Below are 49,024 nucleotides of genomic sequence, written 5' to 3' on the forward strand. Positions count from 1 at the left end.
TGCCATTTTTTCAGAAGGGTATGAGAGCTATGTCCTTGATTGAGTCTATGTTTTAACGGGGTTGTCACCCCGTCAGGTTACTTCCTCCACAGAAATACCGCGCCGCTCAGCAGACTGTAAGAGATATTGCTCCAATTCAGGTGATAGATTCAGCGTCAAATTCATAAACCGCTCCTATTTGTTGGTAATTGCTGCGTTAAAACCTTCAATCTTCAATCTAAAATTGCCTAACTTCCCGGACGCAAATAATCCAAAAGCCTATCGCCCGAATCGGCCCGAATCAAAGCAACCACAACATCCGGCAAACTTCCCAAACTTGGATAAACAAAATAACGCGGTTCCCAGCGCGGCCCAAACTTATCTTTAAAACTGTGCAATCCCTTAAAATTATAAAACTTGCTCAAGTGATCCGAAAGATAAATCAAAACCTTTTCTAACCGCCCGGATTTACCCTCTTCTCCGACTCCCGCCAAAGCCGACAAACCCAAATCAAATTCTGCATAGCCCAATTCTTGACAGTGCTGCAACATCGAAGCAAATAAACACTCCATCGTGCCATTTTCTACCTCAGTGCGCCGCCGCATTAAATCAACTCCGATCGCATCATTACCCACAGATATCATATTCGCAAAAGCACTAATTTTACCGTCGGGAGTGTGAATTGCTACGGCGCGCGTTTTCTGCAAATATGCCTCGTTAAACCAACCCACAGAAAACTGTTTTTCCGCACCCTGAACCATTTGCAGCCACTCGTCGCTAACAGATTTCATTTGTCGCATCAATTCCAAACTTAAAGGAGGTTCGTAAAATTCAATACGATGGCCTGCTTTTGTCAGTCGGTTAATCGCAGTTCTTAAGTTTTGATTTGCCTTGCCTTTGAGAGTAAAACTTTTGAGATTTACAATCGCTTCTTCGCCAATTTGTAATACTCGAAAACCGAGAGTAGAATACATTTCTAAATCGTCGGGCAAAGTTTGATAAAATGCTGGATACCAATCGTTGCGATCGCAAAATTCTTGAAACCCCAGAATTGCCTCTTTGCGGTCTTCTGCAGGCCCGATGGGGTCTCCGAGGGCGATCGCGCCTCTACCTTTGGGCACGTAGGCGATCGTACTTTTTCCCGAAGCACTAAAATAATAAGATTTATCCTCAAGCAACGCCAGTCTCGCTAGGGTTGTCCGCCCGTATTCTGCTACAACTTCCTGAGCTTTATTGCGTTCCGAAATACTTGCCGAATTTCGCAGCAGCACCGGCCGCAGCAGCATCAAAAGTGCGTAACCAAGCGTTACCGCACCGACAGCATAAATCGAATCTGCGAAAAAGTTAGCAAACCGAGTTTTCGGAACCAAACCCGCATTGTCCGCCGTAAAAAACATAGCGAAAGTCTGGTACAAAGCATCGTCCAAATTGAAATTAACTGCTCGTTCGTTAACTTCAAAACGCCCGTCCAATATATAAAAACCAGCCGTACCGTAAGCGAGTGTAAATAATAAAGCGCCTACCAAAACGCGGATTCCTTGAGCAATTGAAGGGCGATCGGATTGAGCGGTAAATGTCTTCCGCATCACCAATAATTGCAACAGCAGCACCCCAGAAAGCAAACTTTCTTCAATATCTAATCCCTTAACTAAATGAACTACGATAGAAACGTTTAACAGTCCCACAGTCAACAACCAAGCAATCCGCTTGCGCCGCAACAAATTAGCAGCTAAAGTTAGCAACATAAACCCGATAACGGCTGCAAAAAAATGGCTTCCTGCACGGACGGTAAAAGGAAAAAACGGTTCCAGCCAATTTCGGCGATCGGGTAAACTGGGAGTTACGGCAGATAGCAGGTTAATAATTCCTACCAATCCAGTTAAAAAGGATGCGGTCCATAGTCCAATCCTATTTGTTCGGGATAACACTGTTCACCTTTAATAATTTTAACAACATTTGCCCTAGGGATATATTATGAAAGCAATGGCCGATCGCGATTGTGTTTTGTGTTCGGGGTAGGCTGGTTTTGGTAAGAAAGCCGGTTTTTTTGTTTGATGAGTTTTATTTAGGTTCGTAGTTGGGTGGGGGGGGGTTTATGTAAATTGTCGGTGGGAATTAAAGATTGTTGGTGAAGTCGCCCCTACCTGGGCAATATTTTTCTTAGCTGCGACTACGACTTGGGGAATATTTTCCTTACCACCCACAGCATAACTAATATCAGCCCGCCCAATCCTAAACCGCCAAGCAAACTCCAGATAATCGTCGCGGTGAAGGGATGAAGCGGGAGGGAAGAATCGGGTTGCCATTTAATGGGTGTATCCTTGATTAGGGATAGGCTGCTGAAAAGATTTGGCCGCCGCCGATCGCAGTTCCGACAAAAAAGATGATATTCTCAAGTTGGCGATCGCGCTTTTTATCATTTTATCTCGATCGCGATCTTTCTGCTCTTCTTCCTTTTGCTTGTATAATTGTATTTGTTCGCGATCGCGCTGATGTTCCCTTTCTCCCTGTTCCCCGCTCAACTGCGCCTGTTCGATTTCCACCATCCCGCGAATTGGAGAATGGCCGTTAACAATCGCGGATTTGCGATCGAATTTCATTCATTGGGTAGCGAGAAACCGGGTTTCTATGAGATTTTCGGTTGGGCGCAATAAATCTCGAAACAAACCCGGTTTCGGGGATTTAAGTGCATCTAATTCTATCGTTTCGTAGCGAGGAACCGGGTTTCTATGAGATTTTCGGTTGGGCGCAATAAATTTCGAAACAAACCCAATTTCTGGGATTTAGGAAGAAATTCGGTTTCTATATAAATCCGGCTTTGTATTGATTAAAACTTAGAATATCTCCCGATTAACTATCGGGAGAATATCAATACTACTCCAGAATCCAAGGACTCAAGCAAGAAGTCCAATTACTCAATTCATCCGATTTGAACCAGAGATTAATTTCTTGGTTCGCAGTTTCCACAGCATCAGAACCGTGAATGATGTTGCGGCCGACATTCACACCAAAATCGCCGCGAATTGTCCCAGGTTCAGAATACAGAGGATTTGTAGCGCCAATGATTTTTCTCGCCGACGCCACCACGCCCTCGCCTTCCCACACCATCGCCACCATTGGCCCAGAAATGATGAAGTCTACCAGTCCCGCAAAAAACGGTCTTTCTTTGTGTACGGCGTAATGCTGTTCGGCTAGTTCCCGACTCGCCGTGATTAGCTTCATCCCAACTAGCGTGAAGCCTTTGGCTTCAAAACGACTGATAATTTGACCGACGAGTCCGCGCTGTACGCCGTCGGGTTTAATCGCTAAAAAAGTCCGTTCCAAGATTAACTCCTATTATTTTCTTAACCGATCCAAAAGATAGAGTAGCTCACAATGTACCCAATGGCAATTCTGGGAAGAGCAAATTGTTATTTTAGACAGAAGTGTCATTGCGAGGAACGAAGCAATCGCCGAGACTAAGATTGCTTCGTTTTAATGAATTATATCGTTTCCGCTTGCATCGTCAGGTGATTTAACCGGCGCTAGAACACAGAGTACACAGAGTCCGAGAATATATATCTGAATCATTCCGATGAAGAGAGGATTTGATATTATGGCGACTTCCGGCTGCTTTGGGGTGAAGAAATTCAAAAAATGCGCTCGCTTTGTTCGGTGCTAGAACGGTATGCTTGGAAAGCTTCTCTCCTTCAGAAGTTGGTTTTAGTCGAAGTCCTGGAAGCAACTGCTACGTTTTTTTTCGAGGCGGCGCTAGCTGTGGTAATGGAGTTGCAAGAAGCTACTAACAAAGAATATGTTTATTTTGAAGGAGGTTCTGTGGGTTGGGAAAGTCATCAGATTGTGAACACACCTGAAATGTTGCAAGTTTTGACAGAGATGGAAGTTACTGATTCCGAACGTCAAGCGGCTTTAAAATTAGCAAAAGATGTATTTGAATTATTTACTGAAGCGATGAAAGAGTTGTTCGGACCCAGCAAAACAAATTCTGGCAATACTGTGCTGCAAGTATCTTCGATTCCTGCGTTCGATCGCGCTTTTGAGTATCAATAAATCTGAGATTGTTAGTGCCAATAAATCTGCGATGGGGCGGGCGGGTTTTGCCTGTGTTTTGTCGCTTTTTTCTGGGATGTTCAGCTCAACCCGCCCCGACAATTAATGACTTACTTAAACTATTACTAAATTGTCTCGGTGTACTGCTGTTTCTACGCCTGCGTAGCCTAAAATTTCTGCAATTTTATCGGACTTACATCCCTGAATTTGTTTCAGTTCTAAACTGCTATAATTCACAAGTCCTCTGGCAATTTGTTTGCCTTCTCCGTCGCACAACTGCACGGAATCATCTGCTTGAAACTCTCCTTCTACTTGAAAAATTCCGGCAGCTAACAGCGATTTTCCGCCGTGGGAAATTGCTTTGACAGCACCCGCATCTAAATACAGTTTTCCTGCTGGAATTAGCACGTTGGCTATCCAGTGTTTGCGAGCGTTTACTGGGCGAGGTTGCGGCTCGAATTGAGTGCCGATCGACTCTCCGTTAAGTATTTTTTCGATATTACCAGGAAAACAGCCGTCTGTGATGACTGTCCGCACTCCCGATGCTGTGGCGATTCTGGCTGCTTCAATTTTTGTTAGCATTCCGCCGGTTCCCCAACCGCTGCGGGAATCTCCTATTTTGATCTGCAATTCTGTGAGCTGTGCCATACTTTGGACTAGGGCGATCGGCTGCGCGTCGGGATTGCTGCGCGGATCTGCAGAATACAGCCGATCGACATCTGTGAGCACGAACAACCAATCTGCTTCTACCAAACTCGCTACTAGCGCCGAAAGCGTGTCGTTATCACCAAATTTGAGCTCGTCTATCGCTACTGTATCGTTCTCGTTGACGATCGGAATCACGCCCAACTTCAGCAGTTGCCCAAAGGTATTGCAAGCGTTAACATAACCGTTGCGCTGCACTAAATCGCCCCTAGTGAGCAATACTTGGGCGATCGGCTGTTGTAGAGTAGTAAACAAGTCATCGTACACGCGCATCAGCCGCCCTTGGCCCACGGCGGCCACAGCCTGTTTCATAGCGATATTTCGCGGGCGTTCCGTCAAACCCAAGCGCGCGCAACCCACGCCCACCGCACCGGAAGAAACCAAAACTACTCGATGGCCGCTCTGCCGCAAACCTGCTAATATTTCGACTAATGCAGCAATAGTTGAGAGAGCTAAGTTTCCGGTAGTCGATCGAGTCAGAGTCGAAGTTCCTATTTTAACAACAATAGTTTGAGTCATTTGTTATTTGTTATTAGTTATTTGTTGTTTGTTATGACAATCAGAGCTTTTTTATTTAATTGCGATCGAGTTCCAAACGGCCTATTCATAAACAATATTTCAGATTAATTACTAATATACCTCTCCAATAACTATTGTGGAACAGGCAGGATGCCTGTTCCAAACAGGCTTTTTATGATATGTCTAATCACTGATGATACCAAATCCGGGTAATATATGATTCGGCGGTTGAAACCGCGTCTACACAAACGATGTCGGCCTGCGCCGACTGGTTCATAAAGGGTATCCAAAACCCGAATTTGGTATGACTGCTAACTACTAACCAATTACCAATGACTACTGACTACTGACTAATGACTAATGACTACTGACTACTGACTACTGACTAATGACAACTGACTAATCTTTAATTTTCAGAGTTGCCCCCAAAGCTTGAGAAACCCACACTTCAAAAGAGCGCACCGGATACTTGCGAAGCGCGTAGCCAGCATCAATCATTGGCTCGACTAAAATAGTAAACATACCCAAACGATTGCCGGCCAAAACATCCGTAAAAAGTCGATCGCCCACCATCGCCACCTGTTCCACCGGCAAATTCATCGCCGTCACAGCTTTTCGCAACTTGCGGCGCGACGGTTTAGCAGCACCAGTAATATAAGGTAGATTCAACGACTCAGCAATTCGACCGATCCGAGTCTGACTTAAATTATTGCTCGCCAACCACAGCGATACTATCGGTTTAATTTCTTCCACCCACACGCTGAGTTCGGGAGAAGCATTCATTGCTGTCATGGGAACGAGAGTGTCGTCCACATCCAAAACTAATCCTTTAATCTGATATTCCTGAAGAATATCTGCAGTTAAATTTACGATCGAATTGCCTAAAACTAAGTCAGGCTGTAATAGTTTACCCCAAGTCATAATGATTTTAGAGTTGAGATTTTAGATTTTAGATTCAGAAATAAGAAATTGGAAGTTAAGGATTAAAAAAGTAAAAAATCTCCAGCGAGCGTTATTGCTTTTGCTTTGTTACTTTTTACTTTTGTATTAGTTTTTGCCAATCTATTGACCCGATCGCACTTTTTGGTCAACTTGAGCCACAGCAGCATTGTGTTCGGCCAGGGTGCGGCTGAAAATGTGAGTGCCGTCGTACCGAGCCATAAAATACAGATATTCCGTATTTTCAGGAGCCAGAGTAGCTTCCAAACTGGCAATTCCCGGAGACGCGATCGGAGTTGGCGGCAGCCCTACATTGATATAAGTATTGTAAGGAGAAGGCGTTTCCACCTGCTTAAAAGTCAAAGGCTTCTCCTTAGTTTGCCTGATGCCGAGGGCATATTCAACTGTAGGATCGGAGCCCAAGGGCATATTGTTTTTCAGACGGTTGTTGAACACGCCTGAAATGCGATTGCGCTCGCTCGCCACCACGGCTTCTTTTTCCACAATACTCGCCAGCGTCACCCACTCTTTCAAAGAAAACTTAGTATTGTTCTGATTTTTTTGATAGACCGGCAAAGCTAACCGCTCGAAACGATCGAGCATTTGCTTAATGACAGCTTCCGGGCTAATTGCATCGCCGTCTAGCTGATAAGTATCCGGGTACAAAAACCCTTCCAAATGAGGCAAGCCGCTGGGTAGCCAAGGGTACTGAGCGTAGGGAACTTGACTCGCTGCCGCCATAAAATCCTTAGCCGGGAAAAAACCTTGGGCTTCAAAATAAGCACTCATTTGTTGCATCGACCACCCTTCGGGAATCGTGAAACTCTGCTGTGCGACTTCGCCATTCCAAATTTTCTCAGCAACCGCACTCAGAGGCTGAGTCGCCGACAGTTGGTAAGTTCCGGCTTTAAAACCTCCGTCGCGGTTTTGCATTGTCAGCCAGCGGGCCCACATATCCCATGCTCCTGCCGATCGAATTAAGCCCGCGGCTTCCAAATCCTGCCCGATTTGTTGACTGGAAGTACCGGGGGGAATTTGGATGGAAACAGCAGCACCATCTCCCGAAGAAGTTGAGGTTTCAGCGATTTTAGGAGCGGCCGAAGCCCAGCTCCACCAAGCCCAGCCCTGCCAAGCGCAAACACCCCAAATTGCCGGCAGCAACACCAGATAAAACAACCATTTTGAAAGTTGCGGAGCAGCTTTTCGGCTCTCAGACTCGCTGCTTTTTGTCAGTTGTTCTTTGCTCATAGTGCGTTGTCCTCGATAAGCGCCAATTAATTAACGACTAATGACTAACTCTCTGCGATTGTTGACCGAAAGTCAGGGATGCAGCCTGTTCGATCCACCCAAAAACTGATATAAGCCCCCGAGTTCAGTCGTGGAGAGACTGAAATTTTAGACAAGAGTTCAACATCCCAGATTCACCTAGCTGCAAGTAAATCTAAAATCTAAAATCGACGCTCCGCAACCATATTGGCGCGGCTCAATTCAACACCCTGAGCGGACAGGGCAGAAGGCACAATCTCGAAAAAGTTCGATCGGGCAAGCAGTTAACTTCTAACCATAAGATAATCAAAAATTCTGCTTTTTGCCGTCAGGTCTTCTGCCTGCAATCAATATCTAATCAGGCTCGTCAAAAAACTGGTCTTCTAGCATCGGCAACATCGGTTCGAGCCTTTGGAACTCTTCTTCCGAGAGCAATTCCGGCTCGCCGTCATCATTGATGCGAGCCAAGATAAAGAACGGATCGAGAGGAGTATAAATGGCATATTCCTGTTCTTCGTGATAGAAGCTGGTCAGCCACATCAGTTCCTCGAAATCCGACTCTTCATCGGGATCGGTATCCGGTGCCATCTCCTCGTCGGGAAATTCTGGCAATTCGCCAACTACAGTCAGCGTCACCGCCGTGCGCCGGAGTGTCAAGTTCTGCTCTTGCAGCACAACTTGAGCAATATCAAAAATTTTGTCAATTTCGGTCTCGTCTTCTACAGGAATTGCTGCTTCGTCGCTTTCGTCTCCGTGCCAAGTAAAAATTTCTACTGGAGAGTCGATCGGAATCAGCAAAGCATATTCTTGACCTTCTAGGTTCATCGAATGCTCTATGTTGCAAGTCAGCGAGCGCCCGAATTCATCCGTCAGGGTGACGGACTCTTCGTTGGAACTGCCATTCTCTTTGCGGTTTGGGGATGAGGACATCGCGTGTATCTTAATTTTCCGTCAATTATTCAGTAATTTGTGCTTGACAATGGGGAGTTTTCGTGGCGATATTCTGGCGGCGCGGGCGATCGCCAGCCCACAAGTTTAAACTGCGAGACTCGCGGCATTTTCCACGCGGAGAGTGCAGCGTTTAAATTTCTGTCTAGTCCAGAGCGACACTGAGGACAAATCACAATTTTGTGCTGCTTCAGTACCGAAGGGTACAGCGAAATTTTCTCAAGTATGTCAACGGTTACAGGTGTGCCTAGCAAACTTGCACAACTAGGATATCACGGCTTTGTTAAAAGCTATCACGATTGGGAACAGGGGCGATATTTTGTCTTCTCATATCCAACCACCGCTGCAAAATCAGCGCTGCTGCTTTGCGATCGATCGAACCCTTATTTTGCGAAGGCGAAATTCCTTGTGCTTGAATCAATTCCTCTGCCTCAACCGAAGTCAGGCGCTCATCTGCGTATTCTAGGGGGAGTTCTAAGGCCTCGGCGATGCGGCCAGCATATTTCTGCACTTGTCGCGCTTGATTGCCCAATTCTCCGTTCATGGAGTAGGGCAAGCCTGCAACCAAAATTTTTACTCCGCGCGATCGGACGAGTTCTCGCAGACAAGCTACGTCGCGATCGAAGGACGATCGCACCAGAGTAGTAATCCCCGTAGCGATTAAACCTGTGCCGTCACATCCGGCGATGCCGACTCGTTTGCTGCCGATATCTAATCCGAGGGCTGAAATCCATAATTTTTCGTTGGACATTATTATCGATTTTAGTTTTTAGATTTACTGTTTTTGGGCGGATACAATTTTATTTAACGAACCGCGAAGACGCAAAGAACGCGAAGGAATAACAGAAGAAAGCAAGAAGATAATAGGCAATATTAAGTTGGTATCAATCAAAAGCAGAAGGAAATTCCTGTAAACATGACAGAAAAAAAAGTAATTTGTTGAATGATTAATTCTATTCTTTTCTGCTTTCTACCTGCTACCTTCTGCTTTTGATTGTTAAGAATTGAGTTCTCCTAGCGAGCCGCCGTCTGGAGGCAATTCCGGCAAATTCAGAGGCAAAATGCTGTTGGCATCTGTTGCTGCTGATTCGGAATTTTGGCCGTTCAAGGGGTTAATTCGATCGGCTTGACCGTTTCCTGAGTCCGACAAAAACGGTTTAATCTCTGAGGACGCGGGCCCTGCTGCGGCTTCCCCAGCCATCGGGCCTAGCCAGGACATCCGACCCGGTACGGGTTTGCGAGTTGGTTGGAAGCTCTGCAACATTTCTGATAGTTGGAGTCCTTCGAGGGAGACTAACTTTGATTCGCGCAGTTTGTGCCATACCGATCGAGACATCAGCAAGCTGTGTTCCACGCGCACGGCTCCAAATTGCTCTAAATAAGCTTCGCGTTCCGGTTGATAGTCGGCGGAAGCTAGTTGCAGGCTTTGAACGGGGAAGTCTTGAACGAGTCGCGCCATCTGGGATAGCAGTTCCGGGTACAGCCAAGTGTAGGCCGGGTGTACGGTCAACTGGGCGACGTGTGGCGCTTCGCCGTTGCGGGATAGCTGCACCTGAAAATAGCCGATCGCGGCTTTGCGCTGCGGTTCAAACACGTAACCGCTGACTACTTCTGTTTTCGCCAGCCACTGTCTGGCACCTTCGACTAAAGCGCCGAAAAAACTGGTTTTGAAGTCTTGAATGTGCCGATCGAATACTTGGCGCACCAAGGGCGGCATCGATGCGGTATCGAGTTGATACAGCAATTGAGCGTCCGCGTTGCTGACCGGCAGCAGGTTGGGCAAATCTGGGGTTGAGTTTGCCATGAATTGCAGGCGTTCTGGAGCGATCGTCCAGTAAGTCATCTGCGCCAACGGCTGAAACCCGTTCTGCCGGTACAAAGCCAGGGAGTTTTTGTCGCCGACGTTCACCTCCAACAGCCACGTCCGCGCCTCCCAGACTGCCTCAAAGCAGTACCGCAGCAGCATGGAACCAATGCCTTTGCTGCGGGCTTCTGGGTCTACTCCGATGCGATCTATCCGCCAAGTGCTGCGGGTGCGGTTGAAAGGAGAAATCTGAATTATGCCCTTAACTTTCCCCTGTTCTTCAGCAACGTGGGCCCGAAACAAAGACTGACAAGGGTTGGGAAACAAGCTAAGCAGCTTTAGCATTCCGTACCAGCGACGAATCTGCTGCAATTTTTTACCTAGTACCAAGTCGCAGCTTGCACCCTTGCGTTTTTCTGGTTGTTCGGCTGTTTCCGCGCACAGTTGTTCCATCGCCTCGATGTCGCGGTACTGAAACGGGCGAATCACAACCTGGTTTTGGTTTTGAGAGGTAAATGAAGTCATAGCACGAAAGTGGGGAATGGAAGTTTTTAAATAAAATTTCAGAAAGGGGAAAAGTTAGGGAAGTTTTGAGTTTTGAAGGCGTTAATTTTGCGTTCAAAACTTAGAACCTGTTCGGGGACGCGAGCGCCTACAAAGAAACCGGGTTTTTTACTCTTGCTGTGGGTTACTGCGAAGGAAACGCTTTTAAAAACCCGGTTTCTGGCAGCCCGTGCGTCCGCGAACTAAAAACTTTTGATGCTTCTCCCTTTCTCGATCGAGGGAAAATTAAAAATTTCAAATCATCTTTTTTTAATTTTTAATTTGAATTTTTAATTTTCAGTTTTAAAATCAAGATTTCTGTGGCAGAGGTCGAATCAATACGACCGGTGTTCGCTCGTCAGCATTCCCGGCGGGGTTGCTTCGCAAGGCTTGCTCTAAAAATGTTACCGATAAATCGGAGGTCGCTGCTAATATCTTAACTGCTTTCAAGTCATTGGCGTCTACGATCGCCGCCGCAAGTCCAGTTTCTCGCTGAATTTCTTCTACAACTTGCTGGGGATTGTCCGGGCCAAGCACAATAAATTGGTCGAAGGGAGGCAGAGTCCCGGTAACGTCGTCGATTAGCCTTGCTTGTTCCCCTGCTAACTGGTAAAAGACTCCCGGTTTACCCAATATTTTAGCTACAGAGCCGATCGCAAATGCTGCAACTACGCGCCAAGGCCCAACTACATCCACCAAAGTTTGCATTCCGCAAGCCGTGGCCAAACTCGACATCGGCAAGAAAAACAAGCAAACTCGCTTGGCTACCCATCCGGGTTTAACTTCGCTGGGGTGGTGGTAGCGTCCCTGCATCAAAGCTAGGGGAGTTTCTGCAAGGGCGACAATATCACCTTTCTGGGCGCGCGGCAGCACGTAGCGCTTGACAATTTCGACGGGATCGTCTAGTTCTGCCAGTATGTGGGTGCGAATTGGCAAGACTTCGGCAACTCCGACATTGCGGGCGACGGGTACGGTGTCGGAGTTGGGAAATTGCAGCGGTACTACTACGTTGCGGATTTTGGGGATGCGCCCGCCTGGGCCGTAGGTGACGAAATGTATTTGCACCCAAGCTGACTGCAATTTGGTTAAATCTTGCCCTTGAATGTCTACAGAGACTTTAATTTTGGTGTTTTGTTGGGCTTTTACAATATAGCCGAACCAGTAATCGTCCGATCGGGCTTTTGCGTCTTTGTGACAAGGAATCACTTTTGTCTGGAAAGTCACGCCATCCAAACTTGCGTCTGACAGCAGTTTCACCTGTGCGCGCACTTCCGGCAACATCACCTCGAACCGCTGTGTCAGGTTGCGGAATTCCATTTCCCCGACTAAAAGATAGCGATTGGGTTCGTTTATGGCTAAGTGCCATTCTCCGGCTGTAAGTTCTAGTTTATTTGCACTCCCAGTCCGGCGATAGTTCAACTCTAGGCCCAATCCGCCCAATGCTAGCAGCGAACCTGCTGCTGCGATTCCTGTTGCTAAACTCTCAATCACTCAAATCACCGCCAATAATATTTTGTGTTTACTGTAGTCGATATCGGGTACTTCGCGATCCGATCCGGTAGTAATTGGAAGTTGTGGGGGTTGTTGGGGGCGGGGTTGGGAGTGGGATGGGGAGCATCTCACTTTTGCAGCCAAGCTAGAAATTGGAGGTAGGAGACAGGAGACAGGAGACAGGAGACAGGAGGAAAGAGGAAGAAAGAAGGAGTCAAAAGAAGTATTTTTACAAATATGAGATGCTCCCGTGGGATGGGCGCGATCGAAATAGATTTTTCGGATGACTTGCACGGGATGGCGGGAAATTCGGGTAGACTTTATGACTGCCCGAACAAATATTATCGCGGTTTTTATTCCAACCTTGCTCTTACTTCATCAGCCGACAACTGAGGTAATTGTTCTACAAACAGTGTCAATTGTTCCACCGGCATTGCTAATAAATTGGTAAGGGCAGCAGGCAGAATATCCTCCAATTCATTTTGGCGCATTCTCAAGACATTTTCTGCTAATAATTTAACCGCTTGTTGTCTTCCTGCTTCATCCACTGTCAGCATGGATATTGCCAGCAACAGCACTGTAAATTCCGCAGCGGGCAACTTTGATATTGGAGATAAAAAAGCTGTCATTTTTGAGTTAACTTCTCCAAATCGCACTTGCAGGAAATTCTCTAAGATTAAGCGCTGTTGTGTTTGCCTGCCTTGTTCTAATCCTTGTTGTTGTGCGGCTTCTAACTGTTCTCTAAAAAGTGATGGGATCGCCATAATTAACTCCCGCTCTTCTGGCTGTAACTCTTGTTCGGTATCGGTTACTAAGTTTGACTGTAACTGATACAGCAATTCTAGCGCGATAATCCGTAACGGATCGTCGGTTGCTAAATAGCTCAGTTCGGCGATCGCCCTTTGCTGCACTTTTCCTTTGCCTAAAATCCTCAACCACAACGTTTCGGGAGTTTCGGGCAATTGGTGAATCACCACCATTGCCGATTTCAAATGCCTCGGCAAAAAATAAATGCCATCGAGCCAATCATCCGGCTTGGGTACCGCACCAAAACCCTCCAGCAGTGCTTTCGACGCTGTAGGTGTCAAAATCCACAATAAGGGCAGCTTAGCATCGTCGTAGCGAGTATTTTCTCTTCGGGCTTGCCGCTCCAATTCACCCCGCAAATCCCATAACTTACTCATACAGCTAATGACTTCGCCGACAGTTACTGGATTGCAAAACGGTTCAAAAATTGCCGCCGTATCAGCCATTTTTCACAACAATCCTAAAGTTGCTGAGTATTCGGGAATTACAGTGCTGGGAATGAAATAAACATCGATTTCTCGGACTTCGGCAGTAACATCATGCCCGATATTCACCGTTCCGATGGGAGACAGCAGTTCTGTCAACAAGTCTTTGGCAAAGCGATCGTGAATAAATCGCGTCATAAAAATTTGCTTTCATATTTTATGATTTAATTTTATAATGTTGCTGTCAGATATTTAATATCAATTCCGGCTGCACCGGAATGATATAGAGGACACGGCAGTGCCGTGTCCCTACCACGATCAATTGTAGGGACACGGCACTGCCGTGTCCTCCGTTTATATCATTCCGATGCTAACGGAATTGATATAAGATGTTTTATCTGACAATAAGTAGACAAGCATAAAAAACTCAAACACCCAGATATCGCATTTTACGTTCCTTGAAAATGCAGGCCGGAATCAATATCCAATTTGCAAAGTCACAGAAGCTTCAATCTGCTGTTCCCCTCCCACCACAGGCGTTGCAGCATTAGCATCAGCCCTAGCAGCAGCAAATTGGCGGTACACGGGAGCTGGCGCGATCGCACCGTTGACTTGAATTCCCTGAATCTCGCCGCGCTTGAGGTTGAGCGCGCTCAAGACTGCATCCGCTTGCGATTGAGCGTCTTGAGTGGCTTTTTTGAGTGCTTGTTTTTGAGCTTGTTCGATCGCGCTTTCGGCGGCCACAAAACTCACACCTTGAATGCGCGTTGCTCCGGCTGTCACCGCATCGTCGAGCAAAGTGCCTGCAGATTCAGTATTAATCTGAAAACTGACGGTATTCGTAGCAGTATACCCTGTCAGCCGCTGCTGGTTGTTTTCGTAGCTGTAATTCGGGCTGAGGGTAATGCCGGCAGTTTCGAGTTTTTCGACTTGGCGCGATCGCAGCAACTCTACCACAGCGGACGATCGCCTCGCCGCTTCCTGCTGCACCGCGGTCGCCGTTTTCCCCTGCACCTCAACCCCCAGCCGCACTTGGGTTTTAGTTGTCGGAATCGCTTCCACACCCCGCCCGGTAACAGTCAACGTTCTGAGCCGCTGTTCTTGAGCAACCGCCGGATCTAACCTCACAAAACTCACGAAAGTTAACGTTAAACACAACGCTGTTAACAGACTGCGGAAATTATTTCTAGTACCGCGCCGCAAATTTGAATTCATAACTTTGATTATCCTCACATACAACAGATGCTATACTTTACCTTCGCACGGGAATTACTAAATATCCAGCCTGTTACATTTTTGGCAACTAAAAAAAAACATTAGTCATTAGTCATTAGTCATTAGTCATTAGTCATTGGTCATTAGTCATTAGTTATTACTATATGCAATCCTTAAAACGAGTGGGCCGCCGACTCAAAAAAGAAACTTACGCTGTTTATTTAGCCAGTACAGACCCGAGAGTACCTTGGTACGCCAGAATTTTAGCAGGCCTTACGGTTGCCTACGCTTTTAGCCCGATCGACCTAATTCCTGACTTCATTCCAGTTTTCGGTTACTTTGACGATTTAATAATTGTACCTTTGGGAATTTGGCTGGCATTAAAAATGATTCCCCCACAGGTTTTAGCCGAGTGTCGGGAAAAAGCCGCCGCCAAAATAGAGGGAGGAAAACCGATAAATCGGGCTGCTGCTGCTGTAATTATTGCCATTTGGATTGGCTTGGGAATATTAGCCGCAATTTTGCTCAAACAAATATTGAAACGTTAGAATACCCGGCGGTTGAAACCGCGGCTATACAGACAAAACCCGGATGGTGCGCGGGTTGAATAATAGGCGGTGAAAATTATGTTTTACCTTATTCTCTCTTCGTCTGCGGAGGCGGACATCGTTTGTGTAGACGCGGTTTCAACCGCCGTCTGATATTCATGATATTATATTCTAGGGCGATCGCTCATTACCTTAAACAAACTCGGAGTAAATGAATCCATCTAATCAAACGTAAAATACGAATCCCTCAAATGCCTGCTGTGTATCTCTTCTTCCGACTTCCATCGGACTGATGACGTTGGACGGAAAGCTCGGAGGCGACAGCAAAACATGACTAATGACTAATGACTAATGACTAATGACTAATGACTAATGACTAATGACTTCAACATCTGCTTATCACATACCAAGTATTATTTATCCCTTAAAAAAATCCAACAACTAACCATCCAACGATGACTCAAACTACTACCGATCACCTCAGCCACCTCAACCCATCCCAGCGCCAAGCAGTCGTCCATTACAACGGGCCGCTGTTAGTAGTAGCGGGGGCTGGTTCGGGGAAAACCCGGGCACTAACTTACCGCGTAGCTAACTTAGTTCGTACCCATCGAGTGGATCCCGAAAATATTCTGGCGGTGACATTTACGAATAAAGCCGCTAGAGAGATGAAAGAAAGAATTGAAAAATTGCTGGCTACTCAGCAAGCTGAAGCGGAATATGGGAAATCTTTGGCAGATTTAGCGCCGGATGTGCAAACCAAATTGCGATCGCAAATTTACCATAGAATTACCAAACAGATTTGGATGGGAACCTTTCACTCTCTGTGCGGCCGGATTCTCCGCTACGATATTGAGAAATATCAAGACGAAAAAGGCCGCCAATGGAAGAAGAATTTTTCGATTTTTGACGAGTCAGATGCTCAAACTCTTGTCAAACAAATTGTTACCAAAGTCCTCAATTTAGACGATAAGAAATTTGACCCGCGCAAAGTCCGCTACGTCATCAGCAACGCTAAAAATCAAGGTTGGTCTCCTCAAGAATTCCTCGCCGCAGAACCGGATTACCGAGGGCGGGTAATTGCGGATGTTTACAGTCGCTACCAAGATGCTTTAGCGGCTAACAACGGTTTAGATTTTGACGATTTAATTCTAGTTCCGGTTAAACTTTTACGCCAAAATGAGCAAGTTTTAAGTTATTGGCATCACAAATTCCGACATATTTTAGTTGACGAATATCAGGATACCAACCGCACTCAATACGATTTAATTCGGATGTTGGTGACAAATAACAGCAACCCGAAAGAGTTTGATAAATGGCAAAATCGCTCGATTTTTGTGGTGGGCGATGTGGATCAATCTATTTACAGTTTTCGGATGGCTGATTATACCATATTGCTGGAATTTCAAGAGGATTTTGGCGATGGTTTGTCGGATGCAAAAACTCAGACGATGGTCAAATTAGAGGAAAATTATCGATCGCGCGAAAACATCCTGCAAGTCGCCAACCACTTGATCGAACACAATACCGAACGCATCGAGAAAGTTCTGCGCCCGACTCGCGAACCCGGAGCTCCGATTGTGGTATGGCGCGCCGACAATGAATTAGAAGAAGCGCAATTTGTAGCTGGTCAAATTCAGTCCCTGAAGCGCCAAAATTCCGAATACGAACACGGGAGTAACTTTGCGATTCTCTACCGCACCAACGCTCAATCTCGCTCCTTTGAAGAAGCGTTAATGTACTTGGATATTCCCTATAATATTGTCGGCGGCCTGAAGTTTTACGATCGCAAAGAAATCAAAGATATCCTAGCATACCTGCGGACGATCGCCAATCCCGACGATAGCGTCAGCCTCAAACGTATCATCAACACTCCCCGCCGCGGCATTGGCGACACGACATTTGGTAAAATCGAAGACGCTGCAACTCAATTGGGCATTCCGCTGTGGGAAATTCTCAGCGATGAATCTTCTGTAAATACTCTCGCAGGGCGATCGGCAAAAGCTATAATTAAATTTGCCGCCATGATTGGTAATTGGCAACAAAAACTTGAAACTACGCCCGCGTCGCAAATTGTCCAAGGAATTATCGAAGATTCTGGTTACATTGACGATTTAAAAAATCAAGGAACCGAAGAAGCCGAAAATCGCATCGAAAACGTTCGAGAATTGTACAACGCAGTGCTGCAATTTGAAGAACAAAACGAAGAACCGACGCTAACATCATTTTTAGCAAAAGCATCCTTAGCCTCCGATTTAGATGATTTGAAAGAAGACGATTCCCGCGTGTCGCTGATGACGCTGCACTCAGCCAAAGGGTTAGAATTTCCCGTAGTATTTTTAGTCGGAATGGAACAGGGTTTATTTCCCAATTTCCGCAGTTTAGATGACCCGAAAGCAGTTGAAGAAGAACGCCGTTTGTGCTATGTCGGCATCACTCGCGCCCAGGAATTGCTATTTCTCACCCACACTCGCGAACGCCGCCTCTGGGGAGGATACCGCGAACACTGCACGCCTTCGCTATTCTTGGGCGAATTACCGACACATTTGCTAGCTGGAAGTGCGAAGAAAACTAAGACTATGAAAACTGCTGCATCCCAGGGAAAAACTAATAATTCAGCCGCCCATTCTGGGAGTTCTCCATCAGAATGGAAAACGGGGGAACGGGTTTTTCATCATGCTTTTGGAGTTGGAGAAATTACCCACGTTTTGGGAGTGGGCGATAAAACTAATCTGGCAATTAAATTTAAAGGTTTGGGCCGCAAAATCATCGATCCGAGGACGGCAAAGTTGCAGCGAGTGTAATAGAAAAAACTCCCAGAAAACCCGGCGGTTGAAACCGCGTCTGTACAGGCAAAACCCGGATGGTGCGCGGGTTGAAGAATGGGCGGTAAAAATGGCGGTAAAAATTACATTGTTTTCTTCATTCCGCAGAGGCGGACATTGTTTGAATTTCTGGCGGTTTCAACCGCCGGATTTTCTTCTATTATTCGATTACCTGAGATTCCACACGCCTGTATTTACCCGCCAAACGTTCTCGACGCTGGCGGCGGTTGTCAGCTTCAAATATAGCGATTAATTCATCCAGGTTTAGAGTTAAAGCGTCCAACTGTTGGCAGACTTCACGCATCTTTTCAACGTGTCGCTTTCTGGTTTCAGCGTCGGGGATTCTAGGTTGTTGATTCATGGCAAATTCCAATCTATTTTGATTTCTCGGATAGTTGCTTCTGAGGCATCGACAGCCGCCTCTGTTTGTTCTATCGTTCTATACAGAAAGTTTAACGTATCCGCAGTCGCAGCGGGTTGAGATTCTGCTACCTGCTGCAAAAGCCTGTACAAACGATTGTAAGGGTTTCTCAACCTTTCCTTAACATTATCTAGGGATTCTAGTTCGGGGAGTGTCGCTTCTGTCTCGCCAAACTGCTGCATTAAAATATATTCTGTGGCGGTTGTTTCGTTGAGGATTTCCACTAGCCGCCGCTGCAATGTGAAAATTGTGTTCAGGATGTCATCAGGTAGCTGTGCCATTGTCCTTAATTTTTAGGGATAACAACTTAACACAATATATCAGAATGTTTGCTTCCTTCTATTTTAGTTTGAATCGATAGCGATCGCAATCCCAATTACCACATTTAAGCCTAATTAAAAGCATCCAAGTTACAATCTCCCGCATCGATCCGTGAGGTCGCTTTCTTCAATCATCCAATCTCAAATCCATCGCACTTCGCATCGCCAATAACGCCGTTCCATAAGCAGCCGCAGTCTGAACAGGAGTTTCCACCGGCACTTTCAAATACCGCTTTCTGATCGCACTCCAAACCGCATTTTTTGCGCCGCCGCCAGCAGTATAAACCTTTGTCAAAGGAGTTGCACCCAAGTCCTGCAATAATTGATATCCCCGCGCTTCAATCCGCGCGATACTTTCTAGCAAACCGTGCAGAAATTCCACAGAATCAGCGGGACGCGGTTCGAGTCTGGGCGGCAAATTCGGGTCGTTAATTGGAAAGCGATCGCCCTTTTTCAACAACGGGTAATAATCCAGCAAACTCTCTTGTTCAGGATTAATTTGTGTGCTATAATTAGCTAATTCAATATCTGTAAAAAAGTGTCGCAGCACCGCACCTCCGGTATTAGAAGCGCCTCCAACCAACCACAAATCGCCTAATTTATGGCTGTAAATCCCGTATCGAGAATCATCTACGCGGGTATGACTTAACAGTTTGACGGCTAAAGTGGAACCGAGAGAAGTTACTGCTTCCCCCGGTAAATTGATACCGCTTGCTAAAAATGCTGCAATGCTATCGGTTGTGCCGGCACAAACTGTACAATCGCGGGGAAATCCGAAGCGACTCCTCACTTCATCTCTAACTTCCCCCACAGGCGTGCCCGGTGCGACAATGTGCGGCAATTCAGGCGTTGCAGCGCCGGCAATTCCCTCTATCAGCCAATCGGGATAGCACAAAGTATCAACATCGAAACCGAGTTTTAAAGCATTGTGATAGTCGCTAATTCCTAATTTTCCGTGCAGCAAAAATGCCAGCCAATCAGCTTGATGCAGGAAAACCGTAGGGGCGGTGGATGGTGCGTGCCCGCCCTCTTGCCACCAGAGGAGTTTTGCCAGACTGGATGTAGCGCTTAATACTGTGTGGTTATCCGGGGCGATCGCCCGCAACGTCTCTGTCACGGCTGCACCGCGCGCATCGTTGTATAAAATGGGTTCGCATACGGGTATACCGTCAGTATCGCACAGCATGACTGTGGAGGATGTGCCGTCAAGGGCGATCGCCCTTACCCGATTGCGGATTGTTGGGGAGATTTGCTCAATTACAGCCGAGAGTGCATTTTGCCACACCGAGGGTAATTCCGACTGTTGTGCGTCGGCAAAAGTGTATTCTGTCTCGCAATGGATTGTACCCTGGGAGTCGATAATTGTCGATCGCGCGCCCGTAGTACCGAAATCTATTCCCAAATAAAGATTCATTTGTCTAGATAATTTACCAAAAACTGCTGTTGACAGATCATCTCTTCTGCTGTTTTGAGAGAAATTAACTTCAAAAAACCTCGTAATTGTTCGCCTATCGAATAACTTTGTTTTCCCATCACAATTCCTGAATGATTCCTTCCTTCTTCCATATAAATTTTATGCAAATAACAGAAGTCTCCCACGTTAAAAGTATAGATAACTCGTCCTTGTGCTGTTGCCCAGATTAATTGCTCTTCATCGGTGCAACTGAGATTATTCGATTCCGCAGTAGATACATCAATTCCTGCATTTCGGAGCGCTTTGATCAAGGAGCGTTCGAGAATATCCTCATCTAAATATAAACGAATTTGGCTCAAAATTAACTCTCCCCTTTGCATTCACTAGCTAAGCGATCGTACTCAGATTCTTCCGCCGCAATATCAGCATTTATCTGCTCTTGATTTGCGTAGTAGTAAGCGAGTGCTCCATGAACTTGGGCTAAATTTAAGTGAGAAATTTCAGCAATAATTTCTTCTGGATTCATCCCCATCTTGTACCAAACGGCGATTCGCTGAACGGTGATTCTAGTTCCTGCGATGCGGGGGCGATTTCCACAGGTTTCTGGTGTGGAAATTATCAGAGTGCCAATATCAGTTAAAGTTGGCATATATTTGAATTTGAGGTTAAAAATGTCAACTTAATTATAGCATAGGTTTATTATCATTTCAGGGTTTACGCATGGGGGTTAGAAACCCGGTTTCTACGAGTATTGCGTTGAGTGACGAGAAATATAGAAAGAAACCGGGTTTCACCAGATTATCGTGCTTCTACATATTCACAAAGCGTAGTTGGTTGGGGAATGGGTAAACCTTCTTCTCGCAATCCTTCTAAGTGAAATTCGATCGCTTCTTTAATTTGCTGCTGTACTTCCGCAAGGGTAGCGCCTGTGGCTGCACGTCCGGGTAAATCTGGTGGATATGCTGAATAGTTATTGGGTGTTTTTTCAATGACAATGGCATAACGCATTAGTTGATCTCGAATTTAGAGTAGATTAGGATTTACGCACTTACCAAAGAAACCGGGTTTTTATCGAATCTGCTGACTACAACCAAATATTTAGTAAAAAACCCGGTTTATGAACCCTAAACAGTTTGTGTTAGCCAATTGCTATGATCCGAATTTCGCAAGTCTGTTGTTTGAAGAGTGATATCAAAACGTAACAGGTAATGAAATGACGAAAAGCCGATAACTTCGTATAAAAAGATTCTCAAAAAAAGACTTAACAAAGGGCTGAAATCGCTATAAATTACAGCTTACAGCTCTTGATGCGAGAGCAGAACCATAACGCCACTTCACACCCAAACCCCGGAACCCACCCCACCACCCACACAGTTGCCTAGGGAGGTGGCCCTCTGGTGCTTGCAGATTAAAGGTTAAATCATCGTACTCCAACCAATCTTTCCTCCCCTTTTTCCTCTTGCGCCAACCGACGCGATCGCCTAACTTGCATTCAGTGTCATAATCAACTTTACCGCCTATTTCTAACCAGATTTTTTTCTGGACGCTAAAGCCAAAGTGACCCTGACTGTATTTTACCCACAATTTGTCGATCGTCCGCAAATCATCGCAAGGAAAATTATCAATTGAACCCGTATCAAAATAATTTTCCTTCTCCCGTCGAGCAGCTTTCAGCATTACCTTTATTGTTTCCTCATCCGCCTCTTCCCACTTTCCTGCTGCTAATAAATCCCGGAGACGAGTATAGTCAACACCCTGCGCTGATTTAAGCGAGTCTGGTGGCGGAGAAGGTGTTTGAGCTGATAATGGAGGTGATTGAGTACCAAGATCCTGCAAAACTTCAGTAGCAGATTGATAACGTCGCTTACTAGCAGGTAGTATCATTTTATCTAAAATCTGACCCAGTTCCGAGCTGACAGATGTTTTTAAGTGTTCTCGCCACACCCACTCAAACTCGCTTGTATCGAATAAATCAATCGGTTCAACCTGAGTTAATAGATACAGACAAGTGACACCCAGACTATAAATATCACTCGCATGAATCGGTTTACCGTTGGCTTGTTCCGGTGCCGTATATCCAGCCGTCCCGATCCTCGTTCCCGTTAGCCCTAGAGCCGTTTGTGTCGCATATTTAGCCGCTCCAAAGTCAACTAAAACCAGTTGCCCATCTTGCTGAAGAATAATATTTTCTGGCTTGATATCTCGGTGAATAACTTGGCGGGAATGAATGAACTCGAATACTGGCAGTAAATTATTAAGCAAATTGCGAATCTGCGTTTCGCTAAAATATCCCTGAGATTTTAGTGTTTGGGCTAAATTTTCACCGTCGATGAATTCTTGGACTAAATACTGCCGTCCATCTTGACTAAAATATGCTAATAATTCGGGAATTTGAGAGTGTTTACCCAACTGTTCAAGGCGGACTGCTTCAAGCTCAAATAACTCAGCAGCTTTCTGGATACTAGAAGCGCCTTGAAATTGGGGGTAAAATTGTTTAATAACGCAGGGAGGTTTTGAGGGTTTATACTCGTCAACAGCTAGAAAAGTGCGCCCAAAGCCTCCTTGTCCAATGATTTTTTGCGATCGGTAGCGATCGCCCAATAGCAGTTTATTCCCACATTCGTGACAGAAGTTTGTAGAGCCAGACGGGTTTTGGAATAGGCAATCAGGGTTTAGACACTGGCTCATAAAATATGCTTATAAATTATAGATTAAAGCTTTCGATGGGATGCCAGCCCAGATGGTTTTAAATGTGGAACAGCAGATACCGGTAAGGACACGGCATTGCCTTTGCTCGTGTCAACTTAACCCCAAAACCTTTGTATCTCTCGCTTTTATCCGAGGCCAGATCCCCCTAAATCCCCCTTAAAAAGGGGAGTAGGGGTTGACTTCGATCGGACTCTTTTCCTCGTCAACTTAATCCCAAAAACCTTGTATCTCTCGCTGTTATCCCAGGCCAGATCCCCCTAAATCCCCCTTAAAAAGGGGAGTAGGGGTTGACTTTGAGATCGCTCCGGTTCGCCCCTTCTTAAGGGGGAGTAGGGGGCAAGCTAAGGGGGGATCTGGCCTCGACGATAAACAGCAGTCTATGACTACGTTTGACCTTAAGTTGAGACTAATAGGCACAGCCTAAGTCCCCGCTCAAAACTCCTTAAACTTTTGTCCCGCACTCAGGACAAAACTTATTGATCGAAACATTCTTCGCGCCGCAACTCGGACAATAAATCAACTCTGCAGATGGCAACGTGCTGCGTTCCGGTAAACCAACCATTTGAGCGTTACTTTTGCCCGGAACTACCATCGGATAGCAGTTTTCGTCCCTCGTCACCTTCACGTTCATCAGCACAGGGCCGTCGTGAGCGAGCATTTGGGCGATCGCACCTGACAACTCATCCGGCCCTGAAACCAGCATCCCCTTCACGCCGTAGGCCTGGGCCAGCATCACAAAATCCGGCATCCCCACAGTCATATTCGACGACGAATAACGCTCGCCGTAGAACGCCTGCTGCCACTGCCGCACCATGCCCTGCCAGCCATTATTTACAATCACAGTCTTGACATTAATGCCGTATTGTGCTAAGGTTCCCAACTCTTGAATATTCATTTGGATGCTAGCGTCGCCAGCAATACAAATCACTTGCTCGTTGGGTAGCGCCATTTTCGCGCCCATCGCCGCCGGCAGCCCAAAACCCATCGTTCCCAACCCAGCGCTGGAAATCCAGCGACGCGGCCCGTTGTTTAAGAATTGAGCCGACCACATTTGATGTTGGCCGACATCCGTCGTGTAGTAAGCATCCGGCGCTTGAGTAGCCAATTCCCAAATCACCTCTTGCGGAGACAAAATGTCCGGGTAGTGGGGTACAACTAACGGATAGTCCTGTTTCCAGCGATCGATCCTGTGCAGCCATTCCGCAGTTTGTCCGGGAGTACCCGAAACACCTGTTTCCCGACAGCGGCGCAGCAAATCCATCAAAACTTGCCGGACATCTCCGACAATCGGCACCTCCGGGCCGCGATTTTTACCTACTTCCGCCGGATCGATATCGATGTGAATCACCTTCGCGCGGGCGGCAAACTCGTCTAATTTGCCCGTCACGCGATCGTCAAACCGAGCTCCGACAGCAATCAGCAAATCGCACTCGGTAACGGCAAAATTAGCGTAAGCAGTGCCGTGCATCCCCAGCATTTTCACAGACAAAGGATGTTTTTCGTCAAAAGCGCCTTTGCCCATCAGCGTTGTCGTGACAGGTAATTGGAACATCTCGGCGAGTTCCTTAATTTCCTCGTGGGCCCCGGCTGCGATCGCCCCGCCGCCCACATAAAGCAAAGGACGCTTCGCTTCCTTCAGCAAATGGATAGCTTGATTAATCTGGCGGGGATTTCCCTTCACTGTCGGCCGATAGCCAGGAATTCTCACCGATCCCGGTTCCACCGGCAGATACTCAAACTCTTCTAAACCGACATCCTTGGGCACGTCAATCAACACCGGCCCCGGCCGCCCCGTACTCGCGATGTGGAAAGCTTCAGCCACAATTCGGGCCATGTCTCTGGGGTCGCGCACTACATAGGAATGCTTGACAATGGGCAGAGTAATGCCGTAAATATCAGTTTCCTGAAACGCATCAGTGCCGATCGCCGGACGAGGAACCTGACCGGTAATAATTACCATCGGGATAGAATCCATGTGGGCCGTCGCAATCCCCGTCACCAAATTAGTTGCGCCGGGCCCGGAAGTCGCGAAACAAACCCCAACTTTTCCGGTAGCGCGGGCGTAACCGTCGGCGGCGTGGGCAGCACCTTGCTCGTGCCGCACTAGAATGTGATCGATCGCCCCTGTTTCTTCAGCCCGGTATAGTTCGTCGTAAAGCGGCAAAATTGCGCCGCCGGGATAACCGAAAATATGCTTGACACCGTGGCGGATCAAGCTATCGATTAAAGCAAATCCACCCGTTGCACGCCTGACGGCTACTTTAGTTTTTAATTGCACTGATTTTTTTACCTCCAACTAATTATGAATTTTAATGAAAGCTTTGATACTACTTTAATCTCTACGATCGAACTCTGGTAGTTCACCGGCGGATATTTTACAAAAAGTTTCGCGCTGGGGCGGTGTGCGATCGGACTTTCGGGCAAAATTGTGGAACAGCAGAGGAAGAAAAGAAATAGAGGAAATCGCGGTTTCTATGCCGATTTACCGCGATATGACGCTATAGGGCATTGGGCATAGGGCATTGGGCATTGGGCATTGGGCATTGGGCATTGGGCATTGAGCATAGGGCATTGGGCATAGGGCATAGGGCATAGGGCATACCTCACCACGCGATCGAACCGCTATATGTTAGAGATCGATCGCCAAAAGAAAGCCATCTTCCTTCTTCCTTCTCCCCTCTTCCATCTTCCTTCTTCCGACGGACTTACATCCGTTACATCCGTTACATCCGTTACATAATCCGCTGCCGAACTTCCCTCTTCCGACGGACTTACATCCGTTACATCCGTTACATCCCGTACATAATCCGCTGCCGAACTTCCTTCTCCCCTCTTCCTTCTTCCCTCGGACCTCTTCCGACGGACTTACATCCGTTACATCCGTTACATAATCCGCTGCCGAACTTCCCTCTTCCGACGGACTTACATCCGTTACATCCGTTACATCCCGTACATAATCCGCTGCCGAACTTCCTTCTCCCCTCTTCCTTCTTCCCTCGGACCTCTTCCGACGGACTTACATCCGTTACATCCGTTACATAATCCGCTGCCGAACTTCCCTCGGACCTCTTCCGACGGACTTACATCCGTTACATCCGTTACATAATCCGCTGCCGAACTTCCCTCGGACCTCTTCCGACGGACTTACATCCGTTACATCCGTTACATCCGTTACATAATCCGCTGCCGAACTCCCCTCTTCCTTGTTGCCAAAGTTTACAGAGCATCCTTTAAGACTTTGCGAGTATGGTGCCAAGCTGCCATACCCATCACCGAGACCAAAAAGCCCAAACTCAGCAGCACGATCCGCAAACCCAAGTCATCCGATCCCACTACTTTGCTCACAGCATCCGTCAGCGGGCCTGTTACTGCTAAAGGCAAGCTGAGGGCAATGTTAATCGCATTGTTTTCCAAGCCAAAGACTTTTCCCCGCATAGATTCTGGAGTTTTCTCTTGAATCAAAGCTTGCATCGGGCCGTTAATTAAAGAAGCACCAAAACCGAACAGAGCACTCAAACTAAATCCCAGCCACAACTGTCTGGTAAAGGCAAACATTGCCAATACAAAACCCATCATCAAGAAACCAAGTAACGGTAAAGGTTTCTGCTGCATTCGATCGCCCCAGTGACCCAAAAAAGCCGCCCCGAAGACCATTCCGACACCAGCCGCCGCCAGCAAAAAGCCAAATTGAGTTTCTTTGAGACCAATTTTGCCCGAAAGTGCGATCGCCAGAACTTGCAGCGCCGCAAACACCGAATACAAAATCGTCAACTGCACCATCGCGTTGCTAACCAGGTGGTTGTGCTTCAAATAGCGCAAACCTTCCTTAAGGTCTTGCCAAGGATGGACATTTTTGGCACCGCTACCGGGATGATTTTCTTTAATGTGCATGGCATAGATCAAACCCGCAGATATCAGGTACAACCCACCCAACAAAAACTCTTGATAAGCTGGCCCGAAGCTGTGTTTGACCCAACTAAACAGCGGTTCGCCGATCGTCATCCCGACAATAATTCCGCCCATTGTGGACGAGGCGAACAGAGCATTTGCCGACATCAGTCCCTCTCGCCCCACGGCCAGGGGGATTGCCGCGGCCTCTGCTGGAGCAAAAAATTGCGTTACAGTAGAGACCAAAAACGTAATCGCCAACAACACGACAAAAGTTTTGGGCAAAAACGGCAAAGCTACAATCAACATGGCTCGGATCGCGTTACAGCCTATCAGCATTTGCTTTTTGGAAAAGCGGTCTACCACAATACCGGCCGCCGAACCAAAGAAGATCGCCGGCAGCGTGTAGGCGATCATCACCGCTGACAGCATTGAATTTCCCGAATACTCCGCAGAAACCGGCCAGGGTTGGTAGTCGCCGGTTTTCAGCAGAATAATCAGCAATACGTAAAAGATTTTATCCGCCACTTGGGCCAACAACTGGCCCGTCCACAAGGCGAGGAAGGGGCGATTTCTCAGTAGGGCATCAAGCCCGCTGCGGTCAGGGGGAGGGCTGGCTGGGTGCATAGGAATAGTTTAACTGACCGCTTGTAGCAATGATAATTTTCAGCAATACCTGCAAATCTGACACAACAAACTCGAAACGGATGAAAACTCCTGTCTCCTGGGTTCTTTTTCTGTTTTAGCAGATCGGCGGGGGAAGGCTGCGTTCTTTTTTTCTCTAGCGCGATCGACCACAGCCATTACCCGCGCCGGAAAATTCAGACAATGTGATTAAATATTGGCCTGCATTTCATCGCGAGTACAACATACGGTAGTATATTTTACAAAATACTTAATCTTATCAGTGATATTAAAAGATGTCACGCCAGTTAAGTAATATAACGAAGGTACTAAGTGTTAGGAGTGAAAAAATTGAAAAAAGTTGAAGCTATTATTCGCCCCTTTAAACTAGACGAAGTGAAAATCGCGCTCGTCAATGCCGGCATTGTGGGGATGACTGTTTCTGAAGTTAGAGGTTTTGGCCGTCAAAAGGGCATGACTGAACGCTATCGCGGTTCTGAGTACACCGTTGAGTTCTTGCAAAAGCTCAAAGTCGAGATTGTTGTCGAAAACGATCAGGTTGATATGGTGGTTGATAAAATTATCGCTGCTTCTCGCACGGGCGAGATTGGCGACGGCAAGATTTTCATCTCTCCGGTAGAACAAATTATCCGAATTCGGACTGGAGAAAAGAACCTGGAGGCAATCTAGGATACTGGGGAATGGGGCATTGGGCATTGGGCATTGGGCATTATAGCATTGGGCATTGGATAATTGGTACTAATCACAAATAACCAATAACTAATGACTAATAACTAATGACTAATGACTAATGACTCCATTTGTGGTATTAGGGCCTCGAATGCTTTGCCGCGGTGGGAGTGCGATCGCTTGATATCCGTTGTCATTTCGGCAAAAGTCTGCTGCTGTGCGGGTACGTAGAAAATCGGGTCATATCCGAAACCTCCGGTACCGCGAGGACTGTGCAGGATTTCACCTGGGCAAATTCCTTCTACTTGCAGGGCAATTGTACCGTCGGGACGGGCGATCGCGATCGCGCAAACAAATTGTGCTTCCCGGTTTGCTTCGTTTCCCAATTCTTTCAGCAGCCGAGATATCCTGTCAGCATCGCTTGAACCGTAGCGCGCCGAATAAATCCCAGGTTTACCGTCGAGTGCATCTACCATTAAACCAGAATCATCGGCGATCGACCATTCGCCTGTAGCTTTGGCTATTTCAGAAGCTTTCAAACAAGCATTAGCAATAAATGTTTCCCCAGTTTCCTCAATTTCCAATTCTTCCGGTTTTAGGCGCAATTCCCACCCCAAATCCTGAAGATAAAGCTGCATTTCTTTGAGTTTACCCGGATTGCCCGTAGCTACAACTAGCAATTTATTATTAGTCATTATTTCTGTTAAAATTTACGGATGGATTTTTCACGAACCGCGAAGATGCGAAGGAAGAGAGAGTTCCCAATTTTGTGGATTTTTTTACCGCAGAGGCCGCAGAGAACGCAGAGAAAGAGAGGTTTAATATCAATCCATTTGCGTTCATCTGCGGTTGTTTTCATCCGATTAATTCTGCGCCCAAGCTTTCGCCCAGTTTAAGTTTTGCATCACTTCTTTCAATGTGGCTGCTTCGGAATACAGCCTCAACACCGGTTCTGTGCCGCTAAACCGAATTAACAGCCAGCTTCCGTCAGCTAAGCGGAATTTGTATCCGTCTACTTTGTTGCATTCTACTACTGTTTTGCCGGCGATTTCTGTTAATGGTTGGTTTTGCAGCAAATCCAGCAAGCGCGCTCTTTCTTCCATGTTTGCTAGGTGCAGGTCAATTCTGTCGTAGGCTGAGGTAAACTCTGTTTCTGTTTGCAATCGGCTGTAAATTTCGCTTAAGTCTTCCCCGGATTTGACGACTGCTTCTAATAAGTACAGGGCTGATAGCAAGGCGTCTCTTTCGGGTATGTGGGTTCCGTAGCCGATTCCTCCAGATTCTTCGCCGCCTACTAGGACTTTGGTGGTTAACATTCGATCGGCTATATACTTGTAACCGATCGGCGTTTCAAATAATGGTAAGCCGTAAAGTTCGGCAATTTTGGGAATGATGTCGGAACCGCTGACGGTTTTGATGACTTCTCCGGTTAACCCGCGCCGTGAAGCTAGGTGTTCGATTAATATGGGAACTAGGATTTGCGAACTGAGAAAGTTGCCGCTAGAGTCAACGGCTGCAATTCGATCGCTATCTCCATCAAATACAAATCCGATCGACAAACCGGAATTTTGGCGCTGGTGGGTACGCATCATGCGGAACAATTTCGACAGGTAGCGCGGTAATGGTTCTGGTGCGCCGCCGCCAAACAGCGGATCGCGATCGCTGTTGATTTCTTGCACTGTTTCTTCTAATATTTGAGATAATCCTCCTGCTGCTGCGCCGTGCATTACATCTACAAACACTGTAATTTTCCCGGATGCGATCGCATCTTTAATCGCCTCAATATCCACCATTTCCCGCAAGGTTTTGCAGTAAGCCGGCCAAGGATTGAAATTCTCCAATTTTCCGGGGGTTGCTGAAAGTGCGGCCGGATTTTCGAGTTTTGCTTCTATCTGTTGCGTCACTTCGGGCGAAACTGAACCTCCAAATCCCCCCTTGACTTTTAACCCTAAATATGATCCGGGATTGTGGCTGGCTGTCAGGACGATCGCACCTAAAGCATTTAATTGTTTGGCTGCTAAACTGAAAGCCGGAGTGGGGGCGTAGGATTCGCTCAGCAGCACGTCAAATCCGGCGTTTTGGACTGCCTCAGCCGCTGTTTTGGCAAAATCTTCCGCCAAAAAACGGCGGTCGTAACCGACAATTACGGTACCGCTGCTGGCATGATTGCCACTGGTTTGTGCGAGAACTTGTGCTGCTAGGGGAGCTACTAATGCTACGCGATCGAAGGTAAAATCGTCGGCTATAATGCCGCGCCAGCCATCGGTTCCGAATTTAATAGGATTCATTTAGTCAAAAGCCATGAGTCACCAATCTATTTTATTGGCAGAACGGGCGATCGTCATCTGATTTGAGATTTTAGATCGGTCTTGGACGCACTCCGACAAAGAAACCGGGTTTTTTTTTACCCAATTTGCGGTGCGTAACGAAGTATATCGTAAAAAAAACCGATTTCTGGACCCCATGTTTGATTACAGCCACCAGGAAAAAAGTGATTGGCTAATGACTAATGACTGATGACTAATGACTGATGATGACTAATGACTAAAAGAATGCCGGTTGGTGGCGGATCAAATTCAAGAATTCTTCGCGAGTTTTTTGTTCATCTTGAAACACGCCCAACATGGCACTCGTAACCGTCCAAGCACCGGGTTTTTGTACGCCCCGCATTGTCATGCACATATGGCTGGCTTCCATTACTACAGCGACTCCCTGCGGTTCCAATATTGTCTGAACTGCTTCGGCAATTTGGCGCGTCAAACGTTCCTGCACCTGCAAGCGACGGCTGTACATCTCGGCAATTCTGGCTAATTTGCTCAGTCCCACTACTTTTTGGTTGGGAATGTAAGCGATGTGAACTCGGCCCATAAATGGCAGCATATGGTGTTCGCACATACTGAATACGCTGATGTCTCGCACCAGTACCATTTCGTTATGCCCTTCGTCAAAGATAGCGCCGTTGAGGAGTTCTTCGAGGGATTGGCTGTAGCCGCTGGTGAGAAACTGCATTGCTTCTGCTACCCGTTTGGGGGTTTTGAGCAATCCTTCCCGTTCGGGGTTTTCTCCTATTCCCAGCAGCATCGTCCGGACGGACTCCATCATTTCATCCATACCTACTTCTGAGGATACGGGTATGTTAGACTCTTGACCGTTGGAAGAATTGCGATCGGGTCTAGTCGTGATGCGCGGGGCGTTGTAGTCTGCGGTTTCTGAAGGTTTCATGCTGTCTGTTGAGATAGAGTTCGAGTTATTTGAGCCGTTGTTCGATGCAATTGTCATAATAATTTCGTGTGAGGAACGAGCTATTTTCGATTTTTGATTGTCGATTGCGATCGAGCTATCGATTTTCAATTGTGATAAAGCTATCGATTTTCGATTTTTGATTGTCGATTGCGATCGAGCTATCGATTTTGGATTGGGATCGAGCTATGGATTCAAAGATTGTTGAATTCGATCGCAATTCAGCAGTCTAAAATCTCAAGTTCACAAAACTCCTGCGTTGGACATGATCGTGATTTCTTCAATTACTGCACTTGCCGGCAACTGAACTGCGTGCAGAATTGATTGCGCGACGATTTCAGGGGTTAGCATGGCAGTGCGATCGAAGTTGGCTTGCACGCTCTGCGTGTCCCACATGGGAGTGTTGACAGAACCCGGACATACGACTGTGACGCGAATTCCCCGATCCCGTTCTTCGGCGGCTAAAGTCTTGGACAAAGCCATGAGACCGAATTTGCTGACGCAGTAGGGCCCCCAGTTGGGAAAAGTTTGGCTGCCGGCGATCGAGGAAACGTTGATGATGATTCCCGAACCGCGATCGCGCATGGACGGCAAAACTCCGACAATGCACTGCCAAACGCTAGTCAGATTGAGGTCTAAAACTTGCTGCCACTGGGCTAGGGAGGTTTCCGTCAAGGAGCCGGTGTAGCCCATGCCAGCGCTGTTGACCAGGATATCTACGGGCCCGAATTGAGATGCGATCGCGCTGATGCCGCTTTGCACTTGTTCAATTTTTGCCAAGTCTAAGGGATAAGCTTCTGCTTTCACTCCGACTTCTCTGGCCGCTGCGGCAACGGCTTCTAATTTTTCTGACTCTCGGCTAACTAAGGCCAGATTGATGCCCTCGGCGGCGAACGCCAGGGCCGTCGCTTTGCCAATACCGCTGCTGGCTCCGGTAATCAGAGCCTGCTTTGTTGTTCGATCGTTCATTAAATTTCCTGATACTTTCCCTCGGCAACTCTCTTTCGAGCGTTACAGCCTTCTTCGGCAAATTCGACTGCGGGTGATAACAGTTAATTATGAGATCGACATTAAGAACTGTTAAGCCGGTGTCACCTGAAAAATTATAACACTGCTGACAGATTTGCAGATCGTAGTGAGTTTTGATGTCGTGTCCGGTGGATCGCTCCAGAGCACTCCCGTTCGTAGTGCGGACTTCAGTCCGCACGCGCCATCCATTTTTGTTATGGTGATAATCGACCGGAGATGATATTACTCGCTGGAAGTTAAGAAATTTTCAACTCATCACTAATAGACGAATCTTCTAAAAGCCTGTAAAGAGCAGGCTCAAAGAGCCTGCTCCACAAGAATTATTGTTTGTGTCTGATAAATCTGAATCGATCGACTCAAGCAGCAATTTCATTGAATACACCGATATCACGAAACTTTTGATACCTGAGATCCCGCCGCTGCTTGCCAGTAAGCTGTGTCAGTTCTGCTAAGTTTTCCAACAAAGCTTGTTTGAGGGCTGACGCAGCTTTTAGCGGATTCGAGTGAGCGCCACCAATCGGTTCGGGTACTATCTGATCGAGAACGCCGAGGTTTTTTAAGTCCCAGGAAGTGATTTTTAGGGCTTCTGCTGCTAAGTTGGCTTTGCCAGAGTCTTTCCAGAGGATGGCGGCGCAAGCTTCCGGGGTGGCGACGGTATAAACAGAATGTTCCATCATCAACAGCCGCTCGCCAACACCGATACCTAATGCACCGCCGGAACCTCCTTCGCCGATGACGGTACATATAATCGGAACGTCGAGGCGAAACATTTCTCGGAGGTTGCAGGCGATCGCCTCTCCCTGTCCTAGCTGTTCAGCTTCTAAGCCCGCCCAAGCTCCGGGAGTGTCGATAAAGGTGAAAATTGGCATGGAGAAGCGATCGGCGTGTTCCATCAACCGCAAGGCTTTGCGGTAGCCCCCCGGCGCCGCCATGCCGAAGTTGCGGGCGATATTGTCTTTGGTGTCGCGCCCTTTTTGATGGCCGATGATGACTGTAGGACACCCGTCTATACGGGCAATTCCGCCGACTAGGGCCGGGTCGTCTCCGCCGCGCCGATCGCCGTGCAGCTCGATCCACTCGTCGCTAATTGCCTGAATGTAATCGAGGGTACTGGGGCGGCGCGGGTGACGGGCCAGTTGCAGCCGCTGCATGGGGGACAAGCTGCTGAAAATTTCTTGCCGCAGTTGGGTGGAACGAGCTTCGAGTTTGCGAATTTCGTCGGTGACATCGACGCTGTTTTCTTCGGCGAGTTGCCGAATCTGGTGAATTCGGGCTTCGAGTTCGGCCAGCGGCTTTTCAAAATCTAGGAGTAGTGGTTTGCGGTCTGAGTTTGGCACGCTGATAATTTCTATAGGGTTTTAAGGTTTAGTCGATCGACTGTTTCCCGATCCTACCCTGTCAGGCGTTGCTGAAAAAGAGTGTTCTTGGGAAGTTTTTAATTTTTAATTATGTTTGGCTCGTTGACAAGAGTTAAAAGCCAGAGGCTCCAGCCTGGTTTTTTGCTACACTGTTTTTGTTAGATACCTGAGTTTACCGGCGCCACTCCCCACGCTCCTATGCCCCCCACAGCAACAAAAAACTAAATTCTGTTGAATGGTTGCAAAGTGCAAAAAGCGATACCAGTGCGATCGAACTCACCGCTTCGGAAGCTTTAACAGCTCTGTCTGTATTAGCTGTTGCCGCCGACGGTAAAATATCTGAAGCAGAAAGACAAACTCTCGCCGCCAATCACATTCGCTTGTTTAGATATTAGTCTAGCCAACACTTCCAAAAACTTTTTAAGAAAGTCCTGAAATTGAGCAGCCAGTACAGTCTGGCTGAGGTATTTGCTGCTGCTAAAAATGCCTTAAATCCTCAGCTTCGAGAAACAGCTTTTGCGCTACAGATTTGGTTTTGGTAGATGGAATTTTCACCGCTCAAGAACAGGATTTTTTGCGTCAACTGTCCGAAGCTTTGGACATTCCTGATGAACTTAGCAAAAACACGATCGCAGTCATGACTCTCAAAAACTGCGGGGAGAACTTCCGAGGTGACATATAGCAGTTCTCACTCTCGATGAGAGATCGATCGGTCAACACCTCATCTTTCGCTCTAACTGCTATATATCCGTTGTTAATGAACTGTTAGCTGTATCAAAAAAAGTTACTGGTTATTCTCAGAAAAACTTTCCTCAATAACCAATAACCGCAACAAATCACATCAGAATGACATCAAAGGTCGGAAACCGTGTTTAACGGACATCTCGCCAATTTGCTCCATCTTTTCCACTGTAATTTGATTCCGTCCCCAAGAAAAATTGGTATACAATTTTTCAAATTCCAGCAGCATGGATTCGGCAAAACAGGCAAACAACTGTCGGCCCGGCACATCCATATTGACAATCTTCATGATTTTCCACTCAATATCGAGGGAATGCTCCACAATCCCGCCATTGAGCACAAAAACTTCGGGATGCTGAACCTGAGTTGCCAAATTTTTCGGATAGCCACCGTCAATCAATAAACAGGGTTGCTTCAAAGTTTTCGGGTCAATTTCTACTCCCTTTGGCATACTGGCGACCCACACTACAATATCCGCTTGCGGCAGGGCTTCTTCCAACTTCATGATTTTGCCTCGCCCCAATTCCGATTGCAAATCTTGCAAGCGTTCTTTGTCGCGGGCAATTAGCAACAATTCTGCTACATTTGTTTTAACATTGAGCCAGCGACACACCGCACTGCCAATATCACCTGTAGCCCCACAAACCGCTACAGTAGCTTTTGAAAGTTCAATCCCCAATTTTGGGGCAGCTTCTTCTACTTGGCGGCACAGGATGTAAGCCGTGTGGGTGTTACCAGTGGTGAAGCGCTCGAATTCCAACTTGAGATTGCGAATTTGCTTAATTTGCTGCAAGTTGAAAGTCTCAAAAATTATCGAAGAAAATCCGCCTAATGCAGTGATATTAATCCCGTTTTTTTGAGCGTGTGCCATCGCATTAAGAATTTTGCGAGTGGCTGCTTTAATCCGGCGCGTGGCTAGCATTTCCGGCAGAAAACAGGACTCCACATAGCGGCCTTCTATTTTTTGCCCGGTAATGCTAGTGACAGTGATATTGTCAACTATTTGGGGCGGTGCGCTGCACCAAAAATCGAGACCTTGATCGGCATATTCTGGATAGCCCAGCTCGTTAGCTACTGATTGGGCGTGTTCTAAGCTGGTTAAGTGACCGATTAGACCAAACATTAAGTTGTCAAATGAAGGAAGATTGAAGAAGAAGGAAGTTCGGCAGCCGATTGTGTAGCGGATTTAACGGATGTAACGGATAGAATTCCCGATTACCCATCATTGATTACCGATTACCCATCAGTTCTGCCGTCATTAGGAAGAAGGAAGAAGGAAGAAGAAAGAAGAAAAATATCAATTTTTCCATTAAAAATGAGGGATATCATTTTTAATTTTCAAGTTTTTTCCCATTCCTTATTTCCCAATTAACTAGGCTGCGAGGCCTTGTGCTGACATCCGCATGATGTCGCGGTTGTTAAAACCAATGTTGCCTAGGGCTTCGCCGTAGGCAATCATAAAGTCTTCGATTAAAGCGTCTTTTTCCATTCCCAAGACGCGGGCATCGTCTGCGACAGCGTTTAGCAGCTTCCAGATGATGGGCAGGTTTTGACGGTTGGCGGCTTCGAGTTCGGCTTTGGATTCCTCGAAGTGAGCTTGCAGCCAGACTTCCCCAAAGTTGAGGTGGCTGTATTCTTCTTTGACGACTCCTTCGGTGATTTTGCGTGCAAAGTCATCGGCGACGGGGATGTATATGTTGTAGGCTGCGATCGCAAAACACTCGATGATTAGCGATTGAATCAGCAAGCAAGTTACAATCTGACCCTCAGCCGCGGCTGTTTGGAAGTTTCTGTGCAAATCAGAAAAGAATTGCTTGGCAAATGCCATATCGGGCGTGACCTTGAGATTGCGACCGCAAGCTTGGAAGCCTTTCATGTGGCGGTTTTCCATCTTGGACAAGCCAATTAATTCGCTTTTTTTGTCAGCCAACAGTTCGGCCAGTGTCAGGTAATTGTCGTGAGCTTCTTGTTCGCCTTCAATCACAATGGCGTTGATACGGCTGTAAGCGTCTTTGTAAGTTTCGGTTTGAAAGTCTATTGTTGGGCTGGCCTCAAGCTGTGGCATGGATACGTTTTCTCCTTATATAACCTTGTAGGATGTTTGGAAACCCCTTAAAATTTTGGGGTCGCGTGCACTACACTTTACCTATTTTCGACTAAAAATTTACGATTGTGTGGGAATCTGGGAGGCGATCTGGTTTGAGAGCCTCACAAGCTTATTATTTTAGGTTAATTCGCAAGTTTATGGGTAAATCGTTGGGCTGGTCTCAAGCGCTGAAAGTGCTGAGCTTTATTTTTTTGTTGGCGGGGGCTGCGCTGGTGCTCCTGCCGCTGGCTGCTGTTTTTTTGGTTTCGCTGTCACCATCTGGTGTCGGTGTCAAGGCCACAGGCTTGACTTTGGCAAACTATCAGGAGGCTTGGCGCAGGGGGAATTTTTTGTTGGCATTTGTTAATTCTACTCTAGTGGCGATCGCAGTGACGGGTTTTCAGGTTGTGACTTCTGCTTTGGCGGGTTATGCTTTGGCCCGGCTGAAGTTTCGGGGGCGGCAGGCTCTAGTTTTAGTAGTTTTGGCAACACTGGTGATTCCGTTTCAGCTTTTGGTAATTCCCATTTTCATGGTTTTGAAGTGGGGCCACCTGCTGAATACTTACGGAGCGCTGATTTTGCCGACGGCGGCTAACGGTTTCGGGATTTTTCTGCTGCGCCAGTATTTTATGACAATTCCGGTGGAATTGGAAGAAGCGGCAATGCTGGATGGGGCTAACCGCTGGCAGGTGTTGTGGCGGGTGATGTTACCTTTGGCCCGCCCTGCTTTGGTGACGCTGTTTTTGTTTACGTTTATCGGGGAGTGGAACGATTTGTTTAAGCCGTTGGTGTTTACGACGCGGCCGGAATTGCGGACTGTGCAGTTGGTTTTGGCGGAGTTTCAGGAACAGTTTACTAGCAGTTGGCAGTTGTTGATGGCGGCGGTAGTAATTGGGACTGTGCCGGTGGTGTTGCTATTTTTGACCGGTCAGCGGCAGTTTATTCGCGGGATTGCGGCGACGGGAATTAAGAATTGATTTTGGGTTTGGAGCAAAATATAAGTTATTAGTGAGAACATAAGTCCTCTGTTGTGATTCAAACTCAACAATGATTGAAGTGCTTGCTACCAAAAAATATGTCATTGCGGACAAAGTGAATCTATGCAAAAGCTGGGCTGGTTTTTATTTATTGCATCTTTCGTGCCCTGGGTGGCAATCTTGTTTATTGTGCCGTTTATGCCACTGAGCCTCGCCGAAAAAACTACAATTAATATCATTCTAGCTGTTGGGGCAGAAGTGTGCTTTTGGCTAAGCGTGGTAATTTTGGGGAAAGAAGTAGTTACTAAATATCGGCGTTATTTGAGTCCGCGCTATCTTTGGAAAAAAATCAGAAATTTCAAGCGGAAATAAGCATGAATTAACGCAGATTTGGTGGGAGGATCTCAGTTTTTCATTGATAGTGCGAGCATCCCCGCTCGCGAGTGGTACTACAATAAAAAAAATGCTGTTTGCAAAACTGAGATGCTCCCGATTTGGTTCGCAGTCAGGACTTTATTCCGCATCAATAAGGAAAAACTAAATTCCTGACTACAAACCTATTTCAACGTTTAGCTATTCGCTGAAAATTTGTAAGCGAATAGAGCGTTCTCCGTCTCCGAAATCAACTTCAATCTTTTCTCCCGAAAGACTGTCCAAGCATCCCAACAGTAAGCGCAAATTGGGTGTGCTGGCTCCTGTGTCTACATACAATCTATCTGCTAAACTGCCTAAACGCTTCCAAATTGTATAGAGCTTGACTACTGTTTGTTCTAGCTGTGCTGCTTGTTTTACAACGTCGGCGGTGGTTCCCAAACATCCAACTCGCAAAGATTCTTCTAAAGCCATTTCCATGTCTAAATGAGACTGGTTGAGAGCTTGTACTTGGGCGGCTGCGTCGAGATATTTTGATAAATTCTTGGCATCGGAAGTTAGCTGTTTTACTGTATCTACGTCGGGATTTTCTGTTATTTCTTTTTGAATTTCGCTTTGGTGAGAGGGAGATAGTTTCTCCATTTCTTTGACTAAGGGTGCGAGATAGCGGGAAGGAAGGGAACCGCTAGATGCTTTTTCTTTGACTTCTTCTGGCAATAATTCTGAGTTCATGGCCATCCATTCGTCGGACAGTTGTTTGACTTCGCGACGGGTAATGCGATCGCCGCTTGCGGCTGCATCTGTTACCATTTGCTGCACTTCGGGAGATGCTTTGGCGGTTTCTATAAAGGCTCTTTTGCTGAAGTTTCTAATCGAATTTGGGTCTAAATCTCCTTGCTGGATTAGAGTATCGGCGCTATTAGCTAATTCTATCAAAGAATAGGCTTGACTTTTGCCAATTTCTCGTTCTTTGAGCCAGTTCAAAAAGCCAGTGCCACGTCCTTCGCCGCCTTTTTTTTCTCTGTCTCTAACTGTTCGGAGAATTTGTCCGCGCCAGATGTCGGTTTGCAAGTCGAAGCGATCGCACACTTTCCATGCTGTGTCAACCTGATTCTCAAAGTCGAAGTCTGGTATTTGTTCGTCTTCGGGATCTGGCAATTGAAAGTTGATATCGGTAAAGCCGTTGAGGGCTTCGGCAAGTTCAGAGGGTGTTTGGGGGACTTCAGCCATTAGGAAAAAATTGTGTAGTGCAACAGCCGGTTTGATTTTGAAACTTGCATAGCTTGACAGTTGAGACGCTATATGTAGCGGTAAATTTGTCAGTGTTTACCCTTGTGATAGAGTTTGGGTGCAAGTCATTTTATTATTGCACGGTGGAGGGCGATCGGCGAAAAGATACCTGCAATGACTAATTACCTAACGGTCATTGCGATCGTCCGCGCGAACCAATCTCAATCCGTTACGCTCGCGATGACATTCTATAATTAGGGCTTGCACAAAAACTCTGAAATCTCCCAAAAGATAAGAGTAACCCAGGGTTTGATCGACCAAGGAATTACTCACTTTCAGAATCAGGATGAGTAAAAACCCATCCCTCTAAAACTACAATGGCGATACCCGATCGCGTTCCACCTCATCGTGGACAGTCGTTTTTCCATCCACATTTATGTCATCGTCGAGGGGATTTTCCGGGCGAGAGGGCTTCCTAAAGCGATCGCTAGCCGAAGCAATCACCACATACAGCACCGGCACGATAAACAAACTCAAGAAAGTAGAAACAACCATCCCCCCCGCGATCGCATTCCCTAGCGATCGGCGACTCGCCGCCCCCGCACCTTCCGGGTTAATCAGAGGAGTAATACCCAAAATAAAAGACAGAGAAGTCATCAAAATCGGTCGCAAACGCTCTGCGGCCGCCTCAACTGCTGCCTTAGCAATTGGATATCCCCGCTCCCGCAATTGATTAGCAAACTCCACGATTAAAATCGCATTTTTACTAGCCAATCCAATCAACATCACCAAACCAATCTGGCAATAAACATCATTCGCCAAACCCCGCAACGACTGAGCCAAAAGCGCACCTAAAATCGCCAGAGGCACCGACAGCAAAATAATGAAAGGATCGACATAATTCTCATACTGAGCCGCCAAAACCAAGAACACAAAAATCAGCCCCAAACCAAAAATAATTGGAGCTTGACCCCCCGACTCAATTTCTTCTAAAGAAGTGCCAGACCATTCGTAGGCAAAACCTGCTGGTAAAACTTGAGCCGCGACCTTTTCCATCGATTTAATCGCCTGTCCCGAACTCGCTCCCGGAGCCGGAGAACCCGTAATTTCAATTGACCTATATAAATTGTAGTGATTAACAGTTTGTGCTCCCACCACCGGAGTTAGCTTCACCAAATTGCTCAAAGAAATCATTTCATTCTTTCCAGAGCGGACGTACAATTTACCAATATCTTCAGGATTATCGCGAAACTGTTGATCCGCCTGAACGTACACCCGATAATTGCGCTGCTCCAGATTAAAATCGTTCACGTACTGCGAACCCAGAGCCGTTTGTAGCGTACTGAAAATATCATTGAGAGAAATATCCAAAGCCTTAGCTCGATTGCGGTCAACCTCCACAATTAACTGAGGCGTATTCGCAGCAAACGTACTAAATACCGCCTGCAATCCCGGTGTCTGATTTGCCTGCTTCAAAATTCCACCCATCGTCTCAACCATCGCATCTAAACCGCTGTTACCTTTGCGGTCTTGCAATTGAAATTGGAAGCCTCCAAATTGACCTAAACCTTGAATTGCCGGCGGATTCACCGGGAAAATTCTAGCTTCGGGAATCGCCATAAGCTTACCCTGCAAGCTGCCAATAATCGCTTGTACAGTTTGACTTTCTCCGTGACGTTCGCTCCAGGGTTTAAGCGTAGTAAAAATAATACCTTGGTTAGATGTGCTACCACTAAAACCAAAGCCTCCTACTGAAAAAGTACCTACAACTTCAGGAAGTTTAAGAATTTCTTTCTCAACTTCATCCATCACTTGGCGAGTGTATTGCAGCGAAACTCCTTGGGGGCCTTGAATAATTGTTAGAAAATATCCCTGGTCTTCCTCTGGGATAAATGCTGTCGGTACTGATAGATAAAGCCAAGCTGTGAATCCCAGAGAAGCGATGAATAGGAGGGTGACGATTGTTTTAATTCGAGTGAGAAATATCAAAGATCGCCGGTATTGCCGCTGCGTCCAATCGAGAAATCCATTAACGCGATCGAACACCCAACCAATTGGCCCCCCAAACTTCGGCCCTCGCCGCAGTAATATAGCTGCCAGTGCAGGGGTAAGGGTAATAGCCATGAAGGTAGAAAGAGCAATAGAAAAAGCAATTGTCAGAGCAAATTGTTTGTAGAGTGCTCCCGTAGTTCCGGGAAAAAATGCCACTGGTATAAACACTGCCATCAACACTAAGGAAGTCGCAATTACAGCGCTAAAAAGCTCCCGCATTGACTCGAAAGCTGCTTGGCGGGCATTCATGCCTTGGCGAATCAAACGATCGATATTTTCTACTACAATAATAGCGTCATCAACCACCAACCCTGTCGCTAATGTTAGACCAAATAGAGATAAACTGTTAATGGTAAATCCGAAAACTTTGATAAAGGCAAAAGTCCCAATCAAAGAAATCGGAATTGTGATAGTGGGAATAATAGTAGTCCGCCAGTCTTGCAAGAAAACAAAAATTACTATTACCACTAGCAAGACAGCTTCAAATAGTGTCTTCACAACTTCTGACATCGACTCTTGGACAAACAAAGTCGTATCTAGCGCTACTCTATGTATCAAGCCCGGAGGGAAACCTTTAGCTAGTGTTTCCATTTCTGCTTTGACGGCATTAGCAACATTCAAAGCATTGCTTCCGGGCAATTGATAAATTCCCAAGCCTACCGCATCCTTGCCTCTAAATCGCAGGAAAGAGTTGTAATTTTCGGCTCCTAATTCGGCTCGACCAACGTCTTTTAATTTAATAACCGTGCCATTGGCCTCTGTTTTCAAGACAATGTTTTCAAATTCTGCGGGTTCTTGGAGGCGGCTTTTTGCCCGTAAATCAATTTGATACATTTGCCCCTCTGGAGCTGGTTCTTGGCCAACTCTCCCGGCGCCAACTTGTATGTTTTGTTCGTTAAGTGCCCTGGTGACATCTTGCATTGTCAAACTGCGGGCGGCTAATTTATTGGGGTCTATCCACAGGCGCATTGCATAGCGGCGTTCTCCAAAAATTCGCACGTCGCCAACGCCTTTTACTCGCTTTAGCGCGTCTGCTAAATACAAGTCGGCGTAATTGCTTAAAAATATGGTGTCGTATTCTTTATTTTCTGTAAATAAGCCGATCGCCAGCAAGAGACTGCTAGATTGTTTTGTAACTCTCACTCCCGTGCGCTGTACGGCATCTGGTAGTTGGGGTTGGGCGACTGCAACTCGATTTTGAACATCGACTGCGGCAATATCTTTGTTGCGCGAGGAGTCAAAGGTGGCTGTGATGCTACTGGTGCCGTCGTTACTGCTGCTAGAAGTTAGATATTTTAGTCCTTCAACGCCGTTTATCTGCCTCTCTAGGATGTTTGTAACTGCATTTTCGACAATTTCGGCACTAGCCCCGCTATAGTTGGCTGTGACGGTGATTTGGGTGGGGCTGATGTCGGGGAAGCGTTCGATCGGCAGCGTGGGAATGCTAATTGCGCCTACTAGAATGATCACTAAGGCGCAGACACTGGCAAAGACGGGTCGTTTAATAAAGAAATCTGCAAACATTATTTTTGTAATGGGTAATCGGTAATTGGTAATTGCAATTGGAATTTAGATATTTAAGGATGAAGTTGATTAATTTTATTCATCCTCTATTCAATCCTGTTAATTGGGAAAATACTCTAAATCTTGATTCAGATTTGATACTATTTATCAAAATTATTGCTCTCCCAAAAAAGTTTGGTTTATTTCCTGATTTTTTGTATAAGCTGCGAATATATTTAATTAGTTGGTAGTGCGGACTTACAGAAGATTTCAGGTTTATGAAGTACAAAAAAGCCGGAGCGGGAGCCGGAGGGCGAGCACGGGGGCATCGCCCCTACAGATAACAATTTTTTTGTAACTCACTTACCTGGAATCTGCTGTAAGTCTGATTAGATGTTGCGTCAGTCAGCGCCTGCACTACGAACCGCGATTAATTTTTTCCTCCTACTGGTGGTTTTTTTCCTTCCGCTTCTGCTGGTTCTTGAATGACGATGGGAGCGCCGTCTGTCAAGTTGAGAATGCCTGCGACAATAACTTTTTCTCCGGCTTGCAAGCCTTCGATAACTTGATAATTATTGCCTTCGATGGTTCCCAGTTTCACGGGTTTTTGTCGCGCTACTAAAGGTGGCATTCCAGGTTTTGACTGTTCTGGCTTTTGAGCTGTGAAGACAAAAGTTTCCCCGCCCAAGCGAGTGACTGCTGTGACTGGAACTAAAATTCCTGGCTTCTGATCCCAGATGACTCTGGCTTTGACAAATTGGAGGTTTAGTAGTTCGCCTGTGGGGTTGGGAAAGGTGGCTTTAGCTAAGATTGTTTGGGAGTTGGCGCTGACGTTGGGGGAGATAAAACTGATTTGACCTTTGGCGATCGCCTTTCCTTGAGTGTCGAGCATTTCTACTGGCAACCCGAGGCGTAATTGTGGCATCCGTTCTAAAGGAATTGATAACCGCAAGTCTAGCAGTTGGTTCTCTGTTAAGATGGCGATCGCATCACCTGTTTTCAAGTAGTCGCCGACTTTGACTGGTATGTCGCCGATGACTCCGGCGAAGGGCGCGATGACAGCAGTTTCTTGGAGTTGTACTTCAAAACCGCGCACTTGAGCGGCGGCTTGGGCCACTTGCGCTTCGGCTCGATCGACCTGTTCTTGGCGGGTGCCGTTGGCTAACTGAGCTAATTTGGCTTTGGCTTGGGCAACTTCTGCTTCGGCTTTGGCTATTTCTTCGGGGCGCGCACCGTTTTGCGATTGCCGCAAAGCTTCCCGCTGCTGTTGTAAGGCTGCTGTGCGCCGATCGATTTCGGCTTCTCGGTTTTTTTGCCGCTGCTGCAACCGCCTTTGAGCTTCTCGGAGATTGGCTTTGGCGGTGCTTTCTTTTTGAATGTATTCCTGGAGGGTGTTGGCGGATGTTGCGCCTTCTTTGGCTAATGCTTGATACCTGACAAGTTGCTGGGCCGCCAGCTTAGCTTCGGCTGTGCTTGCTTCTACTTGGGCTTTTGCTTGGGCGATGTCTTCTAGGAGGCTACCTGTTTGGGCATCGGCCAGGTTGGCTTCGGCTTGGGAGACGAGGGCTTGGGCTTGACCAATTTCTTCGGGCCGACTGCCCGATCGCAGTTGGGCTAGGTTGGCTTGAGCTTGGGCGACTTGGGCTTGGGCTTGGGCGATTTCTTCTGGCCTGGCACCTGCTTGGAGTTCGGCTAAATTAGATTCGGCGGCGCTGAGATTGGCTTGGGATTGTCTTAACTGAGCTTGGGCGCTGTCGCTTTTGATCCGGGCGATGGCTTGTCCTTTTTCGATCGAGTCTCCAGATTTGACAAAAATCTCCGTGACTAGCCCTTCGGTTTGGGGTTTGATTTGTACTGAGCGTTTTGCCTCTAGGCTGCTGACAAATTCGGAGGTATCTTGGATCGAGCTGGTTTCAAGGGCTGCGATTTTGACTGGTATGCCTTTGGGTTTACCTGCTGCTGCTTGTTGCGGCGGGCGACTGTGACTCGACTGCCACAGGTACCAGCCGCCGCCTCCTGTGACGATCGCGATGGCGGCGATTAGCAGCCAGCGCGATCGCGGTTTCGCTGGGCGCGGGCGATCGGCAACGGCGGGAAATTCTTCGGGTTGATAGTTGTCTGCATCGGTTAGATGAAGTTCCGGTGTACCAGTTTTTGGGTTTTCAACTTCAACGGCGGATTCTAGAGATTTAGATTCAACGACGGATTCTGGGGATTTAGAATAACTCATGGAGCACCACTTAGATTTTTTTTTAACATTTGACTTACTTAGACTTTGGCGGAATCTTTGCTCTCTAGCGTCCCTCTCAAGCGAGATGGAATCTCCCAAGTGTTTTTTTGATGGGGTTGGAGAGTCGCGCGATCGCTTTTCTCCTTAGCTAGTTGCTCGGTTAACCACTGTATTTCTAAGGACAGCACTGAGTTGCAGCGATCGCCAGAGGCGAGTTGATACTCGTCGGTTAGCGGATATTCGCTTTTGAGACTTTCGATGTAGTCTTGTCGGATGTAACAGACTCGCAAGCGGTGTTCCAACAATTTCAGGCGTTCTGCAGGTTCTAAGTCGCCAAAAAAGAAAAATTTGATTTGGAAACGGGAACCACTGTTTACCCAACTTTCTTGAGGGTGATCGACCATTTTTTTTCGCCAGAGTTCGCGCCCTTTGTCTGTAATGGCGTAAATTTTGCGCGGACAGCCCGCATCTCCGGCTTCTTCGGCAATTGTCGCAATCTGGCCTCGCTGTTCCAAACGCTTGAGCAGCGGGTAAATCGCTCCGTAGTTAACGCTGATGCAACTGCTCATGAACAGCTCTAGTTTTTGCTTTAGCCGATAGCCGTGCAACGGTTCCCGCTGTAGCAGACCAAGGGCTGATAATTCAAGCATTTATATCAAGTTGATATTATATTTTGGATTATACAACTATAGCTGACTCAAGGGCGATCGGGTAAATAGTTAGTTTGATAGAAATTTTAATCTGCAATACACATTTTATAAAATTTGTCAACACTCTAAAGACAGATTAGACAGACTAAACAAAGAAACGGAAGAACAAGCTGGAAAAGCCTGTTGCAAAGCGAGGGGAGATGTCTAAATATATCAAAATAACAACTGCGCTGAACGTCGCGATCGTCTATTTGTACAATCAATTGCACTTTCCGACGAATCGGCACGCTCATCACCAGCCTCCATCTTGTTTTGCATCTTGTTTTGAGTGCTTTGATGCAGGATTTACTCGTTACCAGTTCGAGCGAAAGTAACGCAGATCAGTCGGCTCTGCCTCCATCTTGTTTTGAGTAGGAACACGGCACTGCCGTCTCCCTACAGAAAATCATTTAGGATTGCTATAGGAGAGAATTTAAGTATTTGAAGGACAAAAAATGGCGACAAACATGGGACGATATTTGCAGGTACTCAAATTGTTCTGGGCGGCGGCGATCTCCGCGGAGCTCGAATACCGGATCAACTTTGTCCTGGCAGCCCTTAGCAGCCTCGGAAACCTTGCTGGCAGTTGGTTCGGACTGTTTTTGTTCTACCGTACTGGCTACAGTTTTTCGGGCTATTCATGGGAAGAAGCTTTGGTTGTACTCGGGATTTTTACGGTTTTGGAAGGGTTTTCGTCAACCTTTCTCGCCCCTAACCTCAACCGTATTGTCGATCGAGTGCAGCAAGGTACTCTCGATTTCGTACTCCTCAAACCCATCAATTCGCAATTTTGGCTGTCTGCAAACACAGTCTCCCCTTGGGGAGTCCCCGATTTAATCTTCGGCGCGCTATTATTGCTCTATGCTACTAACAAATTGGAAGTAGCAATCGGCAACTATTTTTTAACAGCAATACCGCTGTTATTCGGAGCTATTAGTCTTTACAGTATCTGGTTTATGTTAGGTGCAACTAGCATTTGGTTTGTCAAAATTTACAACGTTACCTCAGTGCTCAAAGGATTGTTAGAAGCGGGTAGATTTCCAATGGCGGCTTATCCCGCAGCTTATCGATTTTTCTTCACTTTTATAGTTCCGGTTGCTTTCTTGACGACTGTGCCGGCAGAAACCATGCTGGGCAGAGGTGAAATTGTTTGGATCGCAGGGGCGGGAATTTTGGCGATCGGGCTGTTGTTGTTTTCGCGCTACTTCTGGCAATTTGCACTCCGCTTTTACACCAGCGCTTCGAGTTAGGTAAGCTGCGGCGTGACAAGAAATTTTCTGTTATGTTTGAGGGGGAAAAAACGAAAGAAGGTTTGACCATTCGGCAATAGTTCATAAAAATATACAGTTTGAAGACAGTACAGCCGACGGAGAAAATATTTGTGTCCTATCTACTTATATTCTAAAAAAAACAGTAAAATTTCAAAATATCCTTGAAATCTCAACTCTCAATCAACCACGCAAACGAGGGCCAACAAATGAAAAGAAAAAAACTGGGCAACAGTAATTTTAACATCAGCGCGATCGGTCTGGGAGGTATGCCGTTGTCGTTAAGTGGCAAGCCGCCAGAATCGCAAGCAATTGCGGTAATTCACCGCGCCCTCGATTTGGGTATCACCCTGATTGACACCGCAGATTCCTATTGCGAAGATCAATCGGACAAACACCACAACGAGCACCTGATTGCCAAAGCTTTGCAAGAGTACACCGGAGATATTCGGCCGGTTACTGTGGCCACGAAAGGTGGCTTGATGAGGCCTCAAGGTGCCTGGACGCGCAACGGGAATCCCCACCATTTACGCAAGACAATTCGCGAAAGTTTTGAAGCTTTGGGCGGCAATCACCCGATCGACCTTTGGCAGTATCACTCGCCCGATCCAGCCTATACAATCGAAGCAGCCCTAGCACCCGCAAAGGAAGCAGTAGAAGCAGGAATGATTCGATTTATCGGAGTTTCCAACTTTTCTGTAGAGCAGATCAAACGCGCCCGGGATGTAGTAGAAATTGTCTCGGTGCAGAATCAGTACAATCCGTGGCACAGACAGCCGGAATCTGACGGCGTACTGGAATATTGCGAAGCCGAAAACTTGACATTTTTCCCCTGGAGTCCTTTGGGTGGAAGCCGCCGCGTCACCAGCTTGCAAGATATGCCCGCGATCGCCTCCTTAGCAGCCGAAAAAAACGTTTCAGTGTACTGTATAGTATTAGCTTGGTTGATGGCACAATCGCCCTGCGTCGTTCCGATTCCCGCTGCGACAAAATTATCGAGCATTGAGGACTCCGTAAAGGCGATCGAAGTTAAATTAACTGACGAAGAATTGCAACAAATTGCAGTAAGTTAAATAAGTAAGCTGTTGGGCATTTAAATTGCATATTCTGGACGCTGCTACAAGCTCACCCAGAATATTTTTTGATTTTTGTTAAATTATATTTAAATGTCGCAACAGCTTATAAATCCAGAGATTTAATTAGTAAAATTGCCACTTTTTGAGGAATTGCGTTTTATGGAATCTAATCAAGTGAATGCCGATCGAGACGTAGCAATTGAACATCAAAACGTACCTGTCGCCCATGAAGGACTGCACAACTTTTTATACAGTTCCGACTCAGAACACAGCGCAGCGGCCGCTGTTTCTGAAGTAGAAAATGACGGCACGCAAGTAATGTCGATCGATACCTGGCGAAGTCTAGCAACTAACGCAAAAGTCGCCGGAGTTTACGCTGTCACGGACAGTGCGCGCAACACTCAGTATATCGGTTATTCGCGAAATATCCTGCTTTCAATCAACGGTCACATCGCGCAAAACGGCGCAGAAAATTGTGCTTTTGTGCGCGTCCAAACTTTCAAATTCCCCAAACGGGAAGAAATGGAAAGTTTGCGGGATGCTTGGATCGCAGAACTAGGCACTATTCCGCCGGGAAACGGCGCAGAGAGCGAAATGTGGGCGAGTACGGTAGGTCAAGCAGCGCGCGCTGCTATGTCTGCTGAGGAACAAACAGCTTATGAGGAAAAGAAGCTAAAATTACGCAAAGCAATGGCAGATTCTACTCTTACCAAAGAGTTAGAAACAGCAGCCAAAATTGACGGCGAACGACACGAACATCTGGAAGCTGCAGTTAACAATGATGATTGGAGTGCGGTGATTCAATCGCAAACCCAGGAAACAAAGTCCGGCGAATAAAATTCGCTGCTATATCAACTTTCGTTTGTCGTAAAGCGGGGCGGGTTTTGTTCGGAGATTGCGTGCCGGATGCGAGGATTACGCGATTAACCCGCCCCTACTAACTAATGACTACTGACTACTAACTACTGACTAATGACTAATGACTAATGACTAATGACTAAGCAATGGCAGATTCTACTCTTACCAAAGAGTTAGAAACAGCA

At 46.7% G+C, this 49,024-nt stretch carries 47 protein-coding genes; 12 read left to right on the forward strand and 35 right to left on the reverse strand.

Translation table 11 applies throughout. The features are described 5' to 3' along the window. Positions 1 to 227: 227 nt before the first annotated feature. From QUA97_RS19745 to ndk, 4 genes are all read right to left on the reverse strand, one after another. Positions 228 to 1,853, reverse strand: a complete 1,626-nt coding sequence (locus tag QUA97_RS19745; protein WP_333195624.1) for a bifunctional lysylphosphatidylglycerol flippase/synthetase MprF — start codon at positions 1,851 to 1,853, stop codon at positions 228 to 230. A gap of 219 nt (positions 1,854 to 2,072) precedes the next feature. Next, positions 2,073 to 2,285, reverse strand: coding sequence for a hypothetical protein (locus tag QUA97_RS19750; RefSeq protein ID WP_194008474.1), 213 nt, complete (start codon positions 2,283 to 2,285; stop codon positions 2,073 to 2,075). Then, positions 2,286 to 2,579 carry a hypothetical protein gene (locus QUA97_RS19755; protein ID WP_333195625.1) on the reverse strand — a complete coding sequence of 98 codons (294 nt, stop codon included), beginning with the start codon at positions 2,577 to 2,579 and terminating at the stop codon, positions 2,286 to 2,288. It lies immediately after the preceding gene. Positions 2,580 to 2,853: 274 nt separating this feature from the next. Beyond that, a complete protein-coding gene (gene ndk, locus QUA97_RS19760) occupies positions 2,854 to 3,303 on the reverse strand; it encodes a nucleoside-diphosphate kinase (RefSeq protein ID WP_194008476.1) in 450 nt (149 codons plus the stop codon). 312 nt (positions 3,304 to 3,615) lie between these two features. Here ndk and QUA97_RS19765 point away from each other — a divergent pair, with 312 nt between their 5' ends. Further along, positions 3,616 to 4,029: a hypothetical protein gene (locus QUA97_RS19765; protein WP_194066474.1), complete on the forward strand. Its 414-nt coding sequence runs from the start codon at positions 3,616 to 3,618 to the stop codon at positions 4,027 to 4,029. A 114-nt stretch (positions 4,030 to 4,143) separates the two neighbouring features. Here the strand turns inward: QUA97_RS19765 and proB are convergent, their stop codons facing one another. The 11 genes from proB to QUA97_RS19820 all read right to left on the reverse strand — a co-directional run bounded on the left by proB (position 4,144) and on the right by QUA97_RS19820 (position 14,691). Beyond that, positions 4,144 to 5,253 carry a glutamate 5-kinase gene (gene proB, locus QUA97_RS19770; protein ID WP_333195626.1) on the reverse strand — a complete coding sequence of 370 codons (1,110 nt, stop codon included), beginning with the start codon at positions 5,251 to 5,253 and terminating at the stop codon, positions 4,144 to 4,146. 399 nt (positions 5,254 to 5,652) lie between these two features. Beyond that, positions 5,653 to 6,174, reverse strand: coding sequence for a YqeG family HAD IIIA-type phosphatase (locus QUA97_RS19775; protein WP_194008478.1), 522 nt, complete (start codon positions 6,172 to 6,174; stop codon positions 5,653 to 5,655). Between the two features lie 141 nt (positions 6,175 to 6,315). Beyond that, positions 6,316 to 7,440: an endolytic transglycosylase MltG gene (mltG, locus tag QUA97_RS19780; RefSeq protein WP_333087110.1), complete on the reverse strand. Its 1,125-nt coding sequence runs from the start codon at positions 7,438 to 7,440 to the stop codon at positions 6,316 to 6,318. A gap of 372 nt (positions 7,441 to 7,812) precedes the next feature. After that, a complete protein-coding gene (locus QUA97_RS19785; protein WP_333087112.1) occupies positions 7,813 to 8,388 on the reverse strand; it encodes a DUF3727 domain-containing protein in 576 nt (191 codons plus the stop codon). 29 nt (positions 8,389 to 8,417) lie between these two features. Continuing rightward, on the reverse strand, positions 8,418 to 8,582 hold the full coding sequence (locus QUA97_RS19790; protein WP_333195627.1) for a hypothetical protein: 165 nt from the start codon (positions 8,580 to 8,582) through the stop codon (positions 8,418 to 8,420). A 107-nt stretch (positions 8,583 to 8,689) separates the two neighbouring features. Beyond that, positions 8,690 to 9,157, reverse strand: coding sequence for a Holliday junction resolvase RuvX (ruvX, locus tag QUA97_RS19795; protein WP_333114336.1), 468 nt, complete (start codon positions 9,155 to 9,157; stop codon positions 8,690 to 8,692). A 246-nt stretch (positions 9,158 to 9,403) separates the two neighbouring features. After that, positions 9,404 to 10,735 carry a GNAT family N-acetyltransferase gene (locus QUA97_RS19800; RefSeq protein WP_333195628.1) on the reverse strand — a complete coding sequence of 444 codons (1,332 nt, stop codon included), beginning with the start codon at positions 10,733 to 10,735 and terminating at the stop codon, positions 9,404 to 9,406. Positions 10,736 to 11,062: 327 nt separating this feature from the next. Next, a complete protein-coding gene (locus tag QUA97_RS19805; protein WP_333195629.1) occupies positions 11,063 to 12,244 on the reverse strand; it encodes a F420-0:Gamma-glutamyl ligase in 1,182 nt (393 codons plus the stop codon). A gap of 353 nt (positions 12,245 to 12,597) precedes the next feature. Further along, positions 12,598 to 13,497 (reverse strand): flagellar assembly protein H, encoded by a 900-nt coding sequence (locus tag QUA97_RS19810; RefSeq protein WP_333195630.1) that lies wholly within the window; start codon positions 13,495 to 13,497, stop codon positions 12,598 to 12,600. 3 nt (positions 13,498 to 13,500) lie between these two features. Then, complete coding sequence (locus QUA97_RS19815) at positions 13,501 to 13,674, reverse strand: hypothetical protein (protein ID WP_333195631.1); 174 nt, start codon at positions 13,672 to 13,674, stop codon at positions 13,501 to 13,503. 279 nt (positions 13,675 to 13,953) lie between these two features. Next, on the reverse strand, positions 13,954 to 14,691 hold the full coding sequence (locus QUA97_RS19820) for an SIMPL domain-containing protein (RefSeq protein ID WP_194067320.1): 738 nt from the start codon (positions 14,689 to 14,691) through the stop codon (positions 13,954 to 13,956). A gap of 164 nt (positions 14,692 to 14,855) precedes the next feature. Here QUA97_RS19820 and QUA97_RS19825 point away from each other — a divergent pair, with 164 nt between their 5' ends. Together QUA97_RS19825 and pcrA are read left to right on the forward strand one after the other, a co-directional pair. After that, on the forward strand, positions 14,856 to 15,239 hold the full coding sequence (locus tag QUA97_RS19825; RefSeq protein ID WP_333195632.1) for a YkvA family protein: 384 nt from the start codon (positions 14,856 to 14,858) through the stop codon (positions 15,237 to 15,239). A gap of 455 nt (positions 15,240 to 15,694) precedes the next feature. Next, positions 15,695 to 18,043 carry a DNA helicase PcrA gene (gene pcrA / locus QUA97_RS19830; protein ID WP_333195633.1) on the forward strand — a complete coding sequence of 783 codons (2,349 nt, stop codon included), beginning with the start codon at positions 15,695 to 15,697 and terminating at the stop codon, positions 18,041 to 18,043. A 181-nt stretch (positions 18,044 to 18,224) separates the two neighbouring features. On the opposite strand, the gene QUA97_RS19835 is transcribed toward pcrA, so the two are convergent. From QUA97_RS19835 to QUA97_RS19875, 9 genes are all read right to left on the reverse strand, one after another. After that, positions 18,225 to 18,425: a hypothetical protein gene (locus QUA97_RS19835; protein ID WP_194008696.1), complete on the reverse strand. Its 201-nt coding sequence runs from the start codon at positions 18,423 to 18,425 to the stop codon at positions 18,225 to 18,227. Further along, positions 18,422 to 18,766 carry a hypothetical protein gene (locus QUA97_RS19840; protein WP_333195634.1) on the reverse strand — a complete coding sequence of 115 codons (345 nt, stop codon included), beginning with the start codon at positions 18,764 to 18,766 and terminating at the stop codon, positions 18,422 to 18,424. The genes QUA97_RS19835 and QUA97_RS19840 overlap by 4 nt, the downstream gene beginning before the upstream one ends. 166 nt (positions 18,767 to 18,932) lie before the next feature. Continuing rightward, positions 18,933 to 20,219, reverse strand: a complete 1,287-nt coding sequence (locus QUA97_RS19845; protein ID WP_333195635.1) for an FGGY-family carbohydrate kinase — start codon at positions 20,217 to 20,219, stop codon at positions 18,933 to 18,935. After that, positions 20,216 to 20,578 (reverse strand): DUF5615 family PIN-like protein, encoded by a 363-nt coding sequence (locus QUA97_RS19850; protein WP_194067315.1) that lies wholly within the window; start codon positions 20,576 to 20,578, stop codon positions 20,216 to 20,218. The genes QUA97_RS19845 and QUA97_RS19850 overlap by 4 nt, the downstream gene beginning before the upstream one ends. A 2-nt stretch (positions 20,579 to 20,580) precedes the next feature. Beyond that, positions 20,581 to 20,868 carry a DUF433 domain-containing protein gene (locus QUA97_RS19855; RefSeq protein WP_194067314.1) on the reverse strand — a complete coding sequence of 96 codons (288 nt, stop codon included), beginning with the start codon at positions 20,866 to 20,868 and terminating at the stop codon, positions 20,581 to 20,583. A gap of 149 nt (positions 20,869 to 21,017) precedes the next feature. After that, positions 21,018 to 21,227 carry a type II toxin-antitoxin system HicB family antitoxin gene (locus QUA97_RS19860; RefSeq protein ID WP_333195636.1) on the reverse strand — a complete coding sequence of 70 codons (210 nt, stop codon included), beginning with the start codon at positions 21,225 to 21,227 and terminating at the stop codon, positions 21,018 to 21,020. Positions 21,228 to 21,500: 273 nt separating this feature from the next. Next, entirely contained in the window at positions 21,501 to 22,907 is a 1,407-nt protein-coding gene (locus QUA97_RS19865) for a serine/threonine-protein kinase (protein ID WP_333195637.1), read from the reverse strand. Positions 22,908 to 23,370: 463 nt separating this feature from the next. Next, the gene (gene ilvB, locus QUA97_RS19870; RefSeq protein ID WP_194067312.1) at positions 23,371 to 25,206 is read right to left on the reverse strand and encodes a biosynthetic-type acetolactate synthase large subunit; all 1,836 of its coding nucleotides are present in this window, start codon (positions 25,204 to 25,206) and stop codon (positions 23,371 to 23,373) included. Positions 25,207 to 26,144: 938 nt separating this feature from the next. Beyond that, positions 26,145 to 27,443, reverse strand: coding sequence for an MFS transporter (locus tag QUA97_RS19875; RefSeq protein ID WP_194067310.1), 1,299 nt, complete (start codon positions 27,441 to 27,443; stop codon positions 26,145 to 26,147). 348 nt (positions 27,444 to 27,791) lie between these two features. Between QUA97_RS19875 and QUA97_RS19880 the strand changes: the two genes are divergently transcribed. Beyond that, complete coding sequence (locus QUA97_RS19880; RefSeq protein WP_006633346.1) at positions 27,792 to 28,130, forward strand: P-II family nitrogen regulator; 339 nt, start codon at positions 27,792 to 27,794, stop codon at positions 28,128 to 28,130. A gap of 104 nt (positions 28,131 to 28,234) precedes the next feature. On the opposite strand, the gene rdgB is transcribed toward QUA97_RS19880, so the two are convergent. From rdgB to accA, 5 genes are all read right to left on the reverse strand, one after another. Beyond that, positions 28,235 to 28,825 carry an RdgB/HAM1 family non-canonical purine NTP pyrophosphatase gene (gene rdgB, locus QUA97_RS19885; protein ID WP_194067309.1) on the reverse strand — a complete coding sequence of 197 codons (591 nt, stop codon included), beginning with the start codon at positions 28,823 to 28,825 and terminating at the stop codon, positions 28,235 to 28,237. Between the two features lie 168 nt (positions 28,826 to 28,993). After that, on the reverse strand, positions 28,994 to 30,418 hold the full coding sequence (locus tag QUA97_RS19890; protein WP_333195638.1) for a phosphoglucomutase/phosphomannomutase family protein: 1,425 nt from the start codon (positions 30,416 to 30,418) through the stop codon (positions 28,994 to 28,996). 256 nt (positions 30,419 to 30,674) lie between these two features. Beyond that, a complete protein-coding gene (gene folE, locus QUA97_RS19895; protein WP_194067307.1) occupies positions 30,675 to 31,409 on the reverse strand; it encodes a GTP cyclohydrolase I FolE in 735 nt (244 codons plus the stop codon). Between the two features lie 204 nt (positions 31,410 to 31,613). Continuing rightward, a complete protein-coding gene (locus QUA97_RS19900) occupies positions 31,614 to 32,339 on the reverse strand; it encodes an SDR family oxidoreductase (RefSeq protein ID WP_194067306.1) in 726 nt (241 codons plus the stop codon). Between the two features lie 416 nt (positions 32,340 to 32,755). Next, complete coding sequence (gene accA / locus QUA97_RS19905; RefSeq protein ID WP_194067305.1) at positions 32,756 to 33,736, reverse strand: acetyl-CoA carboxylase carboxyl transferase subunit alpha; 981 nt, start codon at positions 33,734 to 33,736, stop codon at positions 32,756 to 32,758. Between the two features lie 260 nt (positions 33,737 to 33,996). On the opposite strand from accA, the gene QUA97_RS19910 reads away from it, so the two are divergent. Together QUA97_RS19910 and QUA97_RS19915 are read left to right on the forward strand one after the other, a co-directional pair. Continuing rightward, positions 33,997 to 34,152 (forward strand): hypothetical protein, encoded by a 156-nt coding sequence (locus tag QUA97_RS19910; protein ID WP_228049944.1) that lies wholly within the window; start codon positions 33,997 to 33,999, stop codon positions 34,150 to 34,152. Positions 34,153 to 34,292: 140 nt separating this feature from the next. Next, on the forward strand, positions 34,293 to 34,439 hold the full coding sequence (locus QUA97_RS19915) for a hypothetical protein (protein WP_228049943.1): 147 nt from the start codon (positions 34,293 to 34,295) through the stop codon (positions 34,437 to 34,439). 159 nt (positions 34,440 to 34,598) lie between these two features. Here the strand turns inward: QUA97_RS19915 and QUA97_RS19920 are convergent, their stop codons facing one another. Then, a complete protein-coding gene (locus tag QUA97_RS19920; protein WP_194067304.1) occupies positions 34,599 to 35,621 on the reverse strand; it encodes a long-chain acyl-[acyl-carrier-protein] reductase in 1,023 nt (340 codons plus the stop codon). Between the two features lie 249 nt (positions 35,622 to 35,870). Further along, positions 35,871 to 36,563 (reverse strand): aldehyde oxygenase (deformylating), encoded by a 693-nt coding sequence (locus QUA97_RS19925; protein ID WP_194008682.1) that lies wholly within the window; start codon positions 36,561 to 36,563, stop codon positions 35,871 to 35,873. 179 nt (positions 36,564 to 36,742) lie between these two features. Here QUA97_RS19925 and QUA97_RS19930 point away from each other — a divergent pair, with 179 nt between their 5' ends. Together QUA97_RS19930 and QUA97_RS19935 are read left to right on the forward strand one after the other, a co-directional pair. Further along, a complete protein-coding gene (locus QUA97_RS19930) occupies positions 36,743 to 37,561 on the forward strand; it encodes a carbohydrate ABC transporter permease (protein ID WP_194067303.1) in 819 nt (272 codons plus the stop codon). 123 nt (positions 37,562 to 37,684) lie between these two features. Next, complete coding sequence (locus QUA97_RS19935; RefSeq protein WP_194067302.1) at positions 37,685 to 37,933, forward strand: transporter suffix domain-containing protein; 249 nt, start codon at positions 37,685 to 37,687, stop codon at positions 37,931 to 37,933. Positions 37,934 to 38,134: 201 nt separating this feature from the next. Here QUA97_RS19935 and QUA97_RS19940 read toward each other — a convergent pair whose 3' ends face one another. From QUA97_RS19940 to QUA97_RS19955, 4 genes are all read right to left on the reverse strand, one after another. Next, entirely contained in the window at positions 38,135 to 39,163 is a 1,029-nt protein-coding gene (locus QUA97_RS19940; RefSeq protein WP_194008679.1) for a hypothetical protein, read from the reverse strand. Between the two features lie 372 nt (positions 39,164 to 39,535). Beyond that, on the reverse strand, positions 39,536 to 42,739 hold the full coding sequence (locus tag QUA97_RS19945; RefSeq protein ID WP_194067301.1) for an efflux RND transporter permease subunit: 3,204 nt from the start codon (positions 42,737 to 42,739) through the stop codon (positions 39,536 to 39,538). A gap of 409 nt (positions 42,740 to 43,148) precedes the next feature. Beyond that, a complete protein-coding gene (locus QUA97_RS19950) occupies positions 43,149 to 44,948 on the reverse strand; it encodes an efflux RND transporter periplasmic adaptor subunit (RefSeq protein WP_194067300.1) in 1,800 nt (599 codons plus the stop codon). Positions 44,949 to 44,986: 38 nt separating this feature from the next. Next, positions 44,987 to 45,598, reverse strand: a complete 612-nt coding sequence (locus QUA97_RS19955; RefSeq protein ID WP_228049942.1) for a PadR family transcriptional regulator — start codon at positions 45,596 to 45,598, stop codon at positions 44,987 to 44,989. 200 nt (positions 45,599 to 45,798) lie between these two features. Between QUA97_RS19955 and QUA97_RS19960 the strand changes: the two genes are divergently transcribed. The 4 genes from QUA97_RS19960 to QUA97_RS19975 all read left to right on the forward strand — a co-directional run bounded on the left by QUA97_RS19960 (position 45,799) and on the right by QUA97_RS19975 (position 48,818). Then, a complete protein-coding gene (locus QUA97_RS19960) occupies positions 45,799 to 45,972 on the forward strand; it encodes a hypothetical protein (protein ID WP_333195639.1) in 174 nt (57 codons plus the stop codon). A 120-nt stretch (positions 45,973 to 46,092) separates the two neighbouring features. Then, a complete protein-coding gene (locus tag QUA97_RS19965; RefSeq protein ID WP_333195640.1) occupies positions 46,093 to 46,887 on the forward strand; it encodes an ABC transporter permease in 795 nt (264 codons plus the stop codon). Positions 46,888 to 47,114: 227 nt separating this feature from the next. Continuing rightward, on the forward strand, positions 47,115 to 47,978 hold the full coding sequence (locus QUA97_RS19970; protein ID WP_194067298.1) for an aldo/keto reductase: 864 nt from the start codon (positions 47,115 to 47,117) through the stop codon (positions 47,976 to 47,978). A 162-nt stretch (positions 47,979 to 48,140) separates the two neighbouring features. After that, the gene (locus QUA97_RS19975; RefSeq protein WP_194067297.1) at positions 48,141 to 48,818 is read left to right on the forward strand and encodes a GIY-YIG nuclease family protein; all 678 of its coding nucleotides are present in this window, start codon (positions 48,141 to 48,143) and stop codon (positions 48,816 to 48,818) included. The last annotated feature ends 206 nt before the right edge of the window (positions 48,819 to 49,024 follow it).

The organism is Microcoleus sp. CZ3-B2, assembly GCF_036705055.1.
Taxonomy (GTDB): Bacteria; Cyanobacteriota; Cyanobacteriia; order Cyanobacteriales; family Microcoleaceae; genus Microcoleus.

Excerpts from the sequence above, each read along its gene's own strand:
- QUA97_RS19750 (WP_194008474.1), bottom strand. The coding sequence starts at position 2,285 with ATGGCAACCCGATTCTTCCCTCCCGCTTCATCCCTTCACCGCGACGAT.
- QUA97_RS19755 (WP_333195625.1), bottom strand. The coding sequence starts at position 2,579 with ATGAAATTCGATCGCAAATCCGCGATTGTTAACGGCCATTCTCCAATT.
- QUA97_RS19765 (WP_194066474.1), top strand. The coding sequence starts at position 3,616 with ATGCGCTCGCTTTGTTCGGTGCTAGAACGGTATGCTTGGAAAGCTTCT.
- proB (WP_333195626.1), bottom strand. The coding sequence starts at position 5,253 with ATGACTCAAACTATTGTTGTTAAAATAGGAACTTCGACTCTGACTCGA.
- QUA97_RS19775 (WP_194008478.1), bottom strand. The coding sequence starts at position 6,174 with ATGACTTGGGGTAAACTATTACAGCCTGACTTAGTTTTAGGCAATTCG.
- mltG (WP_333087110.1), bottom strand. The coding sequence starts at position 7,440 with ATGAGCAAAGAACAACTGACAAAAAGCAGCGAGTCTGAGAGCCGAAAA.
- QUA97_RS19785 (WP_333087112.1), bottom strand. The coding sequence starts at position 8,388 with ATGTCCTCATCCCCAAACCGCAAAGAGAATGGCAGTTCCAACGAAGAG.
- ruvX (WP_333114336.1), bottom strand. The coding sequence starts at position 9,157 with ATGTCCAACGAAAAATTATGGATTTCAGCCCTCGGATTAGATATCGGC.
- QUA97_RS19800 (WP_333195628.1), bottom strand. The coding sequence starts at position 10,735 with ATGACTTCATTTACCTCTCAAAACCAAAACCAGGTTGTGATTCGCCCG.
- QUA97_RS19810 (WP_333195630.1), bottom strand. The coding sequence starts at position 13,497 with ATGGCTGATACGGCGGCAATTTTTGAACCGTTTTGCAATCCAGTAACT.
- QUA97_RS19815 (WP_333195631.1), bottom strand. The coding sequence starts at position 13,674 with ATGACGCGATTTATTCACGATCGCTTTGCCAAAGACTTGTTGACAGAA.
- QUA97_RS19820 (WP_194067320.1), bottom strand. The coding sequence starts at position 14,691 with ATGAATTCAAATTTGCGGCGCGGTACTAGAAATAATTTCCGCAGTCTG.
- QUA97_RS19825 (WP_333195632.1), top strand. The coding sequence starts at position 14,856 with ATGCAATCCTTAAAACGAGTGGGCCGCCGACTCAAAAAAGAAACTTAC.
- pcrA (WP_333195633.1), top strand. The coding sequence starts at position 15,695 with ATGACTCAAACTACTACCGATCACCTCAGCCACCTCAACCCATCCCAG.
- QUA97_RS19835 (WP_194008696.1), bottom strand. The coding sequence starts at position 18,425 with ATGAATCAACAACCTAGAATCCCCGACGCTGAAACCAGAAAGCGACAC.
- QUA97_RS19840 (WP_333195634.1), bottom strand. The coding sequence starts at position 18,766 with ATGGCACAGCTACCTGATGACATCCTGAACACAATTTTCACATTGCAG.
- QUA97_RS19845 (WP_333195635.1), bottom strand. The coding sequence starts at position 20,219 with ATGAATCTTTATTTGGGAATAGATTTCGGTACTACGGGCGCGCGATCG.
- QUA97_RS19855 (WP_194067314.1), bottom strand. The coding sequence starts at position 20,868 with ATGCCAACTTTAACTGATATTGGCACTCTGATAATTTCCACACCAGAA.
- QUA97_RS19860 (WP_333195636.1), bottom strand. The coding sequence starts at position 21,227 with ATGCGTTATGCCATTGTCATTGAAAAAACACCCAATAACTATTCAGCA.
- QUA97_RS19865 (WP_333195637.1), bottom strand. The coding sequence starts at position 22,907 with ATGAGCCAGTGTCTAAACCCTGATTGCCTATTCCAAAACCCGTCTGGC.
- QUA97_RS19875 (WP_194067310.1), bottom strand. The coding sequence starts at position 27,443 with ATGCACCCAGCCAGCCCTCCCCCTGACCGCAGCGGGCTTGATGCCCTA.
- rdgB (WP_194067309.1), bottom strand. The coding sequence starts at position 28,825 with ATGACTAATAATAAATTGCTAGTTGTAGCTACGGGCAATCCGGGTAAA.
- QUA97_RS19890 (WP_333195638.1), bottom strand. The coding sequence starts at position 30,418 with ATGAATCCTATTAAATTCGGAACCGATGGCTGGCGCGGCATTATAGCC.
- folE (WP_194067307.1), bottom strand. The coding sequence starts at position 31,409 with ATGACAATTGCATCGAACAACGGCTCAAATAACTCGAACTCTATCTCA.
- QUA97_RS19900 (WP_194067306.1), bottom strand. The coding sequence starts at position 32,339 with ATGAACGATCGAACAACAAAGCAGGCTCTGATTACCGGAGCCAGCAGC.
- QUA97_RS19920 (WP_194067304.1), bottom strand. The coding sequence starts at position 35,621 with ATGTTTGGTCTAATCGGTCACTTAACCAGCTTAGAACACGCCCAATCA.
- QUA97_RS19925 (WP_194008682.1), bottom strand. The coding sequence starts at position 36,563 with ATGCCACAGCTTGAGGCCAGCCCAACAATAGACTTTCAAACCGAAACT.
- QUA97_RS19930 (WP_194067303.1), top strand. The coding sequence starts at position 36,743 with ATGGGTAAATCGTTGGGCTGGTCTCAAGCGCTGAAAGTGCTGAGCTTT.
- QUA97_RS19935 (WP_194067302.1), top strand. The coding sequence starts at position 37,685 with ATGCAAAAGCTGGGCTGGTTTTTATTTATTGCATCTTTCGTGCCCTGG.
- QUA97_RS19940 (WP_194008679.1), bottom strand. The coding sequence starts at position 39,163 with ATGGCTGAAGTCCCCCAAACACCCTCTGAACTTGCCGAAGCCCTCAAC.
- QUA97_RS19945 (WP_194067301.1), bottom strand. The coding sequence starts at position 42,739 with ATGTTTGCAGATTTCTTTATTAAACGACCCGTCTTTGCCAGTGTCTGC.
- QUA97_RS19950 (WP_194067300.1), bottom strand. The coding sequence starts at position 44,948 with ATGAGTTATTCTAAATCCCCAGAATCCGTCGTTGAATCTAAATCTCTA.
- QUA97_RS19955 (WP_228049942.1), bottom strand. The coding sequence starts at position 45,598 with ATGCTTGAATTATCAGCCCTTGGTCTGCTACAGCGGGAACCGTTGCAC.
- QUA97_RS19960 (WP_333195639.1), top strand. The coding sequence starts at position 45,799 with ATGTCTAAATATATCAAAATAACAACTGCGCTGAACGTCGCGATCGTC.
- QUA97_RS19965 (WP_333195640.1), top strand. The coding sequence starts at position 46,093 with ATGGCGACAAACATGGGACGATATTTGCAGGTACTCAAATTGTTCTGG.
- QUA97_RS19970 (WP_194067298.1), top strand. The coding sequence starts at position 47,115 with ATGAAAAGAAAAAAACTGGGCAACAGTAATTTTAACATCAGCGCGATC.
- QUA97_RS19975 (WP_194067297.1), top strand. The coding sequence starts at position 48,141 with ATGGAATCTAATCAAGTGAATGCCGATCGAGACGTAGCAATTGAACAT.